Annotated in this window: 58 protein-coding genes (1 of these 58 only partly in view); 7 read left to right on the top strand and 51 right to left on the bottom strand. The window is 28.7% G+C overall.

Annotated features, from left to right (window positions below):
* From IC219_RS08255 to IC219_RS08245, 3 genes are all read right to left on the bottom strand, one after another.
* Window positions 1-1,498: the 5' portion of a DUF6179 domain-containing protein gene (locus IC219_RS08255; protein ID WP_227482963.1), read on the bottom strand. Its footprint begins 17 nt before the window's first position; only the first 1,498 of its 1,515 coding nucleotides appear in the window; the start codon lies at window positions 1,496-1,498; the stop codon falls past the left edge of the window.
* A 23-nt stretch (window positions 1,499-1,521) separates the two neighbouring features.
* A complete protein-coding gene (locus IC219_RS08250) occupies window positions 1,522-1,956 on the bottom strand; it encodes a DUF6323 family protein (protein WP_227433336.1) in 435 nt (144 codons plus the stop codon).
* A 252-nt stretch (window positions 1,957-2,208) separates the two neighbouring features.
* A complete protein-coding gene (locus IC219_RS08245) occupies window positions 2,209-3,120 on the bottom strand; it encodes a recombination protein NinG (protein ID WP_227482964.1) in 912 nt (303 codons plus the stop codon).
* A gap of 287 nt (window positions 3,121-3,407) precedes the next feature.
* Here IC219_RS08245 and IC219_RS08240 point away from each other — a divergent pair, with 287 nt between their 5' ends.
* Entirely contained in the window at window positions 3,408-3,761 is a 354-nt protein-coding gene (locus tag IC219_RS08240) for a GIY-YIG nuclease family protein (RefSeq protein WP_227482965.1), read from the top strand.
* A 333-nt stretch (window positions 3,762-4,094) separates the two neighbouring features.
* Here IC219_RS08240 and IC219_RS08235 read toward each other — a convergent pair whose 3' ends face one another.
* From IC219_RS08235 to treC, 10 genes are all read right to left on the bottom strand, one after another.
* The gene (locus IC219_RS08235) at window positions 4,095-5,033 is read right to left on the bottom strand and encodes a cell wall-binding repeat-containing protein (RefSeq protein ID WP_227433339.1); all 939 of its coding nucleotides are present in this window, start codon (window positions 5,031-5,033) and stop codon (window positions 4,095-4,097) included.
* Window positions 5,034-5,135: 102 nt separating this feature from the next.
* Entirely contained in the window at window positions 5,136-6,371 is a 1,236-nt protein-coding gene (locus IC219_RS08230; protein ID WP_227482966.1) for a glycosyltransferase family 4 protein, read from the bottom strand.
* Window positions 6,372-6,415: 44 nt separating this feature from the next.
* Window positions 6,416-7,270 (bottom strand): hypothetical protein, encoded by an 855-nt coding sequence (locus IC219_RS08225; RefSeq protein WP_227433341.1) that lies wholly within the window; start codon window positions 7,268-7,270, stop codon window positions 6,416-6,418.
* A gap of 128 nt (window positions 7,271-7,398) precedes the next feature.
* Window positions 7,399-8,574, bottom strand: a complete 1,176-nt coding sequence (locus IC219_RS08220) for a phosphoribosylaminoimidazolecarboxamide formyltransferase (RefSeq protein WP_227433342.1) — start codon at window positions 8,572-8,574, stop codon at window positions 7,399-7,401.
* Between the two features lie 98 nt (window positions 8,575-8,672).
* A complete protein-coding gene (locus IC219_RS08215) occupies window positions 8,673-9,557 on the bottom strand; it encodes a fumarylacetoacetate hydrolase family protein (RefSeq protein ID WP_227433343.1) in 885 nt (294 codons plus the stop codon).
* Window positions 9,558-9,911: 354 nt separating this feature from the next.
* Window positions 9,912-10,424, bottom strand: coding sequence for a PTS glucose transporter subunit IIA (locus tag IC219_RS08210; RefSeq protein WP_227433344.1), 513 nt, complete (start codon window positions 10,422-10,424; stop codon window positions 9,912-9,914).
* A gap of 60 nt (window positions 10,425-10,484) precedes the next feature.
* Window positions 10,485-11,267 carry a sulfite exporter TauE/SafE family protein gene (locus IC219_RS08205; RefSeq protein ID WP_227433345.1) on the bottom strand — a complete coding sequence of 261 codons (783 nt, stop codon included), beginning with the start codon at window positions 11,265-11,267 and terminating at the stop codon, window positions 10,485-10,487.
* A gap of 92 nt (window positions 11,268-11,359) precedes the next feature.
* Window positions 11,360-12,481: a radical SAM/SPASM domain-containing protein gene (locus IC219_RS08200; protein WP_227433346.1), complete on the bottom strand. Its 1,122-nt coding sequence runs from the start codon at window positions 12,479-12,481 to the stop codon at window positions 11,360-11,362.
* A gap of 47 nt (window positions 12,482-12,528) precedes the next feature.
* Window positions 12,529-13,893 carry a sulfatase gene (locus tag IC219_RS08195; protein WP_227482968.1) on the bottom strand — a complete coding sequence of 455 codons (1,365 nt, stop codon included), beginning with the start codon at window positions 13,891-13,893 and terminating at the stop codon, window positions 12,529-12,531.
* A gap of 18 nt (window positions 13,894-13,911) precedes the next feature.
* Entirely contained in the window at window positions 13,912-15,570 is a 1,659-nt protein-coding gene (gene treC / locus IC219_RS08190) for an alpha,alpha-phosphotrehalase (protein ID WP_227482969.1), read from the bottom strand.
* A gap of 281 nt (window positions 15,571-15,851) precedes the next feature.
* Here treC and treB point away from each other — a divergent pair, with 281 nt between their 5' ends.
* Window positions 15,852-17,291, top strand: a complete 1,440-nt coding sequence (gene treB, locus IC219_RS08185) for a PTS trehalose transporter subunit IIBC (protein WP_227433349.1) — start codon at window positions 15,852-15,854, stop codon at window positions 17,289-17,291.
* Window positions 17,292-17,403: 112 nt separating this feature from the next.
* Here the strand turns inward: treB and treR are convergent, their stop codons facing one another.
* The 9 genes from treR to nifV all read right to left on the bottom strand — a co-directional run bounded on the left by treR (window position 17,404) and on the right by nifV (window position 25,659).
* The gene (gene treR, locus IC219_RS08180; RefSeq protein ID WP_413927240.1) at window positions 17,404-18,126 is read right to left on the bottom strand and encodes a trehalose operon repressor; all 723 of its coding nucleotides are present in this window, start codon (window positions 18,124-18,126) and stop codon (window positions 17,404-17,406) included.
* Between the two features lie 312 nt (window positions 18,127-18,438).
* Window positions 18,439-19,134 (bottom strand): CPBP family intramembrane glutamic endopeptidase, encoded by a 696-nt coding sequence (locus IC219_RS08175; RefSeq protein ID WP_227433658.1) that lies wholly within the window; start codon window positions 19,132-19,134, stop codon window positions 18,439-18,441.
* Window positions 19,135-19,162: 28 nt separating this feature from the next.
* Window positions 19,163-19,474 (bottom strand): helix-turn-helix domain-containing protein, encoded by a 312-nt coding sequence (locus tag IC219_RS08170; RefSeq protein WP_227433351.1) that lies wholly within the window; start codon window positions 19,472-19,474, stop codon window positions 19,163-19,165.
* A 189-nt stretch (window positions 19,475-19,663) separates the two neighbouring features.
* A complete protein-coding gene (locus IC219_RS08165; RefSeq protein WP_227433352.1) occupies window positions 19,664-20,185 on the bottom strand; it encodes a nitroreductase family protein in 522 nt (173 codons plus the stop codon).
* Between the two features lie 97 nt (window positions 20,186-20,282).
* Complete coding sequence (locus IC219_RS08160) at window positions 20,283-20,777, bottom strand: GNAT family N-acetyltransferase (protein WP_227482970.1); 495 nt, start codon at window positions 20,775-20,777, stop codon at window positions 20,283-20,285.
* Between the two features lie 33 nt (window positions 20,778-20,810).
* Window positions 20,811-21,260 carry a MarR family winged helix-turn-helix transcriptional regulator gene (locus tag IC219_RS08155; RefSeq protein ID WP_227482971.1) on the bottom strand — a complete coding sequence of 150 codons (450 nt, stop codon included), beginning with the start codon at window positions 21,258-21,260 and terminating at the stop codon, window positions 20,811-20,813.
* A gap of 242 nt (window positions 21,261-21,502) precedes the next feature.
* The gene (locus IC219_RS08150; RefSeq protein ID WP_227482972.1) at window positions 21,503-22,495 is read right to left on the bottom strand and encodes an isocitrate/isopropylmalate dehydrogenase family protein; all 993 of its coding nucleotides are present in this window, start codon (window positions 22,493-22,495) and stop codon (window positions 21,503-21,505) included.
* A gap of 20 nt (window positions 22,496-22,515) precedes the next feature.
* Complete coding sequence (locus tag IC219_RS08145) at window positions 22,516-24,441, bottom strand: aconitate hydratase (RefSeq protein WP_227482973.1); 1,926 nt, start codon at window positions 24,439-24,441, stop codon at window positions 22,516-22,518.
* Between the two features lie 24 nt (window positions 24,442-24,465).
* The gene (gene nifV, locus IC219_RS08140; protein ID WP_227433357.1) at window positions 24,466-25,659 is read right to left on the bottom strand and encodes a homocitrate synthase; all 1,194 of its coding nucleotides are present in this window, start codon (window positions 25,657-25,659) and stop codon (window positions 24,466-24,468) included.
* 445 nt (window positions 25,660-26,104) lie between these two features.
* On the opposite strand from nifV, the gene IC219_RS08135 reads away from it, so the two are divergent.
* Entirely contained in the window at window positions 26,105-27,232 is a 1,128-nt protein-coding gene (locus tag IC219_RS08135) for a DEAD/DEAH box helicase (protein WP_227863168.1), read from the top strand.
* A gap of 294 nt (window positions 27,233-27,526) precedes the next feature.
* Here the strand turns inward: IC219_RS08135 and IC219_RS08130 are convergent, their stop codons facing one another.
* From IC219_RS08130 to IC219_RS08075, 13 genes are all read right to left on the bottom strand, one after another.
* A complete protein-coding gene (locus tag IC219_RS08130; RefSeq protein ID WP_227482974.1) occupies window positions 27,527-28,717 on the bottom strand; it encodes a hypothetical protein in 1,191 nt (396 codons plus the stop codon).
* A 646-nt stretch (window positions 28,718-29,363) separates the two neighbouring features.
* A complete protein-coding gene (locus IC219_RS08125; protein WP_227482975.1) occupies window positions 29,364-30,179 on the bottom strand; it encodes an MBL fold metallo-hydrolase in 816 nt (271 codons plus the stop codon).
* Between the two features lie 177 nt (window positions 30,180-30,356).
* A complete protein-coding gene (locus tag IC219_RS08120) occupies window positions 30,357-31,808 on the bottom strand; it encodes a glutamate synthase-related protein (RefSeq protein WP_227433361.1) in 1,452 nt (483 codons plus the stop codon).
* A 133-nt stretch (window positions 31,809-31,941) separates the two neighbouring features.
* On the bottom strand, window positions 31,942-32,328 hold the full coding sequence (locus tag IC219_RS08115; protein ID WP_227433362.1) for a desulfoferrodoxin family protein: 387 nt from the start codon (window positions 32,326-32,328) through the stop codon (window positions 31,942-31,944).
* Window positions 32,329-32,365: 37 nt separating this feature from the next.
* Window positions 32,366-32,755: a Fur family transcriptional regulator gene (locus IC219_RS08110; RefSeq protein WP_227433363.1), complete on the bottom strand. Its 390-nt coding sequence runs from the start codon at window positions 32,753-32,755 to the stop codon at window positions 32,366-32,368.
* A 31-nt stretch (window positions 32,756-32,786) separates the two neighbouring features.
* On the bottom strand, window positions 32,787-33,323 hold the full coding sequence (rbr, locus tag IC219_RS08105) for a rubrerythrin (RefSeq protein WP_227433364.1): 537 nt from the start codon (window positions 33,321-33,323) through the stop codon (window positions 32,787-32,789).
* 107 nt (window positions 33,324-33,430) lie between these two features.
* Complete coding sequence (locus IC219_RS22000) at window positions 33,431-33,571, bottom strand: [Fe-Fe] hydrogenase large subunit C-terminal domain-containing protein (RefSeq protein WP_413926929.1); 141 nt, start codon at window positions 33,569-33,571, stop codon at window positions 33,431-33,433.
* Complete coding sequence (locus IC219_RS08100) at window positions 33,526-33,690, bottom strand: [Fe-Fe] hydrogenase large subunit C-terminal domain-containing protein (RefSeq protein WP_413926625.1); 165 nt, start codon at window positions 33,688-33,690, stop codon at window positions 33,526-33,528. Before IC219_RS08100 ends, IC219_RS22000 begins: the two co-directional genes overlap by 46 nt.
* Window positions 33,691-33,873: 183 nt before the next feature.
* Window positions 33,874-34,176, bottom strand: coding sequence for a PTS sugar transporter subunit IIBC (locus IC219_RS08095; RefSeq protein WP_227433365.1), 303 nt, complete (start codon window positions 34,174-34,176; stop codon window positions 33,874-33,876).
* A 21-nt stretch (window positions 34,177-34,197) separates the two neighbouring features.
* Complete coding sequence (locus tag IC219_RS08090; RefSeq protein ID WP_227433366.1) at window positions 34,198-34,608, bottom strand: universal stress protein; 411 nt, start codon at window positions 34,606-34,608, stop codon at window positions 34,198-34,200.
* Window positions 34,609-34,813: 205 nt separating this feature from the next.
* Complete coding sequence (locus IC219_RS08085; RefSeq protein ID WP_227433367.1) at window positions 34,814-36,742, bottom strand: EAL domain-containing protein; 1,929 nt, start codon at window positions 36,740-36,742, stop codon at window positions 34,814-34,816.
* A gap of 189 nt (window positions 36,743-36,931) precedes the next feature.
* Window positions 36,932-37,420 (bottom strand): flavodoxin family protein, encoded by a 489-nt coding sequence (locus IC219_RS08080; protein ID WP_227433368.1) that lies wholly within the window; start codon window positions 37,418-37,420, stop codon window positions 36,932-36,934.
* A gap of 114 nt (window positions 37,421-37,534) precedes the next feature.
* Complete coding sequence (locus IC219_RS08075; RefSeq protein WP_227433369.1) at window positions 37,535-38,545, bottom strand: DUF4116 domain-containing protein; 1,011 nt, start codon at window positions 38,543-38,545, stop codon at window positions 37,535-37,537.
* A 512-nt stretch (window positions 38,546-39,057) separates the two neighbouring features.
* On the opposite strand from IC219_RS08075, the gene IC219_RS08070 reads away from it, so the two are divergent.
* Window positions 39,058-39,402, top strand: a complete 345-nt coding sequence (locus IC219_RS08070) for a hypothetical protein (protein ID WP_227482976.1) — start codon at window positions 39,058-39,060, stop codon at window positions 39,400-39,402.
* A 185-nt stretch (window positions 39,403-39,587) separates the two neighbouring features.
* Here the strand turns inward: IC219_RS08070 and IC219_RS08065 are convergent, their stop codons facing one another.
* The 10 genes from IC219_RS08065 to nadE form a co-directional block, all read right to left on the bottom strand.
* A complete protein-coding gene (locus IC219_RS08065; protein ID WP_227433371.1) occupies window positions 39,588-40,964 on the bottom strand; it encodes a sigma-54 interaction domain-containing protein in 1,377 nt (458 codons plus the stop codon).
* A 98-nt stretch (window positions 40,965-41,062) separates the two neighbouring features.
* Window positions 41,063-42,082 (bottom strand): electron transfer flavoprotein subunit alpha/FixB family protein, encoded by a 1,020-nt coding sequence (locus IC219_RS08060; RefSeq protein ID WP_413926925.1) that lies wholly within the window; start codon window positions 42,080-42,082, stop codon window positions 41,063-41,065.
* A gap of 13 nt (window positions 42,083-42,095) precedes the next feature.
* Complete coding sequence (locus tag IC219_RS08055; RefSeq protein ID WP_227433373.1) at window positions 42,096-42,890, bottom strand: electron transfer flavoprotein subunit beta/FixA family protein; 795 nt, start codon at window positions 42,888-42,890, stop codon at window positions 42,096-42,098.
* Window positions 42,891-42,900: 10 nt separating this feature from the next.
* Complete coding sequence (gene acrC / locus IC219_RS08050; RefSeq protein WP_227433374.1) at window positions 42,901-44,043, bottom strand: acryloyl-CoA reductase; 1,143 nt, start codon at window positions 44,041-44,043, stop codon at window positions 42,901-42,903.
* Between the two features lie 18 nt (window positions 44,044-44,061).
* Window positions 44,062-45,294, bottom strand: coding sequence for a CaiB/BaiF CoA transferase family protein (locus IC219_RS08045; RefSeq protein WP_227482977.1), 1,233 nt, complete (start codon window positions 45,292-45,294; stop codon window positions 44,062-44,064).
* Window positions 45,295-45,431: 137 nt separating this feature from the next.
* Window positions 45,432-46,772: a GntP family permease gene (locus tag IC219_RS08040; RefSeq protein ID WP_227482978.1), complete on the bottom strand. Its 1,341-nt coding sequence runs from the start codon at window positions 46,770-46,772 to the stop codon at window positions 45,432-45,434.
* A gap of 100 nt (window positions 46,773-46,872) precedes the next feature.
* Window positions 46,873-47,667 (bottom strand): enoyl-CoA hydratase-related protein, encoded by a 795-nt coding sequence (locus IC219_RS08035; RefSeq protein ID WP_227482979.1) that lies wholly within the window; start codon window positions 47,665-47,667, stop codon window positions 46,873-46,875.
* Window positions 47,668-48,270: 603 nt separating this feature from the next.
* Window positions 48,271-48,429 (bottom strand): hypothetical protein, encoded by a 159-nt coding sequence (locus IC219_RS08030; protein ID WP_227433378.1) that lies wholly within the window; start codon window positions 48,427-48,429, stop codon window positions 48,271-48,273.
* Between the two features lie 156 nt (window positions 48,430-48,585).
* Window positions 48,586-49,308, bottom strand: a complete 723-nt coding sequence (locus tag IC219_RS08025) for a YebC/PmpR family DNA-binding transcriptional regulator (RefSeq protein WP_227433379.1) — start codon at window positions 49,306-49,308, stop codon at window positions 48,586-48,588.
* A gap of 82 nt (window positions 49,309-49,390) precedes the next feature.
* Entirely contained in the window at window positions 49,391-50,146 is a 756-nt protein-coding gene (gene nadE, locus IC219_RS08020; RefSeq protein WP_227433380.1) for an NAD(+) synthase, read from the bottom strand.
* Between the two features lie 177 nt (window positions 50,147-50,323).
* On the opposite strand from nadE, the gene IC219_RS08015 reads away from it, so the two are divergent.
* Window positions 50,324-50,710, top strand: a complete 387-nt coding sequence (locus IC219_RS08015; protein WP_227433381.1) for a sulfite exporter TauE/SafE family protein — start codon at window positions 50,324-50,326, stop codon at window positions 50,708-50,710.
* The gene (locus tag IC219_RS08010) at window positions 50,710-51,081 is read left to right on the top strand and encodes a sulfite exporter TauE/SafE family protein (protein WP_227433382.1); all 372 of its coding nucleotides are present in this window, start codon (window positions 50,710-50,712) and stop codon (window positions 51,079-51,081) included. The genes IC219_RS08015 and IC219_RS08010 overlap by 1 nt, the downstream gene beginning before the upstream one ends.
* Before the next feature lie 118 nt (window positions 51,082-51,199).
* Here IC219_RS08010 and IC219_RS08005 read toward each other — a convergent pair whose 3' ends face one another.
* The 4 genes from IC219_RS08005 to hflX all read right to left on the bottom strand — a co-directional run bounded on the left by IC219_RS08005 (window position 51,200) and on the right by hflX (window position 54,622).
* Window positions 51,200-51,844 carry a YigZ family protein gene (locus IC219_RS08005; protein WP_227482980.1) on the bottom strand — a complete coding sequence of 215 codons (645 nt, stop codon included), beginning with the start codon at window positions 51,842-51,844 and terminating at the stop codon, window positions 51,200-51,202.
* A 289-nt stretch (window positions 51,845-52,133) separates the two neighbouring features.
* On the bottom strand, window positions 52,134-52,577 hold the full coding sequence (locus IC219_RS08000; protein ID WP_227433384.1) for an NUDIX domain-containing protein: 444 nt from the start codon (window positions 52,575-52,577) through the stop codon (window positions 52,134-52,136).
* 85 nt (window positions 52,578-52,662) lie between these two features.
* On the bottom strand, window positions 52,663-53,331 hold the full coding sequence (locus IC219_RS07995; protein ID WP_227433385.1) for a HEAT repeat domain-containing protein: 669 nt from the start codon (window positions 53,329-53,331) through the stop codon (window positions 52,663-52,665).
* Between the two features lie 7 nt (window positions 53,332-53,338).
* On the bottom strand, window positions 53,339-54,622 hold the full coding sequence (hflX, locus tag IC219_RS07990) for a GTPase HflX (RefSeq protein WP_227482981.1): 1,284 nt from the start codon (window positions 54,620-54,622) through the stop codon (window positions 53,339-53,341).
* Between the two features lie 208 nt (window positions 54,623-54,830).
* On the opposite strand from hflX, the gene IC219_RS07985 reads away from it, so the two are divergent.
* Window positions 54,831-55,091 (top strand): cysteine-rich small domain-containing protein, encoded by a 261-nt coding sequence (locus tag IC219_RS07985; RefSeq protein WP_227433387.1) that lies wholly within the window; start codon window positions 54,831-54,833, stop codon window positions 55,089-55,091.
* A 107-nt stretch (window positions 55,092-55,198) separates the two neighbouring features.
* Here IC219_RS07985 and IC219_RS07980 read toward each other — a convergent pair whose 3' ends face one another.
* Entirely contained in the window at window positions 55,199-55,840 is a 642-nt protein-coding gene (locus tag IC219_RS07980) for a TIGR01906 family membrane protein (protein WP_227433388.1), read from the bottom strand.
* A gap of 28 nt (window positions 55,841-55,868) precedes the next feature.
* Window positions 55,869-57,419 carry an ABC-F family ATP-binding cassette domain-containing protein gene (locus IC219_RS07975; RefSeq protein WP_227482982.1) on the bottom strand — a complete coding sequence of 517 codons (1,551 nt, stop codon included), beginning with the start codon at window positions 57,417-57,419 and terminating at the stop codon, window positions 55,869-55,871.
* Window positions 57,420-57,671 lie beyond the last annotated feature (252 nt).

Raw genomic sequence — 57,671 nt, 5'->3', positions numbered from 1 at the left:
TATATTCTTCTATACAATGTATTTTTTCCTTATTTTTTTTCTTCATAAATTCAATGTACTCTCTTTTCCATGGTGTAGTTTTATTATTTTTGTTTAGTAATAGTTCTAATAAATTAATTTCTTCCATTCTCATATCTTCATAAAATACTACACTTCCTAGTATTGCCAATTCAAATTCACTTAATGAAGCAAATAGCATTAGATAATCATCCCCAAATAAGCACTCAGATTCAAGAATATCAATAAAGTCTTTTTTTGCATTGATATTTTCCTTTATTATTTTTATTTTTTCAATTATAGAAGTACTCTCTAGTACAGCATTGAATATCGCTCTAAATGACTCATCATCTAATTTATTTTCATCATCAACAATATACTTTTCTAAAGGTTCACTTTCATTCTTACTTACAGTTATCATACTTTTAAAAGTGCCACTTTTTATTGAACTTAGTACAGACTCAATAAATATCTTCTCATATGCTTTTATGTATTTTATCATGGCTTCATCTTCTATATTTAATCTTTCTATCAAAACATCAATTGCTTCTTCAAGCAATAAAACTATTTTTTCATTTATTATACTTTCTTTATTGAGCTCTTCAGAATTATTAAAATCAAAACTATTACTTTCTTCAATAAATTCAACTACATTATTTTCCTCATATTGCTTAATTTCATCTTCAAAAGTATGATTGTATATGTTTTTAAATTGTTTTTCTAAAAATTCATATTCATATTCTGAAATCTTCAAATTAGTTGATTCATTACCTAAAATTGTAGAGAAAATAGAGTTATTTATAATAAGTTCAAATAAATTTATAAGTATAACATCACAATCTATTTTATAAGTTATTCCATAATCATAAAATAATTTTTCTCTATCTTTCTTTCTAAATAAATTACAAAATCTATTTTCTATATCCATACTCTCAATATAATTTTTCACATAATAAATTCCTTGAATATCCATATCATCTAATGCCAATGGATAATCTATACTCACTGGAATATCATATGCTTCAAATTTTATACTATAGTTTTTAAAGAAACCAGACAGTTCCATTAAAGTATCATTATACGCCATTAAATTAGTGTCTAATTTTCTACTTTTCATTACTTCATAAAATTTTTCTAACTCAAGTAAATCATATTCAAGAATTTTAATGCCTTCTAAGTATACATACTTAATATTTTTAGACGTCAATTCTGCAACTCTTTTTTCTATACTTTCAAGTTTACTTACATATGCATCAATAGAATACCAAATTGAAAGCAATAATTTTTCAGCAACTTCAGTCTTTACTGATGTACTTTGACCATTTGTATATTTTTTAATTAAATCTATAAGAATTAAGGATATTTCCTGTTGTATGTTATATACTTCTCTCTCATTTATTACTTTACAATCCATACATTCTTTAAGTAGAGATATTGCATACTGATTTTTTATTAGATTATTTTCATTTATATTGATGTTGGTTAGATTATTATTTGACATAGTAAGTTTCCCCTCTCATTAGATTAAACTTCTCCAAATTTAAACTTTTTTGCAAATTCCTCTGCTTCTCCCCTTACATTGTCCATATTCCCTGTAAATTTTTCATAAAGTTCATCAAGTATTTCTATAATTTCATCATCACAAATTTTATCATCTGTTTCATTTTTTAAGTAATAAAAGATTTCTTGCATATCATTAATAATTTCTAAATAATCATCCATATTCGTAAACTGTGATGTATATATGTTTTCTATTAATTGTTTTGTAACTTTTATATCTAATTCTATTCTTCCATATCCCTTTAAAGTATCATTTCTTGAAGTTATTATATCTTTTACATCCGCTTCAGAAAGTACTAGACCATAACACTTAGATTCTTTATTAGTTTCAAGCAATTCATTTCTTTCTATTTCCTTTAAATTTTGATGCATAGAACTCAAAATAATAGGTGATATCATTTTAAAATTCTCCTTTTTTATTTTTTCTATTGACTTTTAATTCATTTTATGTTATATTTAAATTAGTATATTTATTAACTTATAGAACTACTTATAATAATATTATTATAAGTAGTTTTTGTCAACTCAAAATTACTATTTTAATTAAATTTTTCAATAAAAAAAATATATCATTACTCAGATATATTTTTTATAACTATTCATCAATTTAATAGTTATTTATAATTAAAATCTAAAGAATGATATATTAATTTACTTATCTTTTTTAGCTCTACTTCTGCTTTTCTTTACATTTGAGCAATTTCTACAGGAAGGTGAACAGTATTGAGATTTAGAATTTGTAGGTATATAAATCTTTCCACAATACTTACATTTATTTAAAGATGCAGGTTCACTTGTAATTGCAAATGCATATATAGTTTCAATAGCTGTTTTTAAAGAATTAAATTCCCATGCAATTGTGGGTTTATCTAATTGACTTATAGAAAATCCAATCTTTTGAGGGTTAAACCCTCCAGACATAATAGTCACACTTTCAGTTAGTAGGTTAGACATGTTTTTATAGACACAAATTTGATTAAAATGTCTACACATATCCTTAGCAAAATTTACAATCCAATCCAATTGTTCTGTATAAAACCTTGAAAATACTAAATCTAAAATCAATGGTCTTTTTCCAAAAAACTTGGGTGATTCCTCTCGTTTTGATACATCTATACCTCGTTTATATTTTTTAAAGTATACATCTTCATCACTTGCAAATGGGATGAACATATTTACATACTCATCATTATTCAATATATTCTCTTTTGTAATATAATTCTTTTCAATCATCAGTACTCTTTCTTCACCAACAATATCTCTATTATATACACTTGAATAAATTAATCCTAACAACCCATATTTCTTTACAAATTCAAGTACTTCTTTTTTTAATCTCATTTCTTTAGTTTCTTTTGATATCTCTTGTAATGCTTCTTGTCCTATGCGAATTATATCTACTATAATTTCATCTGCAACATCAAATGGATTGTACATAGTAAATACAGCATCTTCTGTTGGTACTATATACAGTTCATCTTCTTCAGTAATTTTATATTCATAATCACTATAGCGAATCCAATCACTTGCAAAGTTTCCAATTAATTCTATATTTTTATTCATAATAACAGCCTCCTTTGAATGTAATAGTTAAGATTTATTAACTATTACATTTTTAGTTTATTCTATAATTTTCATCATGTCAACTCTTCTTTTAATTTTATATAATATTAAGTCATATAATAACTCTAATTAGCCTAGATATTGATACTAAGTAATAGTAAACTTATAATTAATTTTATCAAAATCTATTTACATTTGAAATTAATCTCTTTATAATAATATGTAATATATAAATAATTTTACATATTACATATTACATATTAATTATAAAGAGAGGTACTAAGAAAATGGATAGAAAACGTGAATTAAAACAACTATATAAGGAAATGAAATTTGACATTGGTGTATTTATGATAAAAAGTGATACTACTAAAAAGATTTATCTTGGAAAGAGCAATGACATAAAAAGCAAGTTTAACTCCCTCAAATTTCAACTTGGTGCTGGGTCATGTATGGTAAGAGATTTAAACAATGATTGGAAAAAATATGGAGAAAAAACATTTACATTTGAAATTTTAGAACTTATAAAACACGATGATAACAAAACTAAAAAAGACTACTTAGAAGAATTAGATATTTTAGAAATGGTTTGGTTAGAAAAGCTAAAAGAAGATAACTCTTATGAGATTTATTCTTTATAAAAAATAGGCATCATATCTTCTTTTTTGATGTAAACGTGATAGGATGGAATTGTCATACAATTTTGTGTATGACTCCATTCACATTTTCACTTATGAGGATAATTGATTCGTATATATGAATAGCTCACGTACTCTTTTTTAACATATACAATTCAATTTAGTATATAATTTTGATACATAATTTTAATAAAAAAACCTTCTAATTGATTTTTATCATAAAATCAACTAGAAGATTCATATAGTTTAACATTTATACATTATATATCACTAAAATATAAGCATTATACTGACTTTTACTATATATTATGTATTCATTTTACTAACAACATTTTATTATTTTGTAGCTTCTAAACATTGCTCTATAACCTTATTATCATTTATACCTATTGCAGTAACTTTATTAGCATTATTTAATATACTCTTATCGCTTTTGTCTGAAACTAAAACAACAGGAGCGTTTTTAGCCATTGGTGAAGCAACTAAAGCATAAACTAAATCATCTCCACTTGCCACATAAAACTCTTTTGTTTCATTATAAAACTTCTTAATTACATTCTTATTAGTTTCATATCTATCACTACCATCAATTCTAGTTGCTCTATATCTACTTACTATATAATCACTTAGTGTAGATTTTCCTCCAATAGCATATACTGGAACAGGTGAAACACCAAACCATGGGTCTAAATCTGTATCTTCTTCTGCTGAAGCTATATCCTTTGTCAATAAAATAGGAGCACCATCTCTGTATGCAACAGACGCAACACTCACTGCATCAGCCTCGTCTTTAAATCCATTTACTAAAAACGTCTTATCACTACTCTTTATCTTTTCTATTTCAGCTGCAATTTTATAACTTGTATCTACTCTATCTACTCCATCAATTCTTATAACCTGCATTCTTCTCATAAGTAGCATTTTTTCTACATCTTTACTTATAGTATTTTCGCCACCTATTATATATATCTTAGTAACTCTATTAAGCCTTTGTAAAGTGGCTTCTGGTATATCATTCTTATTAGTTAATAAAATTGCTGCATTATTTACCCCTGCAAGACCACTAGCAGAAATACCATCGACCATCGTAGAATCCGAGTTGATAAGTACAGCTGTTGTATAATCTTGCTTATCAGAAATAATACCAGCTGTTTCATATTTATCCGTTCCCTTGATATTTTCGATTTTATCTAGTGCATTTGCTGATGTTGGAAAACTAACACTTAATAATAATGCTGAAATACCTAATGCTAATATTCTTTTACTAAACTTCATAAATTACCTCCCTCAAAATAAATATATTTAGTATTAGTATAATATAAATTCGCTTAAAAGTAGTGTAGAAATAGTTACACTTTTTTTATAATTTAAATCACTCTAAATTACACACATCTCATCCATTAAAATAACTTCATTCATCCTATAAGCTAAAGCGTCCCATGTTTTTTTTGACATATCTGCAAATGACCTTTTCTCTAAATTGGATAATAGATACTGTATTTTAGAGTCCATTGCATTATATAAATTCTTCTCAAATATAGATAACTCTTCTTCATTTGGAATACCTTCTCCATGCATAGAAGGTAGAGTTACATATTCTATCTTGCCAGAATCATTAATTTGGCTACCAATCCACTCTCTAACACCAGGAATATCAGTGGTAATTACATCTAACCCACATGATAAAGCCTCTAAAACTACAACTGGTAACCCTTCATAAAACGATGGTAATACAAGTATATGTGACTTATTAAATAACTCCGCTAAGTCACTTTGGTCTAATTTTCCTAGGAAATTCATTTTAAATGGAGATTGATTTGCAAGCTTAACAATCTCATTATAAGATTCAATATCACTTCCTGTACCTGCAAAATTGACTTCTATTAAATCTTTACGATATATTAGTTCAGATATAGCTTTTATAAATGGAATCAACCCTTTTGACTTACATATCTTCCCTGCAAACACTATCCTTATCTTATCACCTTGCATTTTATAATTTTTATCATAAAATACACTATCATTGTATCCACTGCCAATCACAACTACTTTACTTTCACTTACTCCAAAACTTTTTACAATATCATCTTTTTGCTTTTTATGAAGAGCAAATATTAAATCCAATTTTTTTATATTTGATATTATATATTCTTTTTCTAAATCTATAGTATTTAACTGTCTTAAACAAGTCCCATGACAAACAGACATAACTTTAATATCTTTCACAATCTCTCTGACAAATGCTGTTAAAAGATATAAATGATGACATATTATAATATCTGGCTTAAAATCTTCCATAGCTCTGTCTATATTTATTTTAAATTGATGTTTTAATCTATCTATCATTTCTACATTTAAATCTCTATATCTAGTACTTTCATATGGCATAGAATCACTCATTCCTACAACAGGAAAATTTAGTTCTCCACAATTATACTTTACTGGATAAAAACTTATATCACTTGAAAAACAGTTTACATTGTCATTAACATCTATACCTGCAATTACAGCTTGCTCATGACCTATTTTTTCAAACCCTTTTATCATACCGCACATGTATATTCCACTACCCGTACTATTTGGTTTTTGTGTTATTATATGAAGAATTTTCACTTTTTTACTTACCGCCCCTCTAAAATTAAACAATTTCATATAATCTAATCATTATATATATCTAGATACAAACAGGATGAATCATCTTTTACTTTAAATCTTGGAACCTTAATTGCTTTATAGTCGTTATCCTCAAAGTCTCTAACTTTATTATGTATATATCCTATACCAAATTTTTCTGCTATACGTATCAATTCTTCTTCTTTTATGAGGTTATACCTATCACATGCACTTGTAAAGCCATCACTTGTTAACATCAATTGAAAATCTTTTTTTATTTCTAAGTATCCATATATTGAATTTTCCACAGCATCCTCATCAAAATCCAATATCCAGTATCCATCTTTGGTATTCTTTTTCAATCTATTGCTTACTATTGTATCCATGACACTTGACTTTATCTCATCAAAAGTCATTTCTTTTAAATTAGAAAACTTACTCATTTCATCAAACACAGCATTATCAAATTTACAGATAGTTCTATCTTTTATGACTTTAGAATCTCCATTTTTAATAAACAAAGCACAATCTCCTAATAAAAAATACTCTACTTTATTTTCATGAAACTTAACAATGACTATAGAACTTGATGGCAAATCTAATTTTTCGACCTTTATTCCATTTAATTTCATCTCATACTCTTTTTTAACTTCTTTTATCCCACTACTGATAATACTCTTTAATGATTCTTCTCTATTCATATTTTTATATAAATACTTATTCCACCACTGAACATACCATCTTGCATCGCTTTCATTTGATACTAAGTTTTTTCCATTGAGCCCTGTCGCACCATCCAAAATCCACGCACCAAATGGGCTTATACCAACTACATCTTCATTAAATTTAGCTGTACCCTGACTACACAATAGGCTATAGTCTCTTATATTTAAAGCCATATCATCCTCCAAATTGAATATCTAAAAATAAAGTTCTATTTAAAATTATACAGCAAATAAAAAAATCTACAACAAAACTTGTTGTAGATTTTTAATTTAATCAGTATTTAATTTATATTCTTTACACTTTAGTGATGGAACAATCTATTTTTAGTAAATGCCATAACTATATTGTACTTATTGCAAGTTAATATAACATTATCATCACGAATAGAGCCACCTGGTTGTGCTATAAAACTTACTCCACTTCTTTTAGCACGTTCTATATTATCTCCAAATGGGAAAAATGCATCAGAACCAAGAGCTACTCCTGTTAGAGTTTTAAGCCATGCTCTTTTACCTTCTCCAGTAAGAGGTTCTGGTTTTTCTTCAAAGAAATTTTGCCATATACCATCAGCAAGTACATCCATATAATCATCAGAAAGATATACATCAATAGTATTGTCTCTATCTGGACGACCTATATCTTTTTTAAATTTTAAATTTAATACTTTAGGATGTTGGCGAAGATACCAAATATCAGCTTTATTACCTGCAAGTCTAGTACAGTGAATACGTGATTGTTGTCCTGCACCTACTCCTATTACTTGTCCATCTTTAACATAACAAACTGAGTTTGATTGTGTATATTTTAATGTGATAAGAGCTATAATTAAATCACGCTTTGCGTTATCTGTAAAGATTTTATTATCAGTTGGGATATCTTTTAACAGGTCTTCATTTATTAATATTTCATTTCTGCCTTGTTCAAAAGTAATTCCATAAACATCCTTTGTTTCAATAGGTTCAGGAGTATAATTTTCATCAATTTTTACAATATTGTAATTACCTTTACGCTTTCCTTTTAATATTTCAAGAGCCTCATCTGTATATCCTGGGGCTATTACACCATCAGAAACCTCTCTCGCTATAATAGTTGCAGTTTCTTTATCACACACATCTGAAAGTGCTATAAAATCTCCATAAGAAGACATTCTATCTGCCCCTCTTGCCATTGCATAAGCACAAGCTAATGGAGAAAGCTCTAAATCATCAACAAAGTATATTTGCTTTAAAGTATCTGATAAAGGTATACCTACTGCTGCACCTGCTGGACTTACATGTTTAAATGAAGTTGCTGCTGGAAGACCAGTAGCCTCTTTTAATTCTTTTACAAGTTGCCAACTATTAAATGCATCCAAAAAATTTATGTATCCAGGCTTTCCATTTAATACTTCTATAGGAAGTTCTCCATTTTTCATATAAATCTTTGATGGTTTTTGGTTTGGATTACAGCCATACTTTAGTTCTAGTTCTTTTGCCATATACTCATCCCTCTCTATAGTAAATTAATCTTAAATTTGACTAATTCCATATTAATTAAATTATTCGTACTAATAAAATTATATGGCATATTTATCCATTAATCAACTATATTTTTTAAAACTCCTATTCCTTCGACTTTACATTCAACCACATCACCATGTTTTAAATATACTTGAGGATTCATTCCCATAGCAACACCTGCTGGAGTTCCAGTTGAAATTATATCTCCTGGTTTTAGAGTCATTCCTCTTGATAAATCACTTATTACAGTAGGTATATCAAATATAAAATATTTTGTATTAGAATCTTGTCTTACTTCTCCATTTACCACACTACTTATATCCAGTTTTAAAGGATGCTCAAATTCTTCTTTATGTACTATGCAAGGGCCCATAGAGGTATGTGTATCTAAACTTTTTCCTCTATACCACTGCACATGTTTGTCTTGAAGTGCTCTTTCACTTATATCATTCATTATTGTATATCCAAATATATATTCATAGGCATCTTCTTTTGATATATTTATACCTTCTTTTCCTATAATTACTGCCAGCTCTGATTCATAATCCAGCTTTTCTACTAAATCTCCATGCAGACTTATCTTATCATCTACTCCAATTGCCTTATCTGCTCTTTTAGAGAAATAAATAGGATAGTCTGGCATAACTACATTTTTTATAACACCATCTGGAATTTCATTGACATGGTCTTTATAGTTTAGACCTAAACATATAATATCTTTTTTAGGTCTTACAATTGGGGAACATAATTTCACTTCTTCTAACTTATAACACTTTGCATTTTCAAATGAATTGTTTTTTATTTTTTCTAAATCACCTGTAGATACATTTTCAATAAAATCATTCATATCTGTATATAATTTACTTAATCCTAAACTATTAATTTCATATATACTATTTGCTTCTGAGTTAAATACACCTATATTTTCTTCATTGCCAGTACAGAAAGTTACAAATTTCATTTCTATTCCTCCATTCAATAATTTGATTAATAATATTTTATTTTTATTAGTTTATATCAATTGTAATAGATAATATATATATGTCAATATATATTTAAAAATAGAGTTCTAAAAAGTATAACAATTCATAAATATCAGAAATTATTATAAGTAATATAATTAGTAAAAGTAAAATAATTATAAGAATGGAGTTTTAAAAACTTTATTTATGCAGATAAATTTTCTATAAAACACAATAAAAAAAAGGTATCCTTAATAAAATAAGCATACCTACACTCTTTCAATATTATTATATACAGCCATTTTATAGTTATAATATTTTTTATTTAGACAAAACCTCTTGGTAAAACCTATTTACTTATAAACTTTCATTAAATCTTCTCCAATACATATATCTCCAGTTCTTAAAATTTCAACTCTATCTATGTCATAAGAATTGGTTATAACTATAGGAGTTATAACAGATTTAACGCTTTTTTTAATTTTTTCTAAATTAAATCTTATAAGTTTTTGCCCACAGTAAACTTTATCTCCTGCATTTACTAATACTTCAAATCCATCTCCATTCATCTTTACAGTATCTAATCCGATATGTATTAGTATCTCCAAACCATCTTCACTCTTTATGCATATAGCATGTTTAGATGGCAAAAACACTTGAATCACCTCACCATCAACAGGAGAAGATACGACTCCTTCTTGTGGCTCTATAGCAATCCCATCACCTAGCATTTTACTAGAAAAAGCATCATCAGGAACATCAGTTATACTTAATACTTTCCCTGTAAGTGGCGATTGTAATATTCCTTTTATATAATTACTTTTTACTTCTTCATTTTTATTTTTTGAGAATAACTTTTTGAACATATTAAATCTCCTCATTCCAATAATTTAAATTAACTTCTCGTATTATCTACATTATACACTTTAATTCATAAAATATATTACCTGAAATATACTATATATATTTATTCCAGTAATAATTATAGTCATATACGAGAACATATATTTAACTCTTTTGTCATCCATATTTTTACTAATAGAGGAACCTATAATTCCTCCCAACACTGCTCCTATTATCATAAAAGGTAATCCAGATAAATCATATATACCAAACCCTGTATTTATGAAAACTGTAACTAACTTTGAAATATTAGAAAATAAAATAGTTATAATGGAATTAAACGCAGCTTCTTTAACTGATAATCCAAATAATATTGTAAACACGGCCACATTTATAGGACCTCCACCTATTCCTAAAAATGAAGATGTAACCCCTAAAAAAATGCCAACAATAAAATATGTAATGTTAGTATTAAACTTAACATTTAAACTTTTATCTCTATATAAATAAACCATTACTAACAAAATAATCATCATAATATTTTGAGTTATTTTTATTATAGAAGGATTATTTACATATGAAATAGATAAATCTAATAACCTTTGACCTATAGTACCTCCTAATACTGATGCTACACCAATTAAAATAAGTCTAAAGTTTATTTTAAAAAGTTTTGATTTAATTTGTTTATATACAGAAACAATTGCCATCGATAACACAGTAAAAGATGATAACACACTTATAGTTGAAACATCAAATATTCCAATCAAATCTAGTACTGGCTTTATTATTACACCTCCACCAATGCCTGTTATAGCTCCTATAGTTGTTGAAAGTACAGCTATTGCAAATAAAATTACATTCATTTAAAACCATCCTAACTAAATTTACTCTGCTCAAAACCCTTTAATTATACATAATTTTTAATCACTTTAACTTAGAATGCTAAATACTAAAATTATTTTGGTATTTGATTTTTATATACTAATACTGATATTTTTTCTAAATCACCAAAAGTAGACATTAAAAATTCTTTATATCCACAGTAATTATTACTAGAATCAATATACATAGAATTTTTCATTCTTTTGCATCCACCACCACATATTTTGTGAAAATTACACTTTAAACAAATACTTTCTTTGTTTATATCTTTATGCAAAAATTCTTGCATTTTAGATTTTCTTAAAATATCCAATAAAGTGTTATCTTTTATATTACCTAAATTAAAGTTATCTAGTACATAAAAATCACATGGATATACACTTCCATCAGCCTCTATTACAAATTGCGGTTGGCATTTCCCAATTATCCCACAGGTACTAGGAATTCCTGTAATTAAAACAGATATAAGATTATCGAACAAATTAATACTTATATAATTTCCTTTATCAAACTCATTTTTCCAAAGCTTAAATATTATTTTATAAAAGTATGCAAAATATTTAGGTTCTAAAGAGTACTCTGACTTAGTTTTACAGTCTAAATCATCTAAACAAGGTATAAATTGTATATACTTCACATTGTTTAATTTTATAAAATTAAAAACCTCTTTTGGATTAAGTGCAATCTGTTTTGTCAAAACACACAGTATGTTAAAGTTTATCTTGTGTGTTTCCAGTAGTTTTTTTGTATTTATTACATCTATATAACTTCCCTTATTATCTGAATATACACGATTTTTATCATGCAAGTCTTCTAGTAAATCTAATGATAATCCTACTAAAAAATTATTTTTCTTTAAGAACTCACACCATTGATTATCAATAAGAGTTCCATTAGTTTGAATAGAGTAGTTTACTGTTATATTTTTTTTTATTTTACTAACATACTCAATAAAATATTGGAAAAATCTTAATCCAGCTAAAGTAGGCTCTCCACCTTGAAAAGCAAATGTAACTATATCTCCATTATCCAAAATTTCAAATGTATTATTTACTATGTTTTTTATAGTGTCTTCCTGCATAATACCATAGGATTTTACTTCTCTTAAATCACTCACATTTCCATAAAAACAATATCTACATCTCAAATTACATAACGATGAAACAGGTTTAATTAAAACTGATATACTTTTCATTATAAAAGACCTTCTTTATTAAATATTTTTTACTTGTTTAATATTTTCTACTTATCAGATAATAGTCTATAATATTCGTCTCTTCCTGGATAAGCTCTACCCTCTTCTATTTCTGTTTTCCATCTACTTGAGCCTGTTCCTTTTACAGGTCCTTTTAAAAGTGGGTCATTCGTTTCTAACATCCAATTATCAACTTTCTTTCTCAATTCCTCTGCTATATCTTGATAATCTAAATCATTTATTAGATTATTTTCTTCTAGTGGGTCCTTTCTTAAATCATAAAGTTCTTCTTTATCATTAGGAACATAAAATTTATCTCTAACAGCTTTACCTGATAAACTCAAATGTGAATCAACTGTAATATATATTTTAGGCCCATCTTCAAAATTTTTAACATAGCTATATTCATTAGTCCTTATGCCTCTCATTGGTCTATATTGGTCATGCCATGTCATTTCTGTAAAGAATGAGTCTCTACCTATATCTTCATTAGTTTTTAATAAATTGGCAAAACTTTCTCCATCTATATTTTTAGGAATTTCAGCTTCAATTAAATCTAGTATCGTTGGCAATAAATCAACATTACATAATAATGCTTCTTTTTTTACATTTTTTTGAGAGGAATTAGGTAATAAAATTATAAGTGCTGTCTCTAATCCTGCTTCTTTTAACATTCCTTTAGCTCCTGGAAAAGCAACTCCATGGTCTGTTGTCAGTATAACAATTGTATTTTTATCTAATCCTGTTTCTTGTAATTTATTATATATTTTGCCTATTGCCTCATCCAATACTTTTGCTGAACCATTATATAAAGCTATATCTTTTCTTACATCTTCTGTATCGGGTAAAAACTTAAATACCTCTACTTCATCCAATTTATCTGCATAAGGTTTATATTCATCAAAATCTCTATGTGTTTCAAAAAATCCTATATTTAAATAAAATGGCTTTTCCTGATTTTCTTTATATTCCTCTAAAAATTTAACTGCCTCTTTAGCAACCTTAGGAGCTCTATCCCCTGGAACCGATATAAAATTATCATATCCTAAGTCATAAGTTGAAGAAAATACTCTATCTTTTATTGGTGGTGCTTCATCTATTGTTTCATGGCTTAGTCCTATTAATGTTGTTTCATATCCGTTTTTTTGTAACTCCATAGGAAGTGTTGTATGTTTAGAATCTATACAAAATCCTAGATGTGCAAGTCCCATTAACCCATTATTGTGAGGGTATAATCCAGTTAGTATACTTCCTCTACTTGGACTGCATTGAGGTGCTGCACAAAAATAATTATCAAATTGAATTCCTTCTTGAGCTAATTTATTTATACATGGAGTTTCCACATTATATCCATAGTTACTGAATTTTCTACCACTGTCATGAGAAATCATAAGTAAAATATTTGGTTTCATTAATACTACCTCTTTCCATTATTTTTTTATATCCTTACTATAAAATGCTACTGTTTCATAAGGTCTTAACTTTAACTTAGGTTCTAAATCTCGCTTTTCATAGTTCCCTATCAAATATGTAAATGATTTTCCTAAAAATTCCTCACTAATCTCAACTTCAACTTCACAATCATAGAAGTTGTTAAATACTATTAATCTTTCATTTTCTAAGCCTCTAACATAAGCATAAACCTTATCATTATCTAGTAAAATTCCCTTATAGGAACCTTCAGATATAATATTTAATTGCTTTCTTAAAGATATTAACTTTTGATAGAAGTTAAAAATTGACCCTTCTTTAAGTTCCTTTTCAACATTTATCTCTTTATAATTTTCAGCTATTTTAATCCATGGCTTCCCATTTGTAAAACCTGCATTTAATTTATCTGACCACTGCATAGGTGTACGACTATTATCTCTGGATTTGGACTTTATAATATTCATTATTGTTTCTTTTTCAATTTTATTTTTTAAAAATTCACTATACGCATTATGAGTTTCAACATCTAAATAATCATCTATTCTTTCAAAATTTGGATTTGTCATACCTATTTCTTCACCTTGATATATATATGGTGTTCCTCTTAATAGATGTATTGTAGCAGCTAACATTTTTGATGCTTCAACTCTGTATTCTTCATTACAAAATCTACTAATAGCTCTTGGTTGGTCATGATTATTCCAAAATAGTGCATTCCAGCCACCGCCACTTTCAATCTTTTCTTGCCATTCATTTAAGAGTTTTTTCAACATCATAAAGTCAAAAGGTATATCGCTCCACTTTTCTCCATTTTCATAATCTACTTTTAGATGATGAAAATTAAATGTCATTGAAAGCTCTTTTTCTTTTGGAGAAGAATATAATATACAATTTTCAATAGTTGTTGAAGACATTTCTCCAACAGTTGTTATGCCCTCAACTCTTCCAAAAGTTTCTTTATTCATTTCTTTAATAAATTCATGGACAATAGGTTTATCTGTATACATTTCTTTTCCTATATTATTTGTAGAGTCTTTCAATTCTTCATCTTTGCCAATTACATTTATTACATCAAACCTAAATCCCTTAACTCCTCTATCTATCCAAAAATTTACAACTTTATATAATTCTTCCCTAACCTCAGGATTACGCCAGTTGAGGTCGGCTTGTGTAACATCATATAAGTGTAAGTAGTACTTATCTGTATCCCCAAATTTTCCCCAAGCATCTCCACCAAATTTAGATTTCCAATTTGTTGGTAGTTGATTATTTTCTTTGCCATCTCTAATGAAGTAGAAATCTTGATACTTTTTATCTCCTGCCAAAGCTTTTTTAAACCATTTATGTTCTGTTGATGTGTGATTTAACACCATATCCAGCATCAACTCTATATTATATTTTTTACTTTCATCCACTAACTTTTCAAAATCCTCCATAGTTCCAAACATAGAATCTATTGATGTATAGTCAGCAATATCATATCCATTATCCCTTTGTGGAGAAACAAAAAATGGGTTAATCCAAATTATATCTACACCTAATTTATATAAATAAGGTAATTTCTCTATAATTCCTTTTAAATCTCCTATCCCATCATTATTAGAATCATTAAATGATTTTGGATATATTTGATAAATAACTTTCTTCTTGAAATCCATACGCAAATTTTTCCTTTCATTTTTGTCTAGACAATTTTTATATTTTTATAATAAACCTTTTTTTTGTTAAAATCAATATTTACTCTAAATAAAAAAATATATTCCCTATACTCCTTCCAAATTTTCTCTTACTTTTCTGATTTTCCAATAATATACAATTTATATTTTAGTAATTAAATTTCAGAAAAATTTAGGATAACGTTGACATAAAAATTTCTCTATGGTATATTATTTTCAAAATTTGTCTATACAACATCACATTCTAAGGGGGAGGTAATTTTATGAGTACATTAAAAGAAAATACATATCATAAAGAGCAGGTTGAACAAATCCTTGAAGCAATTGGGGGAGTAGAGAATATAATATCTGCAACACACTGTATTACTAGATTAAGATTTGCTCTAAATTCAGAAAGTAAAGTTAATGTAAAGCAATTAGAACAAATAGATATAGTGAAAGGAAGCTTTACCTCAAATGGTCAATTTCAAGTTATTATAGGTCCAGGTCTTGTGAATAAAGTTTATGCTACATTAATAGAAATTACGGGGCTTAAGGAAGCAACAAAATCTGAGGTTAAAGAGATTTCTAATAAAAAATTAAATCCACTTCAAAAAGCTATAAAGGTGTTGGCAGATATATTCATTCCTATATTACCTGCTATAGTTGCCTCTGGTTTATTGATGGGTATAAATAATCTACTTGCTAACCCAGGAATTTTCTATGAACAACCCTTTTTAGAAGTTCATAGCAATTGGGCTGGTATATCTAATATGATTAATCTTATAGCAAATACTTCTTTTTCATTTTTACCTGCACTAATAGGTTGGTCAGCCGTTAAAAAGTTTGGAGGAAATCCTGTACTTGGTATTGTATTAGGTCTTATTTTAATTAATCCAGATTTAATGCCTGGTGCACAATACTCTAAAACACCTGAAGCTGTTACTTACTGGAATATATTAGGTTTTAATATTGCTAAAATAGGCTATCAAGGACAAGTAATCCCTGTTTTATGTTCTTCTTATCTTCTAGCAACAATTGAAAAGTTCTTAACTAAAAAAATTCCTGAGATGGTTCAACTTATTTTTGTTGCTCCTCTTACATTATTAATAACTGGTTTCTTAACATTCTCTATCATAGGTCCTATAACAATGTCATTTGCAAACTTAATTACAAGTGGAATTCTTGGATTATTTGAAATTAATGCAGTCCTTGCAGGAGCACTTTTTGGATTCATATTATCTCCATTGGTTATAACAGGAATGCATCACTTATTCTTAGGTATAAATTTACAAATGATAGGTACTTTAGGATTTGCTACATTATGGCCAATACAAGTTATGGCTAGCCTTGGTCAAGGTGCAGCAGCTTTGACAATGTTCTTTATATTAAAAAATAAAAAAATCAAGGGTGTTGCATTAACAGCTTCAATTTCAGCTTGGTTAGGTATTACTGAACCTGCAATATTTGGTATAAACTTACGTTATCGTTTCCCATTCATAGCATCTATGATAGGTGCAGGTATAGCTGGAGGGGTTGTATCTTACTTTAATGTTAAAGCAAGTTCTATAGGTATATCAGGGTTACCAGCGTTTTTATCTATATTTACAGACCAATGGGGTGTTTACTTCTTGGCAATGGGACTTTCTATAGCCATTACTTGTATCCTTACATACATATTCTCAAAGAGCAAATACTTTAATAAAGAATTTATAGAAAATTAAATAATATATGGTCTAATAAAAAAAGAGTGTCTAAATATACTGAAACCCAATCATTAGAATTTTGATTTAACAATTGAGGGTACAGTACAAAAAAGACACTCTTTTTATATAATTAAAGATTTCTTCTTCTTGCAAAATCTACAAATCTAAATGTATCAACTCTATGTCTAGATTCATGATACTGAAATAATCTTGTATCTTCTAAATAAACTTCACTTCGTATCACTACAACATGTGTGTCTGTTCCAACATCTAGCAATATTTTATCTTCTTCTGTAACAGGAGCTACTGTTACTTCTTTATTTGCATAACCTATTTTTAGTTCTAAATTTTTCTCTATATAATTAAATATTGAACTTTGAACCGCTGTTAATGGTATTTCTGGTATTATTTCAGATATAAAGTAATCTTTATCTAAAATAACAGCTTCTCCATTAATTTTTCTAAGTCTTTCAACTGCTATAATCTTAGTTTTTGTATCTATATCTAGTTTTTTACAAATTTCTAAGGGCATAATCTCCTTTTTATTTTTTAGTACACTTATTTCTGTATCTAAATTTTTATTCTTTTGTAATTCATTGAAACTAATCAACCCTGACCCTTCTATTTCAAATTTATTTATATCTAAAACAATAGCCCCTTTACCTTGTTTTTTTTGTATAAACCCCTTCTCTAGTAAAAGCGACTGTGCTTTTCTAATAGTTTCTCTTGATACTCGATATTTTTGAGCAAGCTTTACTTCTGTTGGTAAAAGCTCTCCTACTTCATATACATTATTTCTTATATCTTTCTCTAAATCTAAATATATTTCATAAAATTTCTTCAAGTAAATCACTCTCATTCATAATTAGTTTTAGTTTGTACACTCATCTTATTTTATATAAATATCATATTATTGGCTAACCTGTCAAATAGTCTTCTTAATATTTAAAAAAATAAATTGTATAAGTAATACATTTATTTCTTACTTGTGATAGAAAATATATTTACATTCAATTTGTATTGTAGCAATTTATCCAGTTCTTATATAAATTTATTAAAATAACTTCATAAAAAAAATAAACTCCAGATACTAGAGTTTATTTTATATATATAGCTATCATTTATTCTCTTCATGCACTTATTACAATTATTTAAGTATATATAATCATATTATCTGTCTAGTAAGTATAGTAAACAGACTTCTCAATATTATACAAAAGCTTACATCTTTAAATCTTGACTTAACAATACCAAGTATAATACCAAAAACAGTACCTATAATAATTTTTGAAATAACAACTTCAAATGTATAGTAAGAGTTATTATATAACATTATGTAATTACGTATAACATCTATATATCCTATATTATAAATACCAGATAAGATAGATGTTATACATACAACTTTACTCTTTGATTTTATAAAATTGTTTAAATAATTCCAGATGTACTCTCTAAAAAATAATTCTTCAAATACTGGAATTATTAATACAGATAAAGTCATCATAGTTACATTAAAAAACATATAGCTTCTATTATAATAAATTGAGATTACAGCTAGAGATAAGACTACTATAAAAAGTATCAACTTACACCTTTTTATAAGTACACTATCTTTATTTTCCTTGAAAGCTTCTGTAATCTTTCTATTTCTCATTTTATTATACAAAGAACTATTTTTCAAAAATAAAATTAATGATAATCCAACTAGTGTAAAAGAAATTAAATTTACAATATTAAAATTTTCAAGAGTAAATTCAAATTGACTTAGAAGTATATAATTTAAAATCATTCTTACTATCTGAACTATGAACATCAATGAAATAGAATCTATTATACATTTTTTATAACTATACTTCATCCCCAATTTAAATCACCCCATGTGTATACTAATCGTAAAGTCCATTTAGTACTCTACTCACAGTTGCTTTACTCCAACTTGTTTCACTTGAAATTTCTTTATAGCTTAAACCATCTCTTCTCAAGTTTTTTATATTATTTATATCATCATCAGTAATTTGCTTTTCCTTTGGCTTAAGACTATTTTTATAACTTCTAAGTCTATCTAATTCTGATTTCAAACTATCTACTTCAAATTGTTTTTTTTGAAGCTTACTCTCATAAGAGTCTCTCATTTCATTAAATTCTTTGATGTAATTTACTTTCCAATCCTCATCAATTTTTGTTTTAAATATACCCATATTTGAACCTCCTTAAATTTTGTTACTATAGTTATGTATCGATTATAAACATTAATTTCTATACTTATCTTTAAAATCCTTGTACATAACCCTTATATAAGTTAGTAAAATTCAGATATATTTTTACAATTTTAAATATATATTAACAATATCAAAAAAACATACTGTCTTAATATAATATATTATACATTAAAATTTATTAAAATGGACTTTTTCATAATCCAAATCAGAGTCACAGTATGATTTTTTTTCTTCATCAGGGTAGCCTATAGAAATTATACATTCTACACTGTACTTATCAGGTATGTTCAGTTCATCTCTAATATATTTATCAGCATCTATACTATCATCATGCATCCTATTTCTTACCTGTATCCAACAAGAACCTAATCCAAGCTCATGAGATTGAAGCTGTATATATGAAGCAGCAATACTTGCATCTTCTATCCAAACATCATTTTTTTCTTTATCTCCAATAACTACAATAGCTAAAGGTGCATTTTTTAGGAAAAACCCACCACCTTTAGTCCTACACTGAGATAAATTAGTCAATGTTTCTTTATCGTCTACCACGATAAATTCCCATGTTCTAAGTCCCTTTGATGATGGTGCTAAAAGAGCCGCTTTTAATATCTTATCTAACTTCTCTTTTTCTACTTCAACATTTTTATACTTTCTAATACTTCTTCTTTTTTTTAGAAATTCAATCATCTAAATCAACCCTTTCATAATAGCATACATTTGGCTTACATTATTCCCCTACTAGTACTAAAAATGTATCCTTTAGCCTTTGTATGATAAATACTTTTTATAATATTTTATCATAACAATAGAAAGATTTCTCTTTTCCTAGGAAACTCATTTCACCAATTTTAATAAAGCCACATTTTATAAGCAATGAATTCATCTTTGAGTTTATTGAATATGTATCACTCTTTAAATATGATACATCGTTTTCTTTAGCTAATTCTTCAGCAAAATTAACTAGTCTAGATGCAATTCCCATCTTTCTAAAACTTGGATTTACTGCCATTCTATGTACTACCATAGCCTTATCATTAGATGACCAATTTAAATCTATATATTCTTTAGGTTCATCATAATTAATACATATAAATCCTGCTATTTTTCCATCTACTTCTTCTACATATAAATCTTGTTTCTCAATGTCAGAAATAAAGTCTTTATCTGATGGATAATTTTCATCCCACTGTGTATTATTATAGCCTTTCATTTCTTCTACTGTTGATTTTATAATTCCCATAATACTATCTAAGTCACTTATATTTGCTTTTCTAATCATAAAAATATCTCCTTATATTCATCCATTAATTTATTATCTTTTTACTCTAAACCATTCTTCTTCTATATTTTTTCTCATTTTCTCTAGTATATTATTTGCTGTTTGCTTCTCTTCATCTGTAAGATTATTAAAACATATTTCTATACTTCTATTTTCTTCTTCAATTATTAGCTCATATACTTCTAAAGATTTATTGGTAGGAGTTAAATTGTATCCTCTTTTGTCAAACTCATCTTGCTTTTTATCTACATATCCAGCTTTTATTAACTTCTGTATAGCTTTAGTTGTAGTGGCCTTATCTACTTTTAACACATTTGATAATTCTACAAGGTTTATTCCAGGATTTTCACAAATTCGTGTTAAAAAAGTAAATTGCCCTTTTTGTAACTTTAATTCTTTGTACTTCATATCATTTATTGAATTTACTGCTCTAGATAAAGTACCAACTTCTCTTAATATATTACTGTCTAAAGTTTTAATCAAATACACCTCCAATCAATATCTCTAAATTCAAAATATTTTTAGTTGAACTTTCAACCATATTTGTATATTACCATATATTGGTTGAATACTCAACTAAAAAAACAATCTTTTTACATTTATTTTTGTTTTTGACTGGATGTTTACAAATATATCATTACAAAACTAAATTAAGAGCTGTTAATTGTCCCGTATACAATTAACAGCTCTTTTTAAAACTTACATCATATTATTATAAACAACAACTAAATATACTTACATACCTCATCTGCAAATTCGGTAGTTGAAGCTGAACCACCTAAATCTACAGTTAATTTGCTTCCATCAAGAAATACTTTTTCTAGAGCTGTTTCTATCTTTTGTGCATTTTCATATTCTCCTAAATATCTAAGCATCATTACTGATGATTGAATAAGCGCTGTTGGATTAGCCTTATTTTGCCCAGCTATTTGTGGAGCACTTCCATGAACAGCTTCAAATATAGCACAATCTTTACCAATGTTTGCACTTGGAATTATACCCAAGCCTCCAACAAGACCAGCTCCTAAGTCAGATAGTATATCTCCATAAAGATTTGGCATTACCATTACATCATAATTTTCTGGATTTAAAACTAAGTTCATAGCTGCTGCATCTACAATTAAATCATCATACTCAACACCATGTTTTGATGCTACTTCTCTAAATACATCTAAAAACAAACCATCAGACATTTTCATTATATTCGCTTTATGTATAGCAGTGACTTTTTTTCTCTTGTTATCTTTAACATAGTTACATGCAAAGTCAACAATTCTCTCACTTGCTCCTCTTGTTATTATCTTTATACTTTCAGCTGCATAATCACCTATCTTATGCTCTATACCAGCATATAAGTCTTCTGTATTTTCCCTTACTACAACTAAATCAACATCTTCATATCTTGACTTTATACCTTTAAAACTCTTAATTGGTCTTAAATTAACATATAAATCTAATGCTTGTCTCAAAGTTACATTTACACTTCTAAACCCTTTCCCCACAGGAGTAGTGATTGGACCTTTTATAGCTATTTTGTTCTTTTTTATACTATCTATAATATATTGAGGAAGTGGAGTTCCATATTCCTCAATAACTGCTTCTCCTGCATTAACTTCTTCCCATTCTATCTCTACTCCAGTAGCTTCTACAACCTTTTTCATAGCTTTCGCAACTTCTGGACCTATTCCATCTCCTGGTATAAGTGTCACTTTATACATCAATATTCCCTCTTTTCATATTAATTAGCTTGATTCTTAGTGTAATTTAATTTTCCACCTGCTTTTAATACATCAACTTCTTTTGCTGATAATTCGACTTTAACTTTGAAAGAAGTTCCTTTACTTATATTCTTAACCTCTAAAACACTGCTATCTAAATTATCTAAAATATTTGGTATTTCCAGATTATCTAAAAGAGATAAATTTTCATAATCTTTTTCATCACAAAACTCCATTGGAATTATTCCACTGTTTATTAAATTGGCTTTGTGTATTCTTGCAAAACTTTTTACTATTACTCCTTTAACACCAAGATATAATGGTGCTAAAGCAGCGTGTTCTCTGCTTGAACCTTGTCCATAGTTGTCTCCACCAATTATAAATCCACCATTATTATCTTTTGCTCTTTGAGGAAACTCTGTATCCACAGTATTAAAACAATAGTTTGCAAGATATGGTATGTTACTTCTAAAAGGAAGTAACTTGGCATTTGATGGCATTATATGGTCAGTAGTTATATTATCTTCTGTCTTTAATATTACGTTTCCACTTATAGACTCACTTAGTTCTGTGTTAAGAGGGAAAGGTTTTATATTAGGACCTCTAACTACTTCTACATCACTTCCTACATCAGAAGGCTTTATTATCATACTATCATCTATTAAAAATTCACTTACATCTAAGTTTTCAAATTTAACATCAAATTCTCTTGGGTCTGTAAGTTCTCCTTTTATAGCACTTACTGCTGCTACTTCTGGGCTCACTAAATATACTTGTGCTGATAGAGTTCCACTTCTTCCATAGAAGTTTCTATTGAAAGTTCTTAAGGATACAGAATCAGTTCCTGGAGATTGCCCCATACCTATACATGGCCCACAAGAGTTTTCTAATATTCTAGCTCCAGCACTTATTATATCTCCTAAAGCTCCATTTCTAGCTATCATTTCCATAACCTGTCTTGAGCCTGGTGCTATTACCAAACTTACATTCTTATGAACTTTGTTTCCTTTTAAGATTTGAGCTACTTTCATTAAGTCTTCATAAGAAGAATTTGTACAGCTTCCTATCGCAACTTGGTCTATTTTTATCTTTCCTATATTTTCAACTTCATCTACATTATCTGGACTATGAGGCTTTGCAGCTAATGGTTTTAATTCATCTAAGTTTATAGTAATCTCTTCATCATAAACTGCATCTGAATCAGGTTTTAGTTCCATCCATGCATCTTCTCTTCCTTGACTCTTAAAAAACTCTAATGTTTTTTCATCACTTGGGAATATTGAAGTAGTTGCTCCAAGTTCAGCTCCCATGTTTGTTATTGTGGCTCTTTGTGGAACAGATAGATTTTTAACTCCTTCTCCTCCATATTCGTAGACTTTACCTACGCCCCCTTTTACAGTTTGTTTTCTCAACACTTCTAATATTATATCTTTTGAAGATACCATATTATTTAATTTTCCAACTAAGTTTACCTTACAGACGATTGGTGCTTTTATATAGTATGCTCCTCCTGCCATAGCTAGAGCAACATCCAATCCCCCAGCACCAATAGCCATCATACCAACACCACCAGCAGTAGGCGTGTGACTATCAGAACCCAAAAGTGTATCTCCTGGTGTTGAAAATCTTTCTAAAAATACTTGATGGCAGATACCATTTCCTGGTTTAGAAAAATAAACACCGTATTTGTCAGCTACTGTTTGTATATATTTATGGTCATCTGCATTTTCAAATCCTTGTTGTAACATATTATGGTCTACAAATGCAACACTTCTTTTTGTTTTTACTTTATCTATGCCCATAGCTTCTAATTGAAGATATGTCATTGTTCCAGTGGAATCTTGTGTTAAAGTCTGGTCTATTTTTATCCCAATTGAATTGCCAGCAACAGCCTCTCCATCCACTATATGTTTTTTGATTATTTTATAAACTATATTATCTCCCATACTTTCCTCCTAAACAATTATATCTTAAATATATGAACCTCTAACTGCTTCTTCTTCTGTTGTACCTTTTTCATGTGCTAGTATATCACAATATAATTGAAGAATCTCTTTATCCATCAAACTTCTTTTCAATCTTATAGATGTAGCTCTTATTGCATTTAATAATTTGGTAGCGTTTTCTGGAGAAATATACATTTCATATTCACTCAATTTATTTATTACTGCTGCTCTTCCTGAATGCTTTCCTATTACTATTTTTCTTTCAAGATTTACTTCACTTGGGTCAAATGGTTCATAGTTATGTGGGTCTTTTAATGCTCCATCAGCATGTATACCAGATTCATGTATAAACATATTATCTCCAACTACTGGTTTCCATGTAGGAAGTATTCTTCCTGATGCTTGTGACACATATTCACATATTCCTCTAAATTTTCTAGTATCTACGTTATTTAAATCACATTTATAGATGCATTTAAGTGCCATTAAAACTTCTTCTAATGCTGCATTTCCAGCTCTTTCGCCTAAGCCATTAACTGTAACTCCAACATAATTTGCTCCTGCTGCTAATCCTGCAAGTGCATTTGCAGTTGCCATACCAAAATCATTATGTGTATGCATTTCTATGTCAAAATTAGTTCTTTCGTAAAGAGTTTCTATTGCATTTTTTATAGAAAAAGGATTCATAACTCCTACTGTATCACAATATCTAAATCTATCTGCTCCTGCTTGCTTTCCAACATTTATAAACTCAGTTAAGAAGTCGATATCCGCTCTTGAAGCATCTTCTCCATTTACTGAAACATATAATCCGTTTTTCTTTGCAAATTCAACTGTCTTAGCCATATTCTCTAAAACCCAACCTCTAGAAGTTCTAAGTTTATTTTCTATATGAATATCAGATACTGATATTGATATGGCTACTGCATCAACACCACAAGAAATAGATTCTTCAACATCTTTTATCACTGCTCTATTCCAAGCCATTATATCTGCTTTTAAATTTCTATTACATATGTGCTTTATTACATTTTTTTCGTCTCCACCCATAGTAGGTATACCAACTTCAATTTGGTCAACACCTAAATCACTTAACATTTCAGCAATCATTATTTTTTCTCTATTCGCAAATACAACCCCAGCTGTTTGTTCCCCATCTCTTAAAGTAGTATCTACTATTTTGATTTCCTTTGCTCTATCTTTTGATATAATGCACATATTAATGCCCCCCTTAGTATACATTTAGTTTTAATAATATTAGGTCTTATCTTTCAGTGATGTCTCTAACTTTTGATTATTTTTTTATTTTTTATTCATTTTAATTTCATTTGCAATTTATTTTTTTAGCTTTTCATATCTTGTAATCTATTATATTACTTTATATTAATTATTGCACTATATTTTTTCCTTTTTGTGAAAACTTCTTAAAAATGAAAGTTATTATGTTTTTCTTGCATTTTAATTTAATTTATAAATAGATTTATTTTCAAAAAACCTTTTAAAATAAACCTCTAAAATTCTAGCTAAAATCTAATTTAATCTACACTATATTTTAAGAGTTATACACTATATTTTTAAACTATATAAATAATAATCGAAAAAATTACTAAAAATACTTACAAATATGATATTATTAATTGATTAATAAAATAGAAAATTTTTCATGAAAGGTAAGATAATAATGGATTTTAAGAGCTTAGGAATTAGCGAAAATACTATAAATATTATAAAAACATCAGGAATAACAACACCTACACCTATACAAAAAGAAAGTATCCCCTTAATAAAATCAGGAAAAGATGTCATAGCCGAAGCGCAAACTGGGACAGGTAAAACACTGGCTTTCCTGCTTCCGATATTTGAGAATATATCATTAGATGTAGATGATATACAAGTACTTGTACTGTCTCCAACTAGAGAACTTGCTATTCAAATAACAGAAGAAGCTATAAAACTTAAAGAATCTAAGGATATAAATATTCTAGCAGCTTATGGTGGAAAAGACATTGGTTCTCAGATAAAAAAACTAAAAGGAAATATTCATATGATTATAGCTACACCAGGTAGACTTCTAGACCACTTAAATAGAAAAACAATTGACCTTAGCAAATTAAAAACTTTTGTTTTAGATGAAGCAGACCAAATGTTGCTTATGGGATTTAAAAATGAAGTTGAAGCTATTTTAAAAGAAACTTCAAATAAAAAACAGACATTATGCTTTTCTGCAACTATGGATTCTCAAGTTAAAAAATTAGCTTATAGATATACAAAAAATCCTGTTGTTGTTTCTATTGAAAAAGAAGAAATTACTCTTACTAATATAAAGCAGGAAGTAGTAGAAACTACAGATAGAAAGAAATTAGATGCTTTATGCAGTGTTTTAAATGAAGACAATCCTTTTATGGCTATAATATTCTGTAGAACTAAAAGAAGAGTTGACAACCTTGAAGAGGCTCTTGCTATACGAGGATATAATTGTCAAAAGTTGCATAGTGATATTGCACAATCAAAGCGAGAAAGAATAATGAAATCATTTAGAAATTTAGAAATACAATATTTAATAGCCACAGATGTAGCTTCTCGAGGTCTTGATATATCTGGAGTAAGTCACATATATAATTACGATTTACCAGAAACGCCTGAAGACTATATTCATCGTATTGGTAGAACTGGTAGAGCTGGAGAACAGGGTTATACTTGTGCTTTTATTGACCCTAAAAATGAGAGAATGTTAAGTGAAATTGAAACAGCTATAGAATCTAAAATTAATAGAAGAATTATAGAATTATAATATATAAGGCAACTATCAAATAATAAAACATATTTTCAATATTTATTGTATAAATAAAGACAGTATAAATAAAAATTGAATAAAGTCATAAATAAAAATGTATGCGTACTTATCCTAGATAAATTCACATACATTTTTATATTTTACTTTATTTTCATATCATTTCATTTTAATAATATTGTTAACATCATTTTAAATTTTTTCTGCTATTAATATTATATTAATTTTTCACTTAAATCATCATTAATGAATCTTTTCTAGACCATCTTTTTATACTTAAACTACTAATTTATACTATAAATTCTCAACATTCTCATCTAAATCAGCTGGCCACTTAGCCTCTGGATGTTCTTTGGCAAATTTCTTATTCTTATAGTGACCTAATGTTAGAAAAGGTATAACTATAGTGAATAGACCAAGATAGCCACAATACCCATATCCATACTTAACTATGTTACTTAACCCTGTCAAAGATATAAGCATTGATACTACCATTATTGCACATGCTGTAAATACTCTTCTTTTCATTTTTGAAGAAAGGAAAGAAAGTGCTTTATGGTCTTCAAATCTATTTACAAGACCAAATATTGTAGTTACTCCTGTAGACATCAAACAAAGGAATAGTGCTACATTATAAATTATGTATATAGTGTTATTTCCAGATTGACCTGCAACATAAAGAGTAGGAAGAGTTGTTTGCCCAGCAGCAGTAAATTCTCTATACCATCCCATTAACATAGTTACAGCAAGCCCCAACGCAACTGCATTCATAACAAATGAAACTAGCATTGCTTTAGTAGCTTCTTTGGAATTTTTAAGAAGTGGTCTTGAACAGCTTGCAAGTGTAGGTATAACAACTGATTGGAATCCTGCATAAATAAGAGTATTAAGTATTGGCTTAAAGTATCCAGGTGTGAAGCTCGTTTTATTTGAAAATATTTCAGATATTTCTGGTACCTTAGCTTTTATACCCACTATGAAAATAGTAAGAGTACATACTAATATAGCTATTGTCATTGCTGTTGCTGCTTTAGATACAAGCATAGCTCCAAATATAGTAAAAACAAGAAGTACAATTCCGATAATAAAGACAGCTATAAAATAATTAATTCCTATACTTTGGAAAACTGCTGCTGCACCTGCTATAACAGCACTTACAGCTATTAAAACCATTAAATAATAATATATCTCCCATATTATTTCAAGCTTTGGATATGGATTCCAAAGTTCACAAAATAAGTCCTTATAATTCTTACAATTATTATTATTATACATTATAATAACTTCTCTCATAGTGGCAGTAAGTATAATCATTGCTAAAATTGCCATGAGTGGTGCAATCCATCCATATTGCACATAATACTGTGTTTCTTGATTACCTGTAGCAAACCCTCCACCTGCATGCGAACTAAAAAGAACACTTGCAACTCCAAATATAGCTAGAATAGAGCCTGTTGCTTTTGCTTTTTTTACATTTTTTTGCATAAAATCATCCCCTCTAGAAATAATAGTAAAAATTTATAATTTAACATACATTTGACAAAAGAATAACATTTTTGTCAAGTTAATTCAACCGTAATTTTTCTAAAAATTTACAATTTTAATTTTTTTATTTCTAATTAGGTAAATTTTATATATTTATTTTATTATTATGAATTAATAATATTTTTATATCCTGTTATTTTATATGAAATCGTTTTTACAGTGTTAAATTTTTTACAAATCAATTTCTATAATTAGAAAATACTTAACATACCTATAATGGTCATAATTATTTATTACTGTATTTGCGTTCTTATTGAAATCATTAAGATTTATATATAAAAATAAATTTATATTTAAAATAATATTGTATTTAGATAAACTAATTTAATTTATTTCTCTTATATCATTATTATTAATACATGATATAATTATCTACTAATGAAAATACTAAATAATTAAAAATAACTCTTCTTTCAACAAATTAATACTATACATTTCTATTTATCTTAAAATAAATACATAATATAAAAAAGATACTTTCTTTTAGAAAGTATCTTTTTGCTTTTAATTTATACACCTGTAGTTGTTGTTAATTCCCTTAATTTTTTTAAATAAAATTTATTTTTCCAAACTCATTATTAATATACTATATATTTATGGTTAATCCTACTCCAACTTCATTTACATTTAACATTTCATTCATCTTGGCTTTTACCTTAAAAGAAACACAGTGACAAGGATACAACATTTTTATTTCTTCTTTTTTTAAATATTGAATAGTACTATCTAGTCTATCATCCAATTCAAAAAGATGAAAACCACCCAAGGTTCCAGCAATTCTATCATCACCACATAATTTTTTGGCATACTCCACTATATTACAAATTCCACTATGAGAACATCCTGTAACAATAAAAACACCTTTATCGGTCTTACATGCTATAGCTGAATCATCTAAAACATAATCATCCTCCCATAAATCTTCTGATTTATATTTTCCTATTTTAGCTCTTTTTTCAAAATTATTTACAGATGGAATCTCTCCTAAGAATATACAATTTTCACTTATCTTAAAAGGTTTGTTAGTTGGTTCATACATAAAAGTATTTCTAACTTTCTCAATAGAAAATGGTGCTCCTATATTATCCTCCCCACATTTTTTAGGTTCAAAACAATTAGGGTGTGCTATAAGTTTAACTTTAGATAAATCATATTTATTTTCTAAAAATTGAATACCCCTTGTATGGTCATTATGTCCATGAGAAAAAATAATATGAGTCAAGTCACCTAAATCTATATCCATTTTTTCAGCATTTGATATAAATATTTCTGAATATCCTGCATCAAATAAAATTCTATTTCCATCAATTTCAATATAGTAACTAACTGCTGGTTCTCCAACAAAGTATCTATCAATATATGTATTATTATCAACGAGAACTTGTATCTGCATTTTTTCCATACTAATCACTCCTTAAATTGTTGTTTAGTTTAATAGTACGATATTACAAGGTATTTTACAATTTAATCTCTCCAATTTTCACATTAAAAAAGAGAATTCTATAATATAAAATTCTCTTTTTATAAAATCTATTTTCTTTTATAAACTCATATTTTTAAATAGTTTTCTTTATAAAATTTATACATGTTGTATATTCGTATAATTTGATATTTCAGAGTTAACTGTATATAAATCATCAACGCTCAAATCATGTATATCTTTATGACCAGAAATTCTAGCAAAAGTCTTAAGTTCTTCTAGACTAACATTTAAGAAATTTGCCACTCTATTTGCACTATTTTCTATATGTAATCTTTTTCTTAACTCCTCATCTTGAGTAGCTACTCCTACAGGACACTTACCAGAACCACATATACGATATTGTTGACACGCTGCTGCCATAAGTGCAGAACTAGCAATAGCAATTGCATCAGCTCCCATAGCTATAGCCTTAGCAAAGTCAGTAGATATACGAAGCCCACCTGTTATAACTAAATCTATATCTAATCCATGTGTATCTATGTATTTTCTAGCACGATAAAGAGCAAATATTGTTGGAACTGAAGTTGCATCCTTAAGTAACTTTGGACTTGCTCCAGTAGCTCCACCACGTCCATCAATAGTCATAAAATCAGGTTTAGCATAAGCTATAAATTCCATATCTCTCTCAATGTGCCCTGCTGAAATTTTAATACCAATTGGACGTCCTTCTGAAACTTCTCTAAGTTCATCTACAAGTTTCTTTAAGTCTTCTTTTGATTGTATTTCTTCAAAACAAGATGGGCTTATAACATCTTGCCCCACAGGTTTATTTCTAACTTTTGCAATTTCTTCAGTTACTTTTTCACCAGGAAGATGCCCTCCCATTCCAGGCTTTGTTCCCTGACCAATTTTTATCTCTATAGCATCAGAATTTTTAAGATTTTCTTCAGTTACACTATATTTGTTTGGTACATATTCAAAAATATACTTATATGAAGCTTCCTTTTCTTCTGGTAATATACCACCTTCGCCACTACACATAGCTGTTTTATTTTTAGCTGCACCTTTTGCTAAAGCTATTTTTAACTCTTTAGACAAAGCACCAAATGACATGTGAGAAATATAAACTGGATTTTCTATTACCATAGGCTTTTTTGCTTTTTTTCCTATTATCGTTGTTGTATTTACTTCATCATGTTCATTTAGCGGTAATGGATTTAATTGAGCTCCCATAATTAAAATATCATCCCAAGAAATTACTGGTAGTTTAGTTTTCATAGGCTCTATTATAGACTTTCCTGTAACAGCCATTTCATGAATTATATCCATATGTTGTTCAACTTCATCATCTCTTCTTAAATATGTATTTAAATAATTTAAATCGCCTGTTTTTTCACTACTCACATCAGATTTTTCTTGAACAGATGCTTCTATTTTATTTTCTTTCTTTTCTTCACCTTCAAAATACACTGTACTTATTTTTCCAAAATAACTACGACCCTTTGTACATACAGGACATGTCCAGTCTTCACTTAACTCATCCCATGTTTTATCATTTTTAGATTCATCATAAATATATCCACAAACACTACATTTATAAATTGACATATTATTTTCTCCTTATACGCTATTAATCTCAAAATAAATTAAGATTTGAGATTATATAAATTTATAGGAGGCTATTTTTATAGAAATAAATTTCTATTTTTTAGCCTCCTTTTTAATTCAGTTTATTTAAATATTACAATTCAGCTTTCCATAATCCATGTAAATTACAATAAGCATATGCAGATATTACTTTATCGTCATCATTCAAAGCAAATTTAACTACAGGTTCTCCATCTACTGCTAGACATTTACGTTGACCACCTTGTTCAGTCATAAGATACACCCATGCTATATGATGTTCTTTAGTCATTGGATGAGCAACACTACTCACTTTAACAGTAACATTATTTCCATCTACTTCAATCACAGGCACATGTTTTTCAACTGCTGCATCTGTTGTATTAGGAACAAGCTCTTTCATAGGCTTTCCACAACAGAAAACAGGAACACCTGCACTGTGTATCATCCCTATAAGATTACCACAAGTCTCACATATAAAAAATCTTTTTTCACTACACATAAACTCACCTCATTAATTATTTTTAGAATTTGAAAAGTTAACCTACTTGACTACACTTTCTACAATTATTACAAATCCCTTTAAAACTTATGTTATAAGATGTTATTTTTATGTCTGTTTCTTCTGATATTGATTCTTTTAAATTGCTAAGAATTTCAGATTCTAAATCGTACACCTCTCCACATACTTCACATATAATATGATAGTGATTTTCTATTCTACCATCAAATCTATCTGGATTTCCTGGAATACTAACTTTTTTTATAAAACCATGTTCTGTTAGCTGAGCTAAATTTCTATACACAGTCCCTAAGCTTAAGCTCGGATTATCTTTTTTTAGACTTTCATACAAACAATCAGCAGTAGGATGAACTGGATTATTTAATATTTCATTTAAAATCAGTTCTCTTTGTTTAGAAAATTTCATAGTTAACATTCCTTTTTAATTATAATAATTTTTAATAGTTTTCAGCTTTTATATTGAAATAAGCTTTTGGATGGTCACATACAGGGCATTTTTCTGGTGCTTCAGTACCTACATACACATGACCACAGTTTTGACATTGCCAAACAACTTCTTCTTCTCTTTTAAATATTTTTCCTTCATTTAGGTTTTCTAAAAGTTTTAAGTATCTTTCTTCATGTTCTTTTTCTATTCTTCCAACAGCTTCAAATAAATAAGCTATTTTGTCAAATCCTTCTTCTCTAGCTTCTTTAGCAAATGTTGCATACATGTCAGTCCACTCATAATTTTCACCTGCTGCTGCATCTTTTAAATTTTCTTCTGTTGAAGGCATTCCATCATGTAAAAGTTTAAACCATAGTTTTGCATGTTCTTTTTCATTGTTAGCAGTTTCCTCAAATATAGCAGCTATTTGATTGTAACCTTCTTTTTTAGCTTTTGATGCATAGTATGTATATTTATTTCTTGCTTCTGATTCCCCTGCAAATCCTGCCATTAAATTCTTTTCTGTTTTAGTTCCTTTTAAGTTCATAATTAATTCCTCCCCTTTTTAATAATAGTAATGATTACTATTTCTATATTTATATAGTATATTAATTTCCACATTTTGTCAACTATATATAATATTATTTTTTTTATTTAAATATTCTCATTTTCTAATATATTATTTAACATATAATTTTTAGAATTATATTCTGGATATAAATTTGGTATCAGTTCTGGATAAAATGTTTCTACAAACTTAACCCAAACTGGACAGCAACTTGTAAATTTAGTGATTTATCATTCTTTGTTATAAGCTCTATTAATTCAGATGCTTCTTCCATAATGGTTAAATCAGCTGAAAATGTAGTATCAAATACATAATCTGCCCCTAATTTTCTTAAAGCAGAAACCATCTTTTCTTCAACATATATTCATCCCTAAGTATTGCAAGATTGTCCTTTTCAATAGGAATTCTAACTTCAGTAAATGAGTGTTTCATCTAAATATTGTCTAATAACAAATATAATTTAATCCTCAATATTAAAAAAGCTTCAAGTAAATACTATTTACTTGAAGCTTTTCCTATATTTTTAAGATTAATTTAAATCTATTAAAATTTCATTTACTATAGATTTTGCATCACTTATTATATATTTTGGTTCGACCTCATAAAACTCCCTATCTATAAATCTATCAATCTTTTCTATACCCTCTATAGAATCACTTGTAACAAATAACACTATAGATGCATCTTCTATATCATACATAGAAAGTTCATTTTTTATACTTCCATCGTTTTGAATTTCATAAACTAAGTCAAACCCTAAAATATTTGCAGCTTCTTTAAGAGAATTTGAACTTTTTTCACTTTCACAAACTGCTGCTATTTTTTTATTCATATTTCAGATACCTCACTAATTCTACTCCGGTACAATCATTACTATACACTTTGCTTGTTTAACTACACTTGCTGTTACTGAACCTATCATTCGTGTTAGACCTTTTTTAGTAGATTTTGTCATAACTATAATATCTACATTATCTTCTTTTGCTTTTCTAATTATTTCATCTCCTGGATAACCAAAAGTAAAATGAACTTTAACATCATACTCTCCCATTATCTCTGCTGCTCTGTCCAGGATTCGTCTTCCTAAGTTCTCAGAATTCTTTATCTCTTCAGCTAGGGATATGCCATCAATAAATACTAGTTCTTTTACATTCATTATTTCCACTTCGACTTCATCTTTTTTGAATATTCCTTGTATAAATTCCAAAGAATGCATACTTCTTTCTGTTCCATCAATTGGTACTAATATTTTCTTTTTATTCATGTCACATCTTCCTTTCTTACGTTAGAATAATTAAGTAAAATATATATTTTAAGCTATAAAAATATATAATAAATCTTTACTCTAGGAATTAATATTAAATATTAATAATATATATAATAATTTTAATATTTATTATTGTGTTAATTTTATAATATTTAGCTAATAGTGTCAATGAACAAAATTGTAATTAAAAAAATAAAGGGTATTAAACTGTAAAAGCATTTTCTCTCAACAAATCCCTTAAAATTTCCTCTGGAACAGGTTTAGAAAAATAATACCCTTGTAAATATTCACAATTCATAGACTTTAAATCTTTAGCGTATTCAATGGTTTCAACACCTTCTGCTACAGCTTTCATATTTAATTTATTTATAAGAGATATAATAGTTTCAACTGTGAGTTTATGCTTACTATCTTCATTCATAGACCAAATCAGACTCTTATCTAACTTAATTACTGAAAATGGTAAGGAAAGCATATTAGTAACTCCAGAATAACCTATCCCAAAATCGTCAAGTGCAAATTTAACCCCTAAAGTAATTAATTTTTCCATTGTCTCTCTAATTATATTAAATGAACCTGATGCCACAGTTTCTGTAATTTCAAGTTTAAATTTATTTGGTGACACTTTGTATTTTTTCATAATATCAAACAAATCATCAGCCAAATTCTTTTGCATGCATTGTACTACAGAAAGATTGACAGCTATGGTATCTAACTTTAAATCTTCAAAATCATCACTAGCTATAAATTTACATACCTTCTCAAAAACCACTAACCCAATTGAATTAATAAGACCTGTCTGCTCTGCAATTGGTATAAATTCATCTGGTGGTATAAACCCTAACTCTTTATGTTCTAGCCTAATCAAAGCCTCTGCTAAAGCAAATCTATCTTTACTAGTAGAAAATATAGGCTGATAATATACATCAAAGCCATCATTTTCTAGAGCTTCTTTCAAACAATTTTTTATTATATGTTTTTTCTTTATCTTTTCACTTATAGATGCATCTGCATAAATAACTTGTCTTGATTCAGAGCGTTTTGCTTCATGTATAGAGAAATCAATTGCAACTATAACATCTTCTGTCGTTTCAGCATTTTCTGGAAAAGAAACAACTGCAATACTAGTTGATAAGTTAAAACTTATCTCTTCTATTAGCCATGCTTTTTTAAATCTTTCTTCTATCTGTTTAGTAATTTTCTCTGGAGATATACCTAACTGGCTATTAACAACAATAGAAAATATATCTCCTCCTATTCTATACACATGATTTACATCATGAATATGAATCAAATATTTACCAACCTCTTTTAATGCAATATCTCCATTTTTAGTTCCAAAGGTTTCATTCATAAATTTGAAATCATCAAGAGCAATTGTAATGATAAATCCTGATTGTTCAGTATTTATATTTAAATCTAGTTCTTGAATAAAGGATTGTCTATTAAGTACACCAGTAAGGTCATCAATGATAAGACCTCTATTCTGCATGGAGAGATATGTCAAGAGCAAACTACATGCACATGCTGTTCCTGTAAGAAGATACTGTAAAAAAATTGCCTGCAAAATAATTGCTATAATTGAAACTATGAGAAAACCTCTAATAGCCCATATTTTAGATTCATGCATTGCTTTTTTGTATTTAAAAGATAAAAATGCCGAATATATTGCATAAAAGAAAAATGATAAAAAAGTTGCAGCATATCCATAACCACGTACATAACCTGTTTCTTTTGACAGTCCAAATAAAATGTGTGTAAAAGGATTAGTTATAGATAGAATCATACAAATTATAAGTGGTATAGATAAAAATAAAAGCTTTTTTTTCATATATCTAATATCTTGATAAATAATAGCCATGACATAAAATAATACAAGAGCCGCTGGTATTGGCAATAAAAATAAATATATTTGATTCAATGAAGCAGTTAAAAAAATTGGAAGTTTGTCTATATTATTTAGACAAAGTGAGCCTAAAACATTTGAAATTATGAATAAAAATGAACAAATTAAAAGTGCACAATATATTTTATTTTGTAAAGTAGGTATAAATTTACTTTTAAAAAAGTATACCATCAAAAAAATAACTATAATTGCAGAAAAAATTTCATATTCTATATGCCATACCATAAACTTACCTCACTATTATCGTTTAATTTTATCTATTTTATTTAATATAATATGTTTACAATCATATTATAATTCATATTGATAGCATATTGAGTAATTTTATGGAAAATTTTTATTTGTATACAATTTTTACCTTAAATCCCCATTAAAACATTAAACTTATTTCAAGCATTGTTATGTATATAGAAATTAAGCAAATAATTCTTTTGCTTTTGTAGCAATTCTTTCTCCAAATATTACAGCTTTTTCGTCTTGTATTTCTGGTCCTTCAATTGAATGTACATGTCCTAAATGTATAAATGGTTTTCCTAAAGAGCCACCTCCAGAGTACACAAGCATTCCCTTAACCATTAAATGCCCTACTATAGTAAGAATTGCTACATCAGGACCTCCACAGACATAGTCACATGTAGCAAAAACTGCTCCCAACTTGCCAGCTAGATTTATCTTTTTTGAATCCTCATCAAACCATTTTTTTACTTCCCAAGTTGTATTAGCTAAATATGTTGGTGTTCCAAATATTACTGCTTTACTTTCATTTAAATACTCTGTATCAATACTATCTAATCTCATAAGTCTAACTTCTATTCCGTCTACCTTTTTAGCACCATCTTCTATTAACTTAGCTACCCTTTCTGTGTTTCCACTTCTTGTTTGATACAATATTGTAATTTTCAATTTCAATCCCTCCTTAATGTGTAATAAAAATAATTTATTATATGTCAAATTATAGCACTTATTTTACTATCCTACAAAGAACTATCCAATTATTATTTAATTAACTATTTTATATTAAAAAATCCCCAAACTCACCTTTAACTTATTTATTTCAATCTCAACTATATCTGATATATCTTCAAAAGACATGCCTCTATCATGAAGTTTTCCTGCAATTTTGATTTTTGCATTTTCTTCTCCTTTTTTAATCAAAGCTCTATTTTCTTTTTCTATTACATTTCTAACGTATCTTTTTGCAAATGGCTCATTGCCATCGCATAAAACTTTATATTTTTCTTTATCTCCTTTGACAAAACTAAGAGCTCTTTTATCTTGTTTAACAGCCTCTGTGCAAATTTCTTCTGTTTGTTCTTTCACAAATTTTAGAGCCATTCCATATTGTCTCACTGCTTTCAAGCATATTCCAACAGTCTGTTCCTTTACAAATTCTAAAGCCATACCGTTTTGTCTTACAGCTCTTAGACATATTGTTTCTGTCTGATTTTTTACAAACTTCAAATCAAGCCCATTTTGTCTTACTGCTTCCATACATATTTCTTCTGTCTGATTTTCCACCCATTTTAGGTTATAACTACATTGTTTAACTGCTTCCATACATATTTTATCTGTTTGATTTTTTACCCTTGCTAATCCAAATTCACTATTTCTAACTGCTTCTATACATATTTCTTCTGTTTGCTCTTTTACAAATGCTAAAGCTGTGCCATTTTTTTCAACAGCTCTTAAACATAATTCTTCTGTCTGATTTTCTATATATTTTAATGCTGTTCCATCTTGACTAAGTGCTAACATACATATTTCTTCTGTTGGATCTTCAACAAATTCTAACATTCTCCAATCTTGCTTGACTGCTTCTATACATATTTTTTCTGTTTGATTATCAACACACTTTATTGCATTACAATTTTGTTTAACAGCCTCCAGACATATCTTTTCTGTTTGATTTTTTATGTATATTAAATTTAATCCATTTTGCTTTACTATTTCTAAATACTCATCTTCTGTTTTATTGTCAAAGTCATCATTATCTATTGATTCAAATATATCATTTTTATTCTCTTGCATATTTTAAGTTCACTCCTTATAAATTTTATAAAATTCAATAAATTTACTATCATTTTTATTTTATCAAATAATATAAGAATTTTTCAGTCTTGTTTTTTTTTATAAAATCATTTGTGTGTTAAAAAATAAATTAATTGCTTTAATTCCAGTATACAATACCCAAAATATGTGGTATATTTTAACTATAATATATTTTTATATATTACAGTTGAGATATTTAAAGTTAAATTTATATAAAATACCTTTATTTATATATCATCTTTATTTATATATCATTTAGATTGGATATATTTTTTATTTTCTTTTTTAGTTTTTCGGGTTAGTAAGGGGTTAGTAATTTAGATTTTCATAGGAAATTATTTTTAAAATTAGTTTTTATTTATAGCTAATTTATTTATGTTGTAATTAAATAAAACTAAATATAATTTAAATAATTCCTTGAGATAAATTTAATAAAACTTAGAGTCCTTATCTAAGCTTAAAATACTAAAATTATTAGGAGGATATAAATTATGGACCAAATTAAGCGCTTACACGAATTGCAACAAAAGTCATACTTAACTAAAGAAGAATTTGAGGAGTTAAAAAACAACACATATATTGAAAAATTTGAATTGAGAGATGAATGTGACAACTCTTATATTTATAATTTTTACACTAATGATAAATGTAATGATATAAAATTTATAAAATCACAATTTATTGTTACTCTTATAAAAAACGGTTTTTTATGTGATTGTGGTGGTGTATTTAGACAAAAGAAAATAGTTGATGAATATAATTACGGATATAATGCTATATATAAATGTGATTCTTGTGGAAAAGAACTTGATAAAGAAGTGGAAAATTATGATTAAATAATAAGATAAATATTTTAAAACATTTTTTATAAATATTAAATAAAGTAAAAATCACTCTAATTTTGAACTATACCCACTGTTTTGTACAGTTAAAACAGTGGGTATGGTTCACTGTATAAGGGTGATTTTTTGTGTGCCTTAATCTTAATTCAAGTCATCTTAATTGTTTAATTCAAGTCATCTTAATTGTTTAATTCAATTTCATACTTTTTTATTTTCTTATACAAAAGACTTTTGTGTATTCCCATAACCTCTGCTGCCTTGGAACATTTCCAATTGTACTTCCTTAACACATCAATAATTAAACTCTTCTCATAATTTTCAACCATTTCATGAATTGAGCAATTACTATCCACATTACATTGAGCTACTCTGCTTATATTATCCATTTTAGATGGAAGGTCACACATCATAATGACCATATCATCACTTACAGCATAAGCACTTTTTATTACATTTTGCAGTTCTCTTATATTTCCTGGCCAAATATAGTTAATAAAACAATTTTTAACTTTATCACTTAAAACCTTCAATTCCTTATATTCAACATTTAATTTATTTAGTATATAATTTGCTAACAATAAAATATCATCTTGTCTGTCCTTTAATTCCATCATATGAATATTTATTACATTTAACCTATAGTATAAATCTTCTCTAAATAATCCCTCTTCAACCATTTTACTTAAATTCTTTCTTGTAGCAGAGATTACTCTTACATCTATTTTTATAGTTTTAAGACCTCCAACTGGTTCTATTTCACTTTCCTGAAGAACTCTTAAAAGTTTTGCTTGCATGGTCAAAGGCATGTCACCTATTTCATCTAAGAAGATTGTGCCATTATTTGCAACTAAAAACTTACCTTTTTTGCCTCCTTTTTTTGCTCCTGTAAAAGCTCCTTCGTCATACCCAAATAGCTCTGATTCTAATAGTTCTTCTGGTATTGCAGCACAGTTTATACTAACCATAGGCTTGTCTGCTCTACTGCTATTATTGTGAATTGCTCTAGCAAAGACTTCTTTACCTGTACCTGTTTCACCTGTTAAAAGCACTGAGAAGTTCGTTTTAGAAGCTTTCATACCTGTTTTCTTAAGTTCTATGAAATCTCTATTTTCACCTATGAGCTTGTCAAAACTACATTTATCCTTGAACTGTTCTTTATAATATTGGAGTTCCATATATTCTGACATTAACTTTTTAGCTACATCAAAGGATTGTAATCTAAATTTAACTTGAGCTACCCCTGCAACTACTTCTCCATTATCATTCTCCACATAAGACCTACTTACTATTACACTTTTTTCTTTTGTTTTTCCACCTGAGTAATGGTGTATAGCTCCTTCTTCACAATATTTATCTCTCATAATATCTAACATTTTTGTATTTGGTATAATACTTTGTATATTGTGTCCTATTATATCGTCTCTTTCTTTCCCTAAGAAGTCACAATATTTATCGTTAATATCTATGATTACTCCATCTTTATTTACAACAATAAAACCATCATCAGTCATGGATAATACTCTTGCAAATATATCCTTATACCAGTGCTCTTTCATTGTTTCATCCCTCCACTATAACCTTCAGCAAAAATAATAAGTCTTACAATACAATATTATAAGACTTACCATTCTATATATTCAATGTTTTCTAGAAGTTACCTATTTAATGATTCTATCATTTCAGGTAGAATTTCATATAAATCCCCTACAATTCCATAGTCACATATACTGAAAATAGGTGCCTTTGAATCTTTATTTATAGCAACTATATATTTAGAATCACTCATACCTGCTAAATGCTGTATTGCTCCAGATATCCCGCACGCAATGTATAACTCTGGTCTAACAGTAGTTCCTGTTTGTCCCACTTGATGAGAATGTTCTATCCACCCTGAATCTACTGCCGCTCTTGAAGCACCAATTTCTGCCCCCAATTTATCAGCTAATTCTTTTATTAGTTCAAATCCTTCTGCCCTCTTTAATCCTCTTCCTGCTGATACTATTATTCTAGCATCAGTTAGATTTATAGATTTCTTTTCTTTTGGAAGAATTTCTACTAATCTAGTTCTAATCATTTTTTCATTAAGTTCTGGAGTAACAACCTCTAAAACTCCAGTCTTTGATTCAGTTCTTACAGCTTTTGCCATAACACCTGGTCGAACTGTTGACATCTGTGGTCTATTTTTTGGACAAACAATAGTAGCCATTAAATTTCCACCAAAGGCTGGTCTTGTTTGTAATAACTTATTATCTGTTGAATCTATTTCAAGTTTTGTACAGTCAGCAGTTAGACCTGTTCCAACTTTACCTGCAATTCTAGGTGCGATATCTCTTCCTATAGAAGTAGCTCCAACTAGTACAACCTCTGGCTTTTTCTCTTCAATTAAACCTGCAATTGAAATTGCATATCCATCAGTTGTGAAATCTTTAAGAAGAGGGTCGTTGATATAATAAGCTTTATCAACACTATAGTGAAGTAACTCCTTTACTTCTTTCTCTACTTCATATCCAGCTATTACAACTGCAAGCTCTTTTCCTAATTGGTCAGCAAGCTTTCTTCCTTCACCAATAAGTTCTATAGTAACAGGATTTATTTTACCTTCCCTTTGCTCTCCTATTACCCAAACACCATTATAATCATTTAAATTTATACCTTGATTAACTTTTGCTCTCATCATCTTAACACTCCTATACTAGTTTCAAATCGAATAGTATTTCTATTAGTTTCTCAGCTTTTTCCTTTTTATTTATACCTTCGATTATTTCATTATGCTTGTCTTTAACTGGTACAAAAGACTTGTAAACATTTGTAGGCGAACCCTTTAATCCAATTTGAGTTGTATCAACAGCTAAGTCTTCAAGTGTTAACACAGTAATCTTTGCATCTCCATTATTGTAAGCTTCTAAGATTCCTTTGACACTTGGATATCTTGGATTATTTAACTCTTTTATAGCAGTTAATAAAACTGGCATCTTTGCTTCTATTAAATAATCTCCTGTCTCTGTATAACGAGTTACTAGTAATTTATCATCTTGAACCTTTACTTCTTTTGCATATGTAACCTGTGGGACACCTAAGAATTCTGCAACCTCTGGTCCAACCTGAGCTGTATCTCCATCTATAGCTTGTCTTCCACAGAATATTACATCATACTTTCCAACCTTCTCTATAGCAGCAGCAATAATTGTAGATGTAGCCCAAGTGTCTGAACCACCAAAAGCTCTATCTGAAATTAAATATGCTTCGTCAGCACCCATTGCCAAAGCTTCTTTTAAAGCACTTTTAGCTTGAGGGGGTCCCATGCTTACAACCTTAATCACTGCTCCTAGTTCATCTTTTATTTTTAAAGCTTCTTCTAAAGCATTTCTATCATCTGGATTGATTATACTTGGTACACCATCTCTTATTAGAGTACCTGTCTCTTTATTTATTTTAACTTCGTTAGTATCTGGAACTTGCTTTAAACAAACAACTATATTCATGCTCTTCCTCCTATCCTAGTACTGCTCTTGAAATAACAACCTTGTGTATTTCTGAAGTACCTTCGTAAATTTCTGTTATCTTGGCATCTCTGTACATTCTCTCTAATGGATAATCCTTCATATATCCATATCCTCCATGGATTTGAAGAGCTAGGTTTGTAACCTCTCTTGCAGTACGTGACGCATTGTATTTTGCCATAGCAGCTTCTTTAGTGTGTCTTTCCCCTCTAGCTTTCAAGTCTGCAGCATAATATACTAACAACTTTGCTGATTCCACCATAGTCGCCATATCTGCTATATACCATTGAATACCTTGCAAAGCTGAAATTGGCTTGCCAAACTGAACTCTTTCTTTAGAATATTTGATACTCTCTTCTAAAGCACCTTCCGCAATTCCTACAGCTTGAGCTCCAACTCCAATTCTTGCTCCATCTAGACAAGTCATAGCTATGTTAAAGCCTTTCCCTTCTTTTCCTAATAAATTAGACTTTGGAACTCTACAATTATCAAATATTAACTCTGCAGTTTCTGAACCATGGATACCCATTTTTTCTTCAATTTTTCCTATTGAAAAACCTGGCGTACCTTTGTCAACGATGATAGCAGACATGCCCTTTATTCCCTTTGATGGCTCTGTCAATGCAAATATTATTAATGATTCTGCTTGACCTCCACCAGAAATAAAACACTTAGTCCCATTTAAGACGTATTCATCAGTTGCTTCATCAATAATTGCAGTTGTTGCAGCTCTTGCAGCATCTGAACCAGCATTAGGCTCAGTTAAAGCAAAGGCACCTACACACCCACCTTCAGCCATCATTGGAAGGTATTTTTTCTTTTGTTCCTCAGTACCAAATTTCAAAATAGCTTGAGCGTATATTGTGTGTATTGATAATATTGCTGCAGATGCTGCACATTTTTTGGCAACCTCAGTAACAACAATTACCTTTTCTATATCTGCTCCACCAGAACCGCCATACTCTACAGGTGTTCCAATACCATTAAAGCCTATTTTAGCCATTTTGCTAAAAAGCTCTCTTGGAAAAATACCTGTTCTATCTGTTTCAGCAGCTATTGGTGCTATTTCATTCTCTGCAAATTCTTTTGCTACTCTTTGAAGCATTAGTTGTGCTTCTGTTAATCTAAAATCCATAAAATTTCCTCCTATTCATTAACGTACTTCACATGTTTCTTTATTCATTGCTACAATTCCAGACTCAATTAGAACTTCTATATCAGAATCACTGTATCCAAGCTCTCTCAATATCTCATCTGAATGTTCTCCTATAAGTGGAGCATCACAAGTCATGTTAACTTCAATGTTCCCAAACTTAACTGGAGTGGATGCAAGCATTGTCTTATTTCCATTTTTACTTGTATGTTCATATATATAGTTATTAGCAATAGCTTGTTCATCAGTTACCACATCATTAACATGTTGAATTCTCTCATGGGCTATATCCGCAGTAGTAAGCTTTTCAACCATCTCATTTTGAGTAAATTTTGCAAATTCACCATCCAAAATATTAATAAGTTCTGTAGCATTTTTCTTACTTTCTACTGAAGATGCAAATTTCTCTTCTTTTATTAAATCTTCTCTTCCAAATAATCTGCAAAGTGCCTCAAAATATCTTTCATGCTCTAGAATGCTTAAGAATATCCACTTTCCATCCTTACAACGATAAGAGTTTATTACTGGAGAAATGGCATTTTTTCTAGTTTTTGGATACTCATCACTAAACTGTGTAGATGCTAATAAAGATGATGCATTCCATATTGCTTGTCCAAATAAAGATGCCATTACTTTTTGTCCTTTTCCAGTCTTAGCTTGTTGGTATAAAGCTGCACATATACCTCCAGATAAACTGCAAGAAGTTGTGGCATCTCCAAAGGCTATAGGTGGGTTTATTGGACTTGTATCCTTCTCTGCAATATCAAGCATAGCTCCACTTCTTGCCCAAAAAGCAACTGTATCAAAACCTGCATTATCCTTAGCAGGTCCGAAATCACCAAAACCATTTATTTGTCCCCAGATAAGATGTGGATGCTTTTTACTTAATGATTCATAGTCAAGACCTAGTCTTTTTAGCGCTCCTGTTCTATAGCTTGAAACAAATACGTTTGCTTCACTTAAAAGCTTATCCATAATTTCAATTCCAGCCTCACTCTTAAGATTTATAGACAAGCCTCTTTTATTTGAATTATATGTGCTGTAAAAAGGATTATTATAATCATCTATTGGCATTGTCATTGTTGCCCCTGTCTTTCTTCCTGGGTCTCCAAAGCTTGGCTCTACCTTAATAACATCAGCACCCCAGTCAGCTAATATTTTAGAAGTACCTGGACCTGCTACAAAATATGTTAAGTCAATGACCTTAACTCCTTCTAATGGTTTATTTAACACTTTCAATTCCTCCTTATACTGTCAACTTGGTATTTTAAATATGGTATTTATGTTATTAAAACATAAAATTTATTATACATACTTTGAAAATTGATTCTACAATATCAAAATATAATTTATACTTTTTATCTTTTCTGTTATGGTAATCCTGGGAACATCGTAAACAGAAGAACTGCTACTACAGTTCCAATAATCGGGGTTAAAACAGTTACCCAGAATATTGGCATATAAGCATCCTTATGTGATTCATTACATAGACCATTTGTTACAGTAACGATATATCCATTATGTGGAAGTGAATCTAATGCTGCTGACGAAATTGCCATAGTTCTAGTTAATGCAGCAGCAGAAACACCCTTAGCTAAAAATACTGGTCCAAGAAGTGGAGCCGCAATTCCAAGTCCACCTGAAGCTGACCCACAGATACCTGCAATAACTGTAGTCCCAACTGCAGCCCCTGCAATAGGAGGTCCAGGAATATTAGTCATAGCATTAACTATGAAGTCAAAACCAACTGCTGATTTTACAACTGAGCCAAATGCAACTACAGCACAAGTATTACATATTGCTACTACTGTAGTTTTACATGCATCACCAACATGTCCAACTATTTTGGTATTATCTTGATATTTATTTAACAATAAATACACTAATAAAGCTCCAATAAATACTCCTACCTCAATTGGTACTATTGCTTTTCCATTAATTTTCACATTGATTATCAAGATTGATACTATTAATGGAATTAATGCAATTAGACCATTAGGACCATTTTCTCTCTTGGAATTAGTTGCTGCTACTTCATCAAATGTATCTGATTCATGTGCTATAAAATGCCCACCATTAGCCTTTTCTTTTGAAACCATTTTGTATAAAATAATGCTTCCAACTATAAACATTACTGCACATGATATAAATCCATTTACTGCTCCAGCCATAATATCTGTTCCTAATGTTGAAGCTGGGACAATATTCTGAATCTGAGGTGCCCCTGGTGCAACCATAGCAAAAGTTGAACATCCAAAAGTCAAGGCTGCTGGTATAAATCGTCGTGGCAAATCAGCTTCTTTAAAAATTTCTAAAGCTATCGGAAACACAGCAAAACTTACAACAAAAACGCTTACTCCCCCATAGGCTAATATTCCACAAGCTATTGGAATAGAAAGTAATGCTTTATCCTTCCCAATCCATCTTACAATCATCTTAGCAATAGATTTTGCTCCTCCAGTAATCTCCATTATTTTTCCCATTAAGGTACCTGTTAGGAAAATAAAGAAATTTGCCTGAAGAAATCCAACAAATCCTGTCATATAATCCACCTTAAGTGCATCATACACATTTAAATTTCCTGTTATAGCAACTAATAATGAACATACAATTGCTATTATAAAAATATTTACGCCCTTCATAACCATTACAACTAGAAGGGATAGGGCTATGATAATCCCTACTAAACTTATAATTACTCCCGTATTCATAAATTAACTCCTTTTAAAATTAAACTATAAAACTATATGTATTTTTTCACGAAATTTAGATTTTAAATATGTTCTATATTTGTTTCAATAGTTATAATAGCTACTTATTTTCAAAAATCGGTTTTCTCTTTTCTATAAAGGCATTCATTCCTTCTTGCTTATCTCTTGTAGCAAAAGTTAAACCTGCAATATCTTTCTCTAATTCAAGAGCATTTTTTAAATCCATATCTATCCCCTTATTAATAACAACTTTTGCATATCTTATTGCTATTGGTGCTTTTTCAACTATTTGGTTCATCATATTCATCGACTCTTGTAAAAGCAAATCACTTGGAACCACTTTATTAATAAGACCAATAGATTTAGCTTCTTCTGCATCTACTTGCCTTCCTGTAAAAATTAATTCTTTGGCTATCCCAGTTCCAACAAGTCTTGATAATCTTTGAGTTCCACCAAAACATGGAATGACTCCTAAATTAACTTCAGGTTGCCCAAATATAGCCTTTTCTGATGCAATTCTAATGTCACAGCTCATAGCAAGTTCACATCCACCACCTAATGCATATCCATTAACTGCTGCTATTACTGTTTTCTCAAGAGCTTCAATTTTATCGAAAATCCCTTGGGCATAACCTGCATATTTTCTGCCTTCTTCACTTTTATAGTTTTGCATCTGACGTATGTCAGCTCCAGCTACAAAAACTTTGCCTTCTCCAGTAATAATAACTCCTAATATTTCATCCTTTTCTGATACTACATCAATAACTTGAGATAATTCTCTAAGAGTGTCATTGTTAAGAGCATTTAAAGCTTTAGGTCTATTTATAGTAATAACACAGACTTTATCCTTAACTTCCACCTTAAGATTTTTCAAATTGTCCATTACAAATCCCATCATATTCCCCCCATTATTTATTGTTATTTTTTCTACACTTTCTTGTTAATATATAGTAGCAAGTTCTACGCCAACTTATATTTAATTTCTCTATTTTTGTTAAAAAACTGTTTTTTTTGATAAAATAAACAAAATATACATAAATTTCACTGAATTTTTAATAATTTTTAACTTTAGAATTGATTAGATTGTAATTCACGAAAGAATTTTTATCCAACAAAACCCATAAAACAATATTTTTGTCTCATTTTCGAGAAAATACTTAAAAAACACAGTCTCATTTTTGAGAATGCGGTCTCACTTTTGATATTTTCACTAAAATAGTTTAGGTAATATATTCACAAGTTTATTTGAACTCTAATAAAGAAGCCTTTATTCAACATATAAATAGTTTATTCTCTATTAATTTGAGTAGTTAATATTTTAGCTTAATATATCTATGTATCTGTTCCAATATTATAAATTTTTTAACGAAAATAGGAAAATCCAAAAAGACTTAGTGTCTAAATAGATTTTCCTATCTTAAATGCTTCTGATAATTTTAGATTTGATTTACAATTTTTAGAAGATAATGAATATTATATTTATACTTTTCCTCTAAAATTAGATAACTCCATTTTCTTTTAAATCATTTATTTTACCACTATCAAAGCCAAGCCAACTTCTATAAATCTCCTCATTATTTTCTCCTAAAGATGGCGCTGGTACATTAATTTGAGCTTTTGTTGTCATCAACTTAACTGGATTTCCATTGACTCTCATATCTCCTATAATAGGATGTTTAATATCTACAATATTTTATAAGATATATTTTTATAGAACAATTTTTATAGACATAAAAACACCTCTGAACCATATTAACATATTATTATGCAAACATGGCTCAGAGGTGTATATATTTCTAAGATATTAGAATATTTATTCTTCCATTTCCCAGTTATGATATATATCTTGAACATCATCATCTTCTTCAAGCATATCAACTAATTTATTCATCATTTTTAAATGAGATTCTTCAGTTAGTACAGTTGTAGTTTGAGGTATCATCTTTACATCAGCAGATATAAATTCATACCCTTTTGCTTTTAATTCATCACGAACACTAGAAAAATCTTCTGGTGTAGTTATTATTTCATAACCATCTTCTTCTGTTATAAAATCTTCAGCACCTGCTTCTAATGCAACATCCATTAATTCTTCCTCTGAAACGCCATCTCCTGCACCAACTAATATTTGTCCTTTGTTATCAAACATAAAAGACACACATCCAGTAGTTCCTAGGTTTCCTCCGTTTTTATCAAAGTAATATCTTACATTACCAGCAGTTCTATTTTTATTGTCAGTTAAAGTCTCTACTATAACAGCAACCCCACCAGGTCCATATCCTTCATAAACTATAGTTTCATAGTCTTCTCCAGCACCTGCACCTGCACCTTTAGCAACAGCTCTATCTATATTATCATTTGGCATATTATCTGCCTTAGCTTTTTCTATAGCTGTTTTTAATGCTGCATTATATTCTGGGTCTGCTCCACCTTCTTTAGCTGCAACGGCTATTGCTCTAGCATGTTTAGTAAATATTTTTGCTCTTTGAGCATCTTGTTTACCTTTTCTATTAATTATATTTCCTATACGTCCCATATTTCCACTCCTTAATACGTACAATTAATTATTCTAATTTTTATCACTTGTAAATTTTATCACAAATCTTGAAAATAGTAAATTAGAACTTAGGAGGTTGTGCAGGCGTTTTTCTCTTGTGTTCACTTATTCTATGAAGTCTTTCTATTATCTCTTGGTCTCTTTGAGGAACTTCATCTAATCTACCTTCTAATACAGCATCTATCATATTGTAAGTAGTTCCCATTTCATTTTCATCTGTTTGTCCTTCCCAAAGACCTGCTGAAGGAGCTTTATTTATTAAATCTTCATGAACACCAAGTTCTTTTGCCCATTCGTATACTTCAGCTTTAGTTAAATTTGCAATTGGTAAAATGTCAACTCCACCATCACCAAACTTAGTAAAGTATCCAGTGTGTATTTCTGCAGCATTATCTGTACCAACAACTAAATATCCTAAGTTATTAGCAATTGTGTAAATAGTACTCATTCTTACTCTTGCTCTTAAATTTGCATCTGTCATTTTTAAATATTCTTCTCTATATAAATGTTTCTCTTTTAAATTTCCTACCACCATGTCTAATATAGCACTTTGTGGTTCTATAAGGTCTAAATCAAGATATTCTATATCACATCCTTCTATAACCTTAAGTGCATCTTCTCTATCTTGAGGATTACTTTTTATGCTCATTATAACTCCCATAGAGTTTTCTGGAAAAGCTTTTTTAATTAAATTGGCAACTACTGCTGAATCAATTCCTCCAGATACACCAACAATTAATCCTTTTGCATTTGCCTCATTAACCTTATTTTTAAGCCATTCTACAGTTTTGTCTATTTGTATTTTTATATTCGACATTGTTATCTCCTCTCAATTTACTACTTTGTTTTAATATATTATACCATATATTAATATGTTGTTTTAACATGTTTTTTTTTATTCAAATTTAAGCAAAAATGAAAGATTATATTTAATATTATTTTATATAAATATAATTTGCCTATTTTGGTAAAACTATTTTAGAAGGTGGTTTTTATGAAAAATACTAATAACTTAAGGAAAAAATATTTTGATTTCAATATAAAAAATACGATAATTGGAGTATTTACAGGATTTATAAACGGAGTATTTGGCTCTGGAGGTGGTACTCTTTTAGTCCCAATATTAAATGATATTGTGAAGGTAGAAGAACATAAATCTCATGCAACAGCTCTTTCTATAATCATTTTCTTGACAACAGCAAGTTCTGTTTTATATGTTTCTAAAGGAACTTACGACATTAACTTAACAATAAAAGTTGCGGCAGGAAGTATTGTTGGTGGTATTATAGGGGCTAAATTACTAAATAAAGTTACTGGAAAGTTTCTTAGGATTTCTTTTGGCTTGATTATGATAATTGCAGCATTAAGGATGGTGTTTTAATGTTATTTGCTTTAATTGGATTTTTTGCAGGAATTATTGGAGGAATGGGAATGGGCGGTGGAACTATTCTTATTCCTGCTCTCGTTTTACTTGCTGGTATAGATACTAAAATAGCACAGAGTGTAAACTTACTTTCCTCCATACCTATGACTTTGATAGCATTAGCTATACATATCAAAAATAAAAACGTAATTTTCAAATTAGTTATTCCAATAGCTGTATTTGGAGTGTTAGGAGCTATATTTGGCTCACTATTAGCTAATTATTTATCGTCTGATATATTGAAGAAAATATTTGGAGTGTTTTTACTTTTAGTTGGTTTATTTGAAGTTAAAAAAGGATTCTGTGCAAAGTCTGATAAAAGCCATTAAATTATTTTAATATAAATTAATGGCTTTTATTTTCTATATAACTATTCTATTTTTATGCTTTTATCTTCTATATTGCTACTCTACTTTTTTACTTTTAGCTTAAATTACAGTAAGATTTTTATAGTAAAATTTCTCCATCCTGTTCAGATAAATAAAATTCTTCTCCTAAAACTATCTTTCCTGTTCCACTTGTTATATCAATCATTTTCTCTGATAGTTTTTCCACATCTTCTAACTTTGAATATACTATTATCTCAACATTATCCTCATATATGGTATCTTTTATAAAGTACCCTAAATTCATCAGTTCATTTTGTACCTTTCCAAGTTGAGTATAATCTATCTTAACTTTAACTTCTTGGTACATTACCTTACTAATTATTTTTCCAGCTTCTAAGCCTAATTTAGCACCTTTTGTATAAGCTCTAACCAGACCACCTGCACCTAATTTTATACCACCAAAATATCTAGTGACAACTACTACTACATCTCTCAAGTCCTCTTTTTTTATGACTTCTAATGTTGGTATCCCTGCTGTTCCTTGTGGCTCTCCATCATCACTATACCTTTGTATATTCATATTTTGTCCAACTGTATAAGCCCACACATTATGATTTGCATCTTTGTGTTTTTTCTTTATTTCATTTATAAATTCTACTGCTTCTTCTTCACTTTGTATAGGCTTAGCATATCCAATAAAAACAGATTTTTCAATTGTTATTTCATCTGTTCCAAATTCGTGTAATGTCCTATAATTACTCATTATAACTCCTCCTATTTTTGTCATTTGCTAAAATATATCTTTATTTATAAAAATTACTCCAATTAAAATGTAAATAGAATTTTTAGTATTCATTTAGTTAGCATTATAAGATAATTATATAATAAAATCACAAGATTTTTAATTTTTATTTTTAATATAATTTATTGATACATAAATCAATATAATTTATTAAAATACAAATCAGATAAACTATAAAGTATACATTTCTAAAACTTGGAATTAAAAAAGGAAGGGTCTACCCCTTCCTCAAAACTCTATAAATTCACTACTAGTTTGCTGGAACATCGTCGCCCTCTGAAACTAATTTCTTTAATTCTTTAAACTTTTTATAAGATACTTCAACTAAAGCTTGCTCTTTATGATGTGACAACATTTCTAAAGCATCTTTTATCTTGTAAAATCCACCTTCTTGGAATTCAGGAGCAAGTACACATTCAGTATTACAAGCTTCCATAACATACCACATTATCGCATTGCAAACTTCTTGTTGTCTACTTCTTGAGAAAAATTCATACATAGTATCGCCAGCTACATCTATCATTTTAGCGTCTATGCCAGTTTCTACTTTAACTCTTTCAACAGCACTTTCATATGGAAGTCCTCCTCCAAGTATCTTTCCTTTTGGAAGTGTCCATTCACCTCTATCATTTTTTACAATAAGTACTTTATTAGCATAAAACACTACTCCACCTGCACAACGTCTTACTATCATTTGAAACCCCTCCCATTAATTTATTAATTACCTTGTTAAACTCCATAAATAAATCATTAAGTAAACAAATTGCTTTAATAAAAAATTACTTTTTCAAATTTAATAATGCTTCAATGGCTTCATCATAAGCTCTAAGCACGTACTCTTTTTCAAAATTCTTATTCTTATCTTTTAACTGCTGTAAAATCTTTAAACTGTTTTCATCTCCTAATTTTGAAAGAGCTTTTGCACAATATTGTCTAGTTTGTGCATTTTTATCGTAGAGACCTTTTTGTAAGACTTCTCTACTACTTGGTGACTCAATCTTTCTTATTGCTGAATAAGTTATTCTTCTAATATCTGAGTGTCTGTGGTTTGTGAGCTGATGGAGTAACTTCAAAAATCTATCATCTTTTAGCTCACCTGTTGCCCAAATTAAAACAATCAAATCTTCAGCATTTTTCTCTACAAGGATTCTTTTGAAAACCTTTCTCTTAAAGTATACCATTTTTTCGTCATCTAAGCTATCCATAAAATCAAGTCTCTTAATTTTATCTAATTCTAAAAATTTATCTAAAATGTCCTTAGATGCCTCAAAATCATCTTTTTGCATTTCTTTTATCTTCAACTTTGCTTGTATAAGTTGCTCACTTGCTTCAACATTTGAAATGTTTCTAATTTTACTAATTTGAGATACTGTTTTAGATTCTTTGTAAAGAAGATAGGTTATAAAATAATCTTCAAGATTATCTATATTTTCCCAATTTATATCCATATCAAACCTATTTTTCTAATATGTACTCTCTATAGATATTAAAATCTTCTTCATCTAAATTTACATCTAATGTTACACCATTTTCCCCATACTCAAAATTCTCCACATTGTATTTATCTTTTATTCTACTAAATATATCACCTCTTTCATAAGGTAACATCAAACTTACTGAATAAGTATTTTCCATTAAAGCAATTTCTATCATATTTAATAGTTTATCCATATTTATGCCTTGTTTTGCAGATATATACACAATATCTTCTTGACTCTTAGGATATATATCTAACTCTAGCTTATCTACTTTATTGTATACAAGTATATGTTTTTTATCATTTGCACCAAGTTCTTTTAATACACCTTCAGTTGTACTTTTTTGCAATTCATAACTAGTGTTCGTTGTGTCAATTACGTGTAAAATTAAATCTGCATATTGTACTTCTTCTAGTGTAGCCTTAAATGCCTCTACTAAATCATGGGGAAGTTTACTAACAAATCCAACAGTATCTACTACTAAAAATTCTTTCTTGTTTGGCAAAAGAGCTTTTCTTAAAGTTACATCTAAAGTTGCAAAAAGCATATCTTTTACAAAAACTTCTTTTTCTTGTTCATAATCCTTGTGTGTCTTTATTAATTCGTTTAGTAAGGTCGATTTTCCTGCATTTGTATATCCAACAAGTGCTACAATTGGTATATTTGATTTTAAACGCTTAACTCTTTGTGTCTCTCTATTCTTTTTTACCTCTTTAAGTTCACGTCTTATATCCGCTGCTTTATTAAGTATATGTCTTTTATCTACTTCTAACTTTTGTTCACCAGGTCCTCTCGTTCCAATTCCTGCACCAGTTCTACTCATTTCACCACCCATTCCATAAAGTCGTGGTAATCTGTATTTTAATTGTGCTAATTCGACCTGTAATTTACCTTCTTTACTAAGTGCTCTTTGAGCAAATATATCTAAAATTAAGGTAGTTCTATCTATTACTTTTTTTCCAACAACATTTTCAATATTCCTAATTTGAGCGCCAGATAATTCATCATTAAAAATTACTAAAGTAGCATCTAATGATTCACTATATGCTCTTATTTCCTCTACCTTACCTTTTCCTATATAATAAGCTGCATCAACAGCTTGCTTATTTTGAATTAAGCTACCTACAACCTCTGCTCCAGCAGCCTTCGCTAATTCTTTTAGTTCTTCCATGGATTCGTTAGTGTCTATATCATCACTTTTTTTAACTATTGTTGTCAAATTCAGACCTACAAGAAGTGCTCTTTCTTGAATTTCTTTCACTTAATCACCTCATTTTTTGTTATAAAACATAATCTAATTGTATTAAAAACACTTACATTATTTCTCTGTTGACTAATTATACCATTAATAATATGATTAAGAGTACTATATTATCAACTATTAATAAAAATATTGTATAATTATATTATCACCAAAATCTTATATAGTTATAAAAGATTTCATATTTTATTTAAATTAGGAGGAAAATATGGGCGAAAATTATAAATTTTTTAATCACAAAGATTGTGAGTTTTTCCCTTGTCATAAAACTGATAAACCAGAAGAATTTAACTGTTTATTTTGCTATTGTCCTTTATATGCTTTAGGAGAAAATTGTGGAGGAAACTTTAAGTACACAGAGAAAGGCATTAAAGATTGCAGTAGCTGTATACTACCTCATAAAAAAGATAATTATAATTATATTATGGGAAAATTTCAAGACTTAGTTAAAATTACTTGCAAAAAATAATTTTTTATTAAAAATAGCTATGCATAAATATTTTTTGACTCCTTTTCGTCTAAATAATATTACATAGCTATTTTTATTATATAAGTTTTAATTTATATCGCTCTACCTTATATCTTTCTACTTTTAAATAATTTACATAATTTATACATTGCAAAAATCAACATGCTTACTGCAAAAATCAATATTAAAATCATCATTCCAGCATGAAAGAAAAATTCTTCTGGAAGCATATTTATAACTGGGTCTAAATCAGGATTAAATATCCAATAATCATTTCTAAATAATAATTTATGAAAAATAATAAATGATTTTTCAAAATTCAACAAAATAGGAAGTGCCAACACTACTGGCATTATTATCAATGTCATTGATATAGTTTTTAGTAGTTTTATATTTTTATTTTTTATACTTAATATAATTCCCACCAAAGAAATTATCATTAATAACTTAGCTAATTTATTGATATTTTGAAATATATTTCTCACTTCTTCAAAATGTATTTTCCCTTCTGGAGAAGATTCTAATGTTGGTAACTTAAACTCAGATACATCCTTGCTTAGGTTGTAATCTATTAAGTAATCATAATTTAATTTTATATCATCTTTAGATAAACCAGATAACTCTGATATGTTTAAATAATCAATATCAAAATAATAAAGTTGCTTAAATCCAACAGTAAAATTAATAGCACCTACTATTACAACCACACTTATACACACTGAAAAAATTATATTTAGAAACTTTTTCATGAAATCCCCCCAGTAACAAATTAATTACCTAAACGATTTTAGTAGTGAAATCTTCTATATTCCATACATCATCGACAATTTCTGAATAGAATTCTGGCTCATGGCATACTAAAAGAACTGTACCTTTAAATTCTTTTATAGCTTTCTTTAATTCGTCTTTTGCATCTACATCTAAGTGGTTTGTAGGCTCGTCTAATACTAAGAAGTTTATATTTTTTAGCATAACTTTACAAAGTCTAACCTTGGCAGCTTCGCCTCCACTTAATACTCTCATTTGACTAGTTATATGCTCATTAGTAAGTCCGCATTTTGCAAGGACTTGTCTAACTTCAAAATTCGTAAGACCAGGGAATTCACTCCAGACTTCATCCATAGGTGTATTATTATTTTCTCTTGAACTCTCTTGTTCAAAATATCCAACTTCTAAATAATCTCCCAATCTAACATTTCCACCAAATGGTTTTATTATTCCAAGTAATGTTTTTAATAATGTAGATTTACCAATACCATTCATACCTTTTAAAGCAACCTTCTTTCCTCTTTCTAAATGGAAGTTAAGTGGTTTTGTTAACGCTTCATCATAACCTAAAACTAAGTCTTCTGTTTCAAAGATTATCTTGCTTGCTGCTCTGGCATCTTTAAAAGAAAAAGTAGGTTTTATCTTTTCCTTTGGTCTTTCTAGTATTTCCATCTTATCTAGTTGTTTTTGTCTACTATTAGCCATTCCTCTTGTTGCAACTCTAGCTTTATTTCTGGCTACAAAATCTTCTAACCTTTTTCTTTCTTCAACTTGTTTATCATAAGCTTGCTCTTCTTGACGTTTCTTTATATCATTCAGTCTTACAAATTCATCATAATTACCTTTATATCTATTTAACTCGCCATTTTCCATATGATATATTACATTACAAGTATTATTTATAAAGTCAATATCATGTGATACTAGAACAAAACTGTTTTCATATTCCTGAAGATATCTAGTAAGCCATGTTATATGTTCCTCATCTAAATAGTTTGTAGGCTCATCCAGTATAAGAATAGTTGGATTTTCAAGTAAAAGTTTAGTCAGAAGTACTTTTGTTCTTTGACCTCCACTTAAATCAGTTACATCCTTATCAAGACCAATCTCTCCAAGACCAAGACCATTTGCAACTTCTTGTATCTTTGCATCTATCATATAAAAACCACTATTTTCAAGTATAGTTTGTATTTCTGCTGTTTCTTCAAGAAGCTTACTCATCTCATCATCACTAGCTTCTCCCATCTTGTCATACATAGCAATCATTTCTTGCTCTAAATCAAACATATGCTTAAAAGCTTCTCTAAGCACTTCTCTTATACTTTTACCTTTACTTAATACTGTATGTTGGTCTAAGTAACCTACTGTAGCTCTTAAAGACCATTTTATATTTCCAGCATCAGGCATAAGCTTTTTCGTTATTATATTTAAAAAACTCGATTTTCCTTCTCCATTAGCGCCAACTAGTGCAATATGTTCACCTTTTCTAAGTCTAAAGGATACATTTTCTAATATTGTTCTTGCTCCAAATCCGTGGCTTACGTTTTCTACTACTAGCATTCTAACACCTCTCAAAAAAATTTTACACATTCTATACTATAATATATTCTTTTTAAACTTAAATCAAGTATTACCAATATTTTTAGTTATATTTACAATAATTTAACTGAGAATAAACTTTATAGCTGTATTATGTAAAATAAAAATAGATACTTTCATCAATGATAGAACTTCTTTATCGACTAAAAAATACATGCATGCTATAATTTCTTTGTAGCCTGTTTAATCTTTAAATTATAAAATGGTTTCTGA

This window comes from Clostridioides sp. ES-W-0018-02, from assembly GCF_020658175.1.
Classification (GTDB): Bacteria; Bacillota; Clostridia; order Peptostreptococcales; family Peptostreptococcaceae; genus Clostridioides.
The sequence above is the reverse complement of the archived record's forward strand: the minus strand, read 5'-3'. Positions and strand labels throughout refer to the sequence as shown.

What these genes read in the sequence shown, in the direction of transcription:
- IC219_RS08250 (WP_227433336.1), bottom strand. Translation starts at nt 1,956, where the DNA reads ATGATATCACCTATTATTTTGAGTTCTATGCATCAAAATTTAAAGGAA.
- IC219_RS08245 (WP_227482964.1), bottom strand. Translation starts at nt 3,120, where the DNA reads ATGAATAAAAATATAGAATTAATTGGAAACTTTGCAAGTGATTGGATT.
- IC219_RS08240 (WP_227482965.1), top strand. Translation starts at nt 3,408, where the DNA reads ATGGATAGAAAACGTGAATTAAAACAACTATATAAGGAAATGAAATTT.
- IC219_RS08235 (WP_227433339.1), bottom strand. Translation starts at nt 5,033, where the DNA reads ATGAAGTTTAGTAAAAGAATATTAGCATTAGGTATTTCAGCATTATTA.
- IC219_RS08225 (WP_227433341.1), bottom strand. Translation starts at nt 7,270, where the DNA reads ATGGCTTTAAATATAAGAGACTATAGCCTATTGTGTAGTCAGGGTACA.
- IC219_RS08220 (WP_227433342.1), bottom strand. Translation starts at nt 8,574, where the DNA reads ATGGCAAAAGAACTAGAACTAAAGTATGGCTGTAATCCAAACCAAAAA.
- IC219_RS08215 (WP_227433343.1), bottom strand. Translation starts at nt 9,557, where the DNA reads ATGAAATTTGTAACTTTCTGTACTGGCAATGAAGAAAATATAGGTGTA.
- IC219_RS08210 (WP_227433344.1), bottom strand. Translation starts at nt 10,424, where the DNA reads ATGTTCAAAAAGTTATTCTCAAAAAATAAAAATGAAGAAGTAAAAAGT.
- IC219_RS08205 (WP_227433345.1), bottom strand. Translation starts at nt 11,267, where the DNA reads ATGAATGTAATTTTATTTGCAATAGCTGTACTTTCAACAACTATAGGA.
- IC219_RS08200 (WP_227433346.1), bottom strand. Translation starts at nt 12,481, where the DNA reads ATGAAAAGTATATCAGTTTTAATTAAACCTGTTTCATCGTTATGTAAT.
- IC219_RS08195 (WP_227482968.1), bottom strand. Translation starts at nt 13,893, where the DNA reads ATGAAACCAAATATTTTACTTATGATTTCTCATGACAGTGGTAGAAAA.
- treC (WP_227482969.1), bottom strand. Translation starts at nt 15,570, where the DNA reads ATGGATTTCAAGAAGAAAGTTATTTATCAAATATATCCAAAATCATTT.
- treB (WP_227433349.1), top strand. Translation starts at nt 15,852, where the DNA reads ATGAGTACATTAAAAGAAAATACATATCATAAAGAGCAGGTTGAACAA.
- IC219_RS08175 (WP_227433658.1), bottom strand. Translation starts at nt 19,134, where the DNA reads ATGAAGTATAGTTATAAAAAATGTATAATAGATTCTATTTCATTGATG.
- IC219_RS08170 (WP_227433351.1), bottom strand. Translation starts at nt 19,474, where the DNA reads ATGGGTATATTTAAAACAAAAATTGATGAGGATTGGAAAGTAAATTAC.
- IC219_RS08165 (WP_227433352.1), bottom strand. Translation starts at nt 20,185, where the DNA reads ATGATTGAATTTCTAAAAAAAAGAAGAAGTATTAGAAAGTATAAAAAT.
- IC219_RS08160 (WP_227482970.1), bottom strand. Translation starts at nt 20,777, where the DNA reads ATGATTAGAAAAGCAAATATAAGTGACTTAGATAGTATTATGGGAATT.
- IC219_RS08150 (WP_227482972.1), bottom strand. Translation starts at nt 22,495, where the DNA reads ATGTATAAAGTGACACTTATACCAGGAGATGGAATAGGTCCAGAAGTT.
- IC219_RS08145 (WP_227482973.1), bottom strand. Translation starts at nt 24,441, where the DNA reads ATGGGAGATAATATAGTTTATAAAATAATCAAAAAACATATAGTGGAT.
- nifV (WP_227433357.1), bottom strand. Translation starts at nt 25,659, where the DNA reads ATGTGCATTATATCAAAAGATAGAGCAAAGGAAATCAAAATAGTAGAT.
- IC219_RS08135 (WP_227863168.1), top strand. Translation starts at nt 26,105, where the DNA reads ATGAAAGGTAAGATAATAATGGATTTTAAGAGCTTAGGAATTAGCGAA.
- IC219_RS08130 (WP_227482974.1), bottom strand. Translation starts at nt 28,717, where the DNA reads ATGCAAAAAAATGTAAAAAAAGCAAAAGCAACAGGCTCTATTCTAGCT.
- IC219_RS08125 (WP_227482975.1), bottom strand. Translation starts at nt 30,179, where the DNA reads ATGGAAAAAATGCAGATACAAGTTCTCGTTGATAATAATACATATATT.
- IC219_RS08120 (WP_227433361.1), bottom strand. Translation starts at nt 31,808, where the DNA reads ATGTCAATTTATAAATGTAGTGTTTGTGGATATATTTATGATGAATCT.
- IC219_RS08115 (WP_227433362.1), bottom strand. Translation starts at nt 32,328, where the DNA reads ATGTGTAGTGAAAAAAGATTTTTTATATGTGAGACTTGTGGTAATCTT.
- IC219_RS08110 (WP_227433363.1), bottom strand. Translation starts at nt 32,755, where the DNA reads ATGAAATTTTCTAAACAAAGAGAACTGATTTTAAATGAAATATTAAAT.
- rbr (WP_227433364.1), bottom strand. Translation starts at nt 33,323, where the DNA reads ATGAACTTAAAAGGAACTAAAACAGAAAAGAATTTAATGGCAGGATTT.
- IC219_RS08100 (WP_413926625.1), bottom strand. Translation starts at nt 33,690, where the DNA reads ATGGTTTCTGCTTTAAGAAAATTAGGGGCAGATTATGTATTTGATACT.
- IC219_RS08095 (WP_227433365.1), bottom strand. Translation starts at nt 34,176, where the DNA reads ATGAATAAAAAAATAGCAGCAGTTTGTGAAAGTGAAAAAAGTTCAAAT.
- IC219_RS08090 (WP_227433366.1), bottom strand. Translation starts at nt 34,608, where the DNA reads ATGAATAAAAAGAAAATATTAGTACCAATTGATGGAACAGAAAGAAGT.
- IC219_RS08085 (WP_227433367.1), bottom strand. Translation starts at nt 36,742, where the DNA reads ATGGTATGGCATATAGAATATGAAATTTTTTCTGCAATTATAGTTATT.
- IC219_RS08075 (WP_227433369.1), bottom strand. Translation starts at nt 38,545, where the DNA reads ATGCAAGAGAATAAAAATGATATATTTGAATCAATAGATAATGATGAC.
- IC219_RS08070 (WP_227482976.1), top strand. Translation starts at nt 39,058, where the DNA reads ATGGACCAAATTAAGCGCTTACACGAATTGCAACAAAAGTCATACTTA.
- IC219_RS08065 (WP_227433371.1), bottom strand. Translation starts at nt 40,964, where the DNA reads ATGAAAGAGCACTGGTATAAGGATATATTTGCAAGAGTATTATCCATG.
- IC219_RS08060 (WP_413926925.1), bottom strand. Translation starts at nt 42,082, where the DNA reads ATGAGAGCAAAAGTTAATCAAGGTATAAATTTAAATGATTATAATGGT.
- IC219_RS08055 (WP_227433373.1), bottom strand. Translation starts at nt 42,890, where the DNA reads ATGAATATAGTTGTTTGTTTAAAGCAAGTTCCAGATACTAACGAAGTT.
- acrC (WP_227433374.1), bottom strand. Translation starts at nt 44,043, where the DNA reads ATGGATTTTAGATTAACAGAAGCACAACTAATGCTTCAAAGAGTAGCA.
- IC219_RS08040 (WP_227482978.1), bottom strand. Translation starts at nt 46,772, where the DNA reads ATGAATACGGGAGTAATTATAAGTTTAGTAGGGATTATCATAGCCCTA.
- IC219_RS08035 (WP_227482979.1), bottom strand. Translation starts at nt 47,667, where the DNA reads ATGGGATTTGTAATGGACAATTTGAAAAATCTTAAGGTGGAAGTTAAG.
- IC219_RS08030 (WP_227433378.1), bottom strand. Translation starts at nt 48,429, where the DNA reads ATGAGAGTCAATGGAAATCCAGTTAAGTTGATGACAACAAAAGCTCAA.
- IC219_RS08025 (WP_227433379.1), bottom strand. Translation starts at nt 49,308, where the DNA reads ATGGGACGTATAGGAAATATAATTAATAGAAAAGGTAAACAAGATGCT.
- nadE (WP_227433380.1), bottom strand. Translation starts at nt 50,146, where the DNA reads ATGTCGAATATAAAAATACAAATAGACAAAACTGTAGAATGGCTTAAA.
- IC219_RS08015 (WP_227433381.1), top strand. Translation starts at nt 50,324, where the DNA reads ATGAAAAATACTAATAACTTAAGGAAAAAATATTTTGATTTCAATATA.
- IC219_RS08010 (WP_227433382.1), top strand. Translation starts at nt 50,710, where the DNA reads ATGTTATTTGCTTTAATTGGATTTTTTGCAGGAATTATTGGAGGAATG.
- IC219_RS08005 (WP_227482980.1), bottom strand. Translation starts at nt 51,844, where the DNA reads ATGAGTAATTATAGGACATTACACGAATTTGGAACAGATGAAATAACA.
- IC219_RS08000 (WP_227433384.1), bottom strand. Translation starts at nt 52,577, where the DNA reads ATGATAGTAAGACGTTGTGCAGGTGGAGTAGTGTTTTATGCTAATAAA.
- IC219_RS07995 (WP_227433385.1), bottom strand. Translation starts at nt 53,331, where the DNA reads ATGGATATAAATTGGGAAAATATAGATAATCTTGAAGATTATTTTATA.
- IC219_RS07985 (WP_227433387.1), top strand. Translation starts at nt 54,831, where the DNA reads ATGGGCGAAAATTATAAATTTTTTAATCACAAAGATTGTGAGTTTTTC.
- IC219_RS07980 (WP_227433388.1), bottom strand. Translation starts at nt 55,840, where the DNA reads ATGAAAAAGTTTCTAAATATAATTTTTTCAGTGTGTATAAGTGTGGTT.
- IC219_RS07975 (WP_227482982.1), bottom strand. Translation starts at nt 57,419, where the DNA reads ATGCTAGTAGTAGAAAACGTAAGCCACGGATTTGGAGCAAGAACAATA.